Here is a 57,671-nt window from a genome sequence, read left to right as displayed (position 1 = left end):
TACAAATTTAATGTTTATTAACTTATATTCGTTATAAGTATTTTAGAGCGACGTTGATAATTATAGAGATCTTTTTTTATAACAGGCAATTGCTCGATATCACATTCATAAAACCCTTGTTCTCTAAACCAGTGCACACTACGGGTTGTAAGAACAAATATTTTATCAATATTAGTATCACGAGCTTGTTGGCATAGTTTATTAAGTAGTAATACACCTCGATCACCATCTCTAAAGTCAGGATGAATTGCCACACAAGCCATCTCTGCCATTTTTTCATCAGGATAAGGATATAGAGCTGCACACCCGATAATGAGGTTATCAAGTTCTATGACGGTAAAAAGTGTAATCTCTCGTTCTAATTGTTCACGGGAACGACGAACTAAAATCCCTTCTGCTTCTAAGGGCTGAATGAGATCTAGAATTCCGCCAATATCATTAATATCCGCACGACGTATTTTCTCTGCATTTGACATTACAATCTGAGTACCAATTCCATCAAGCGAAAACAGCTCCTGAATAAGTGCACCGTCTTGTTTGTAGCTTAATAAATGGCTACGAGGCACGCCGGCGTGACAAGCTGTAATTGCCCCTCGAAGAAAACGTCCAGTGCCACTTTGTTGATCATCATTATTGATTAGTTGTTGCAGTACTTGTTCGGCATCATGCGGTAATAACTCTGAAATAATGTCACCGTTGTTATCAATGACACCTTGCTCTGAACAAAAGCCAATTAACTTATCTGCTCGTAGTCGAATCGCTACCTGAGTGGCAATCTCTTCGGAAGTAAGATTAAAACATTCACCGGTGACTGAACTGGCGATAGGGCCAAGTAATACAATCGATCCTTGTTCTAATTGGCTGGTTATGGCGTTGTTATTGATTCGGCGAATTTTACCACTATGACAAAAATCAATGCCGTCATCGATTCCCAGTGGCTGCGCAATAATGAAGTTGCCACTGATAACATTGATTTGAGATCCCGCCATCGGGGTATTATTGAGACCCATTGAAAAGCGAGCGGTGATATCCAGTTGAAGTTGCCCTGCGGCCTGTTTCGCTATCTCTAGACTGTGTGCATCAGTGATTCTGATCCCTTTGTGATAAGGACTATCATAATGTTGCTGTGCTAGGAGGGTGGTTATTTGTGGTCGAGCGCCATACACCATGACAATATGAATACCTAAACTGTGTAGTAATGCTATATCGTTAACTATGTTGGCAAAGTTGGGATCAGCAATTGCTTCACCACCGACCATGATCACCATGGTTTTTCCTACATGGGCATTTAAATAAGGGGCTGACTGACGAAATCCTTTTACCAAAGGGGTCTTACGTGTATTCACAAGCGATATCCATATCAATGTTTAATTTATAACCAATAAATTAAATCAATTATGGGATTTGCGCAGCATTTAAATGTGATTTAGACGAAATTAATAATAATCATTATACGTGATTAAATATTCATATTAGATAATGGCGGCTCTTATAGTTAATAGTTGATAACACTAGCGGCTGGTGTATTGCTCTAGGTGCTTTTAAAGGAGGTATCGCTACTCTATTAGTATGAAGGAAAAGCACTTTTTAGATAATAATTGCGGTGTTATTGAGCTTATGTTTGGTGTTATTAGTATATTTAATTCTTTCAATGGAACTTTTATTACTCGCTATTAGTCTTAGAACTTTTGACGACACTATGTCATTTATCTGTAGATTCTTTTAAATAATTACTTATTTTCAGATGGTGTTTGTTAGTATTGGCATCCGTTTACTGCTTTTATAAAAGTAAGCGAGCTATCACTTTTACATTTTTATAAAACTTTTATAGGCTTATCTATCGTGTTACGTAAAGCAACAGTTGCAATGATTCTTTTTAGCTTGGTGGGGTGTTCATCTCCAGAGAGTACGACAACGGAAAAACCGAGCTTAGCGACAGCTGGTAATCCGTTAGCACATCAATATTTAGGTCAGCATTTTGATCATGTGTTAAATAAAGTTTCACAAGTTGAATCAAATAAAGCGCATGATTACAGTACGTTTGCTCCACAAGCAAAAATGGTTACTTCACGTTCGCCATCAATGGCACGTAAATTTGAGCCGTTGTATAACCAAGTAGAAAATTGGGCAAAGCACAGTGGTAACCCAAGTACATTAGCTAAATATGGCATTCAGGCTGCACAAATGGGTGGGTCTAATGGTGAAGGTAATGTGATGTTTACTGGCTATTATTCGCCGGTGATTGAATTACGTCATAAACCGACCAGTGTTTTCCGTTATCCAATTTATGCAATGCCAACGTGTAAAGGCCGCTGCCCTTCACGCGAACAAATTTATAATGGTGCATTGGCGGGTAAAGGATTAGTGCTGGGTTACAGTAAATCTATGCTTGATGTATTTATGATGGAAGTACAAGGCAGTGGTTTTGTTCATTTTGAAGATAATAACCAATTACAATATTTTGGTTATGCGGGTAAAAATGGCCATCGTTATGTCAGTATTGGCCGTGTGTTAATTGACCGTGGTGAAGTGCCTAAATCAAAGATGTCACTGCAAGCAATTCAAAACTGGGTCGCTAACCATAGTGAAAGTGAAGTACGTGAACTATTAGAGCAAAATCCATCTTATGTTTTTTTCTCTCCACGTAAAACATTAGATGTTAAAGGTAGTGCGGGTATTCCATTATTAGCCAATGCAGCTGTTGCAGCTGATCGTAAATACATTCCTATGGGATCGGTATTATTAGCTGAAGTGCCACAGTTGGATGCAAAAGGTAACTGGACGGGCAAGCATGTATTACGCTTATTATTAGCACTTGATACCGGCGGTGCAGTGAAGAAGAATCACTTGGATTTATATCATGGAATGGGTGCAAAAGCGGGTACTGATGCTGGTCACTATAAGCATTTTGGTCGTGTATGGCGTTTAGGTCTGAAAGGTACAGCAACTCAAGATCCGTGGTTAATGCCAAGATAAGAGTAATAGTCAAAGAGATCGCTATGGTGATCTTTTTGCTCTGACTGGACAATTGTTTTGAGAGTGCGTATAAAAACGCACTCTTTGTTTATCCACCTCAAGCAGTGTAGAACCAGTATGCGTGAATTAGATACCCCAGCATCCGATAGTTATAACCAACGTTTTGGCGGCACTCGTCGTTTATATGGCAACAGTGAAGTAGAGATCCTTCGTGCTGCGCATGTGTGTGTGGTTGGTATTGGTGGTGTTGGCTCATGGGCAGCAGAAGCGTTAGCGCGATCTGGCGTTGGTGAGCTAACTTTAATTGATATGGATGATGTCTGTGTAACTAATATCAATCGTCAAATTCATGCGCTGACTGGGACTATTGGTCAAAGTAAAATTGAAGTAATGGCCGCGCGTATTCAATTAATTAACCCTGACTGTAAAGTTAATTTAATTGATGATTTTATTAGTCCTGACAACCAAGCACAGTATTTATCAAAAGAATTTGATTATGTATTAGATGCGATTGATAGCCTTAAAGCTAAAGCATCATTATTAGCATATTGTAAAAGTAATAAAATTAAAGTGATTACCATTGGTGGTGCTGGTGGACAAACAGATCCTACTCAAATTCAAGTCACAGATTTAACGAAAACAATTCAAGATCCATTAGCTAAAAAACTACGTGAAACATTGCGCCGTCACCATAATTTTACTAAAAACGCGAAGCGTAAATTTGGGATTGATTGTGTTTATTCAACTGAGCATTTGAAATACCCACAAGCTGATGGTTCTGTTTGTGCTGTGAAAGCGACGGCTGAAGGGCCAAAACGGATGGATTGTGCCAGTGGTTTTGGCGCTGCAACTGTTGTAACGGCAAGTTTTGGCTTTGTTGCGGTAGCACATATAATTAAGAAACTAATTGAAAAACATCGTCAATAAAGATGCTATCTAAGTAGAAGTCAAAAATAAAAAGCGGATCGATTCGATCCGCTTTTTTTGGTTTTATTAATACATATTCTTATCGGCACGGGCTTAGTGTGCAAGCTGCTTGATTTGTTCGACAATTGCTTTTAAACCATTACCACGAGAAGGGCTTAGGTGAGTAATTAAGCCTAAGTCATCAAAGTAGGTATTGATATCAAAAGCATCAATTTCTGCCGCTGTTTTACCATGATAAGCGGCTAATACTAAGGTAATTAAGCCTCGTACAATACGTGCATCTGAATCAGCGATAAAGTAATAGTGATCATCAACCACTTGATGATGTAACCACACTTGTGATTCACAACCGCTGATTTTAAGTTGATCTTGCTTATAGCTGTCATCCAATAGAGGCAGTTTTTTACCAAGCTGAATAACGTTACGATAGCGATCTTCCCACCCTGTTGCGATTTGCATTTGGGTAATAATATCAGTGGTGGTGATCTCAGAGCCAAAAGGGTGCTGAGGAAGCGTCATAGTGATGGTCATCTTATTTTCCTTGGCTGTAACTATAATAAATCACAGGCTTTATGCAATGCTGCAATAAATCGCGCTACATCTTGTTGATCATTATAAAGGGCTAATGATACTCGTAATGTTCCTGTTAAGCCTAGTGCATCTAGCATTGGATGAGCGCAATGATGGCCAGCGCGCAGGGCAATATGTTGTTGGTCGAGTAGCGTAGCGATATCTTGATGATGGACACCATCGACAACAAAAGAAAATAAGCTTGCATGAGGCTGAAGGCCAATAATACGTAGTCCGTCAATATTTTGAATGCCATCTAAAGCTTGTTGACGTAAATTAGCTATGTGCTGTTCTGCGCCTTGGCGGTCGATACTTTGCAACCAGGTAATGGCTGCTGCAAGTGCTAAGCTTCCTGCAACATTAGGTGTGCCCGCTTCAAATTTTCCTGGTAATTCCGCATAGCTCGTGCCACTAAATGAGACTTTATCGACCATTTTGCCGCCGCCATGCCACGGTGGCATCGCTTCAAGCAGTGCTTGCTTGCCATAAAGTGCTCCAATACCAGCGGGTGCATAAATTTTATGCCCTGAAAAGACATAGAAATCAGCATCAAGCGCTTGAACATCAACGCATTCATGTGCGATCCCTTGGGCGCCATCAATCACGACGATTGCACCATATTGGTGAGCTGCAGCTATCATTGATTCAATGGGATTACGAGTACCGGTAACATTAGTGATGTGTGCAACCGCAACAATTTTGGTTTTATTTGATAATAAACTTAGGTAAGCATCGGTATCTAATGTGCAATCTTGATGCATTGGGATTTTTATGACTTTAGCGCCAGTTTGCTCCGCGACCATTTGCCAAGGTACGATGTTGGCATGGTGCTCAAGTTCACTGACTAAAATTTCATCCCCAGCTTGTAAATGAGTGCGGGCATAAGTTTGTGCTATAAGGTTTAAAGCTTCGGTTGCACCACGAGTCCAGATAATTTCTTTTGGACTTGCCGCGCCAATAAAGTGCTGTACGGTTGCACGTGCTTGTTCAAAAGCCAAGGTTGCGTTGGCGGTTAAGCTATGGCTACCTCGATGGACATTGGCATTATAACCACGGTAATAATGAGTTAGCGTATCGATAACAATCGCAGGTTTTTGAGCCGTAGCTGCACTGTCTAAATAAACCGCCCGCGGTGCGACATTTGAATGTTGCAGTGCGGGAAATTGGGTTTGAATTTGTTTGATATCGAATGGTATGGTCATAGCTAGTCACATTACAGAAATTTGAATTATCGATGATGCTAATAAATGCGAGGAAGAGCAAGTGTTGCGGTGATTTTAAACCAATAAAAAAATAGCACTGCGTTGGGGCGCAGTGCTAACAATTACTTTGACGCATAAGTCAAAATACAGGAAGTAAAGAGGTAGATAACTACCTATCCGGCAGGATCCGGACAATATGCAAACACAACATCGTAATGTCAGTTCAGCGGTTAGCCAGAGGGCAAAACACAAAATGTTCATCGACATTACGGAGCGAATGATAGAGTTTATATAGCACTTAAACAATGGACAATTTATAATGTTTGAGATGAAAAAAACTAATGCATTAGAGAGCCTCGAAAACTATGTCAAGACGATTACCCCCGCTTAACTCATTGAAGGTATTTGAAGCCGCTGCTCGGCATTTGAGTTTTACACGAGCAGCAGAAGAACTGTTTGTTACTCAAGCCGCAGTTAGCCATCAAATTAAGGCTTTAGAGGAATTTTTAGGGTTAAAATTATTCCGTCGTCGCAATCGATCGCTACTATTAACAGAAGAAGGCCAAAGTTACTTTCTTGATATAAAAGATATCTTTTCATCTATTTCAGATGCAACAGATAAGGTGCTTGAAAGAGGCTCTAAAGGCGCATTAACCATTAGTTTACCTCCTAGTTTTGCTATTCAATGGTTAGTGCCAAGATTAACCGATTTTAATGAACAACATCCTGAAATTGATGTGCGAATTAAAGCCGTTGATCTTGATGAGGGATCACTGACTGATGATGTTGATGTAGCCATTTATTATGGTCGTGGTAATTGGTCGGGGTTACGCGCTGATAAACTGTATCAAGAGTTTATGATGCCAGTGTGTTCACCAATGCTATTAGTTGGAATGAAGCCATTACGCACTATTGAAGATTTAAAATTGCATACGTTGCTGCATGATACTTCTCGTAAAGAGTGGAAAAACTATGTGCGTCACTATGACGTGAAAGACGTTAACGTAAACCAAGGGCCGATATTTAGTCATTCGACCATGGTATTGCAGGCCGCGGCTCACGGCCAAGGTATTGCATTAGGCAATAACGTTTTGGCTCAACCTGAACTAGAAGCCGGAAGACTGGTGTGCCCATTTGATGAGATTCTGGTGAGTAAAAATGCGTTTTATTTTGTATGTCAGGAAAAACAAGCTGATACCGGGCGTATTCAAATTTTCCGTGATTGGATTTTAAATAAAGCCCGTAAAGAGCAAGAGGATATGCCTGATGTTATCGAAGAAGTGTGAGTATTTAACTAATGGTCCTGATGCTGAAAATGCTATAGCAACGTTTTTATTTGCTCATGGCGCTGGTGCGGGGATGGATCATGCTTTTATGACGGCTGTTGCGGCAGGCTTAGCGGCGCACAATATTCATGTCGTACGGTTTAACTTTCCGTATATGATCAAACGTGCTGAAGATGGAAAAAAGCGTCCACCCGATCGCCAACCTAAATTATTACTCGATTTTCAAACTCATATTGAGCGGTTTGATAATGGTAAGTTAGTCATTGGTGGTAAATCAATGGGAGGGCGAATGGCGAGTTTGATGGTGACTGATATTGCTGCCCAAACACCTCTCGTTAATAACTGTGCGACGAAAGTACGTGGTGTTGCTTGTCTTGGTTTTCCTTTTCATCCGCCCGCAAAGCCTGAAAATTATCGTGGCGATCATTTAGCTATGATCACGGTTCCCACTCTTATTTTACAAGGTGAACGTGATACCTTTGGGGTTCGTAGTGAAGTTGAACAATGGCCATTTTCATCGCAAGTACGTTATCAATTCTTAGCTGATGGTGATCATGTTTTTAAACCCCGTAAAGTGTCGGGGCATACTGAAGAAGAAAATATAGCTGCTGCGATTACCGCATTAGCAACTTTCATTAAGGATTGTGTCAGTGAGTCTTGAGTTAACATCGAAACAACGTCAGCATTCACGACTTATGTTGATGTTTGCTGCTTGCAGCGGCGTGGTGATGGTGGCGTTAGGGGCTTTTGCTGCCCATGGATTAAGCCACCGCCTAGCACCGTATTTACTCGACGTGTTTAAAGTTGGGGTTCAATATCAAGCGTGGCATACCTTAGCATTATTAGCTTGTGGAATATTGTCACGCTTTTTGCCATCAAAAGCGTTATCATACGCGGCGCTGTTTTTTGTCATTGGTATAATTTGCTTTAGCGGCAGTTTATATGCCTTGGCTTTAACTGGCATTAAATGGTTTGGTCCTATCACTCCGATGGGCGGAATATGTTTTATTATTGGCTGGGTGATGCTTGCAATAGCCACCTGGCGTTCAGCTTGAGGGTTCCAACGTGAATCAAGTTTTATTGTACTGTCGTCCTGGCTTTGAAAAAGAATGTGCCGGAGAGGTTCAAGACAAAGCAAATACGCTGGAATTGTTTGGTTTCCCTCGGGTGAAAAACAATTCAGGTTATGTGTTATTTGAGTTTTACCAAGCAGGTGATGCCAATAAATTCATTCAATTGCAGCCATTTTCGCAATTGATTTTTGCTCGTCAAATGTTTGCAACATCAGCAATGCTAACGGGTTTACCAACAGAAGATCGTATTTCACCTATTTTAGATGCTATTGGTGAAGACTTCCCTATTTGTGGTGATCTACGTATTGAAACGCCTGACACTAATGAAGCAAAAGAACTATTGAAGTTCTGTCGTAAATTTACGGTGCCACTACGTCTAGCAATGCGTAAGCGTAATATTCTATACGTTAAAGATAACCACAAAAAGCCAGTATTACATGTGTGCTTTATTGCCCCTGGTTGTTGTTTTGTTGGCTATTCTTACCCACAAAATAACTCACAGTTTTTTATGGGCATTCCACGTCTTAAATTCCCTGCGGATGCGCCAAGCCGCTCAACATTGAAATTAGAAGAAGCATTTCATGTGTTTATTCCTCGTGAAGAGTGGGATGAGCGTTTAGCACCAGGTATGTGGAGTGTCGATTTAGGCGCTTGTCCGGGTGGTTGGACGTATCAATTAGTGAAACGTTCGATGTTCGTTCACGCGATTGATAATGGCACCATGGCACAAAGCTTAATGGATACTGGCCAAGTTAAATACCATGCAGTTGATGGCTTTAAATATGAGCCAGCACGTAAAAATATTACGTGGATCGTCTGTGACATGATTGAAAAACCAGCGCGTGTGGCACACCTTATGGGTGAATGGTTAATTAAAGCATGGGCGAAAGAAGCTATTTTTAACCTGAAATTGCCAATGAAAGGCCGTTATGATGAAGTACTACAAGATATTGAAAATCTAAAAGTATTGCTGATTAAAAATGGGGTTAAGTTTAAGCTACAAGCGAAACATTTGTATCATGACCGTGAAGAAATTACGGTGCATATTCAACGCTTAGATAATCGCTCTGCATATTAATTTGTAGCGAGTGTAGCGGATTATTATTAACGCCATCCTTACAAGGGTGGCGTTTTTTATGGTCGGTATTTGTTTGTATTATTAGCGTTACCGCTAAATTAATCCTGATTTAGTTCGTTGTAACGAATATCTTGTAGATTAAAACCAAGTTCTAAATCAGTTTTTAAACTTGCAACCGCTTTTGATGCTCGAGCTGTTTCTTCATTGCCAGTGATTTTCTTTTGCCATTTAGGAGCAAGATCGGTTGCGGTTAGAATGGTCTCAAGGTTAGGGTAGAGATTTAATAGTTCTACCGCCGCTTTAGGGCCGATGCCTGCAATTCCTGGAATTTTACTGGAACTGATACCAGCTAATCCCCAATAGTCAGTTAGCAGCTGTGGTTTGACGCCATATTCTTTTTCAATAAAAGGGCTATCAAGCCAGCGTTGTTGAAAGTAATCACGAATACGTAAGGTGGGTTGTAGCAACTGACAATACCCTTTGTCGGTTGAAACGATAGTGACTTGTTCACTGCGAGAGGCGACTTTTAATGCCAAAGTTGCGACTAAATCATCCGCTTCATCGCCATCAGAGAGTAACGAATCAATACCTATTGCCATAAATGCATCTTGAATGCTGTCCATGCCGGCTAATAGTTCTGGCGGCATTGGCTTACGGCCTTCTTTGTAGTGTGGTAGTAATTCTGCGCGCCAACCACGATCATCACTATTATGGTCAAACACTGCCACGATGTGACTTGGCTTGGTACTATTAATGATTTTTTGTAATGCCTGACAACACACTTTAGCAGTGTTATCGATATCGGGCAGCCCCGGTTGCGCAGCATGGACGCGACGAATAAGGTTTAATGCATCAATAATAACAAGGTGAATAGCCATAAATAAATTCTATTTAGATGAATAAAAGGAGCGCTTAGGCTCCTTATTGTACGCAAAACTATGATCAAATGACGATATTATTTTTTAGGCTCGTGGCTATTAATGATTTCATAACACGGTTCGTATTTACTACCGGGTAATTTCATTCGTTGTTGGTCCACAAAATTTTTGAGTAGCTTATCCATGCGTTGCATCAAGACTTTATCACCATCAATTTTAAAACGGCCATAACGTTCGATTTCATGAATGCCTTCTTCTTTAACATTACCCGCCACAATACCGGAGAATGCTCGACGTAAATTAGCTGCGAGCTTTTCTTTAGGTTGATCCATGTGTAAATCTAAACTTGCCATGGCCTTATGTGTCGGTGCGAATGGCATTTGGAAATCTTCAGGAATTGTTAGCGACCAGTTAAAACAATAAGCATCACCCGTGGCTAAGCGGTGTTCTTTTACGCGTGCCATTGACGCTTTCATTACTTGTGCGACTTCAGCAGGATCACCAATAATAATTTGATAATGCTGCGTTGCAGTTTCGCCTAACGTGTCTCGAATAAAGTCATCCAGAGTGCGGAAATAAGCTTCACTTTCTTTGGGGCCCGTGAGGATCAATGGCAAGGGTTGTTCTGCATTATCGGGATGCATTAAGATCCCTAAAATATACAATAGTTCTTCTGCTGTACCTGCTCCACCTGGGAAAATAATGATGCCATGGCCCACGCGCACAAAGGCTTCTAGGCGTTTTTCTATATCAGGTAAAATAACCAATTCATTGACTATTGGGTTTGGTGGCTCTGCTGCAATAATTGATGGTTCAGTTAAACCAATAAAACGGCTGCCTGAGTAACGTTGTTTTGCATGACCAATAGCGGCACCTTTCATTGGTCCTTCCATTGCGCCCGGTCCACAACCAGTACAGACATTAAGTTCACGCAAACCTAGTTCATTGCCGACTTCACGAGTGTATTGGTATTCAATTGGGTTAATTGAGTGACCGCCCCAACACACGATAATATTAGGATCTTCACCTGCATGCAGGGTGTGAGCATTGCGTAACAGGCTAAACACAAAATCAGTAATATGAGGCGCACTCGCCAGATCAATATCATTTCGACGCGCAATATGCATATCGACATAAATGATATCGCGCAATACTGAAAACATGTGTTCTTGAATACCGCGAATAATACGACCATCAACAAAGGCGTGCTCAGGTGGATTTACAAGCTCGATTTTAATACCACGTTCACGACGCAATAAATTAATTGCAAAATCGAGGTGTTTCTCAAGTAATTCTTTGGAATTATCAGTGTGACTACCTGAGTTTAAAACCGCCAGTGAGCAGTTACGGTATAAGCGATATAAATCACTGGATGCTGTTGCTTTTAGACTGTCGGCTTCTATTTGTGATAATAGGTTCATAGCGCCGATAGGGCTGATATGCGTAATCATAATAACCTCCCTGGTAATGATGAAACAGCATGTTCATTTATTAAGACAAGGCAGAAGGCAAGGTGTATTCACTACAGGACTGGTGCAAAAATCAAATAAAGAACAGTAAGATAAATTATTCTATATTGTTACCATACACAGTGATTTTCTCTTTGACCAGTAAATGATAGGAATAATATAAGCATTGAACGATGAAATGAATATAGGGTAAGGGTCATTGATCTTGATGGATAATGGTGTTGCTACGCTGGGCTTGGCTGTGACGTAAGGCGGTTTCAATACGCTGGATAACATTTTTAGGTGTATCGTGATTGTTGAAAAATGATGTGCAGATAGACGCAGACATTGAAATACTCTGGCTTTTAAAATGTAATGGTAATTGAGTGATCGCTGTTTGAATATCGTTCATTAATTGCTGGCATTGTTGCTGATCAATATCTGTCATTAATAATATAAAGGCATCTTCACTAAAGCGAGCAATAAAGTCTGTTGGGTTTAATTGTTGGCTAATAGTTTGGGCAATAATTTTAAGTGCCTTGTCGCCTGCATGATGCCCATAGTCATTATTTAATTGGGTAAAGTTATCGATATCAATCAGCACTAAAAGTAATGGGTTTTGATAGCGTAACCAGCGTTGGTATTCGTGCTCGATACGATCATTAAATGCGCTGCGATTATAGGTTAAGGTTAACTTATCTCGAAAAATATTTTGTTCTTGCTGACTTAATCGTTGGCGATAGCTATACGTTTGTTGTTGTAACTGCTGCACTTTATGATCGTTATGATTTAGCTGTTCTATTAACGCTTGTTCTCGTTGTTCTAATTGATTATTACGTAGTGCTAATTGTTGTAATTCATGGGTGATTTTTTTCCATGACGAAACACTGTCTTCTGGTGAGGGGATAATATTAATTTCTTGATTAATGTTAGAGACAAGCGTGGATATACCACTATTAAAATCACGTCGATGTTGATGTAAAACAGAAAAAGAATTGGCAGTTTTGGCGGTGTTTTTTTGAAGTGAAGCTAAATCGCCATTAAGTGTATTTAGAAATCGCTGCGATGCATAACGCTCATTATGAGTACCCGAGACAATAAGGCGCAAAACTTGAACTAATAAAGCTAATAGTGTTGATTGATCGACACCTTGCACTAATTGATTTCGAATAGAAAATAACTGCTGACCTTGCTCATTAGTAAAGTCTATTTCGGTGATAAGTTGTTGTAATTCTGCTACTAATTCAACACTAAAGTGATGCAGGTTCTCATTCGTCAACGAGGTTTTATTATGGGTGGCCGTTATTAATTTAATGCTGCGTTCATACAGTTCCAGTAAACGAACGATACGTTGATGATTATCTAATAACGTTGTCGGTTGTTGGTTGAAAAGATGATCTAAATCTCGTTGTAATGATGCAGGTAAATCTTGGTGTTGTATCAGAGTTTGACCCCGTTGATTTATCTGCTGTTGTAAATGATGGTTTTGCTGTTGGATTATATCTGCCTGTTGAATAACAAGTCGTTCAACAATTGCTAATCGTGGAATAAGTCGACTGATCTCTAGAGGCTGTTCAAGATCGTGGGTTATGGATTGCAATGTGTTGTCGAGTTCATTATCAAGACCTCGACAAGCAATAGTTAAGCGAGTGATCAGACGTTTTAATATTACAACCTCACGACGCGATTTTAGGTTGGAATCACGGTAAGAAAGTTGAGCACGGTCTAATTGTTGTTTTAGAGTATTAACTTCAGCAACAATTTCACTGATATCTGTCATTGATTAGGCATCTACTTTGGTACGCTTAAAAGTCATTTAATTCATGATTTTACTATTATTTTTTAAATATGCTATCAAAAATAAAATACAATGGTTAGTGAAATTTTACAAAGTTATGAGTCATTTATAGATTTAATTGATATCTTTGTTAGGATTGTGATCGTAGTTCCAGATTATTTCACTATTGGTTGAACTACGCACTTTTACTAGTCCTTTTTCTATTCCTTCAATACAAGAACGACGAATGTTATCACTGACAAAACTGGCTGCAGGGGCAGCATCAATTGCAGATAAATGCACCCAGTGACTGCCTGAGTGTTTATTATTAAGGCTAATACCAGCATCAACAGTCATCAATAAAATATCAATTAATTCTTGGTCATTAATGGCGGTATATGAGCGTGGCAAGAATGGGTATTCTGCCATACCTATTTGTAGTGAATTTTCGATATTTAATGGCTGTGTATAATTATCAATTAACTGCTGGATCGAGTCTGCAAGTTGCTTTGGATCACAACTTAAGCGTGCATTTGGCTCAATATATAAAAACATAGCATCGGAAAAGTGATAAATACGAGCGGGTTCTAGTACTTGCTGTTGCAAATAATTACCAAATTCTTTTTCTGCGGCAAGGCCTTGTTGGTAGCCTTTCTCTAACGATATATGTTTTAAAAATGATACTTCAAATAACGCGAAGCGTAACCGATCACTTAGTGGTTCATTAATAATTTCACCAAGATGCCATTGTTCAAAGTTGGCACTGCTCTGTTGAAGTGAGTTAGCGAGCCGTGCATTAAGCATGCGCAGATTACGCAAACCACTACGCGGGTGAGTATAGTAATCTGTGGTTAATTTAGTGAGTTGCTGTTTTAATTGTTTATTAATATGCTGGCGACGCCATAGTAGCAATAACATAATCACTAACCCTCCCATCAAGGCTAAAGATATTTGCTGTTGCTTATAGAGTGCATTTTTATTGGTGAATTGCTCACGTTCCATTTCTTCAAGTTTTAGCGAGCGTTCCATCATTTTTTGTTGTTGTTTAAAGACTTCAGTATTACTTTTGGTCGCGTTTTTTTGTTTGCCAACATACAGTTGTTCGTAACGACGTTGACTAAGCAAAGCGTTGTAGTAGTCATTTTGTTTTTCAAACGCTTTCGATAATATTGATTCACCCATTAATTGTAAATTTGTAGCACCAATACGACTGGCTGAAATTAATCCTGCTTGTAATGAGGTAATAGCATCATCTAACTCACCTTTTTCGAGCTCTAATTGCCCTTGTAAAATTTGGCTTTCTGCGACAATATTTTCATTACCACTTTGAAGGGCAAGATTGCGGGCCTGAACGATATATTGCTCGGTTTTAGGGTAGTTATATAAATGCAAATAAACCCGTGCGATATTTAATCGTAAGCTTGCAGAACGAACATCATGTTGCAGCTGGTTCTCTTGGTCAAGAGCATTAAAATAATGTACTAAAGCAAGGTTATAGCGCCCTTGTTGTTCATAAATAGAAGCAATTAAGGTCAGTGTTTTAGCTAATTGCTGAGTACGTTTATAGCGCTCAAAAAACTCACCAGCTTGAGTGGCATGTTCTAAGGCCTTATCAAATACATGACGCTCTTCAAACAGTTGCGCTAATTCGTAATTGGCACGTGCAATTTGGGGTTGATCTTCATTTTCAACTGCAAGCCAGTAGCCGCTTAATAAACGATCAAGTGCCATATCATAATGGCGATGATGCAAATAATGTTGGCCTAATGTGAGCTGATAATTAATCGTTTCATCTTTGTCGTCAAAGGCGGCTAAATATCCTTTGGCCTTGATAAATAATTTTTCAGCCGCTTCATCATTACCTAAGCTAGACTCAATTCGCGCCCGTAACATCAATGATTGATATTTTAATTCTTGTAGTTGGCTGGTGAGTTTTACGGGGGGTGAATGTTTCATATCAACACTGAGAGTGTTAAGCATTTTTAATGCAGTTGCACTGTTACTTAAATTAACCCAATAAAATTGTGCTAATAAAATACGACTTTCAAAGACACTGAACATAAATTTATTACTAAAGGCTGTTTTTTCAGCTTTTTTAATAACACTAATGGCTTGTTCTGGTCGTTGTAATAGAGATAACGCTTGTGCTTGCAGTTGAAGAGCATTAACGGTGTTAAGTGGCGTTCTTGTTGAATGATCTGCTTCACCATTAAGGTGTACGCGAGAAGGATCTTGCGGTGGGCTAAGACGTCGTTGTTCTAGGTAACTTTGAGTTATAGTGAGCGTTCGCTCTGGCTGGTTAACCAATAAATTGTGCGCTTCTGTGAGGATCGGCGAACTATAAAGTTTGGCTTGAAGATCAAATGAAGTTGTTAGTAATACTAACCCAGAAAGAAATAGGCCACGAAAAATCATATAATCTCAAAACAGCACAATAACACACAAGATAGTATTGATTTTACGGAGTAAATATATCAAGTCCAGCAAAGTAACGGTTTTTGCCGGACTTAATGTTGAATTCGTCGTTAGGATCTACTTACTGACGTGCGAGACGGAAATTATCACTTGGCGTTTTACCCATATTAGTACGGTATGGATTAATATCTAAACCACCACGACGGGTATAACGTGCATAAACCGTTAATAATTCCGGCTGACAGAAACGCATAATATCGTTAAAAATACGCTCAACACATTGTTCGTGGAATTCATTGTGGTTTCGGAATGACACGATGTAACGTAGTAATTTTTCACGGTCGATACGGTTACCTTTATAAGCGATACGTACGCTACCCCAATCTGGCTGATTAGTGATTAAGCAGTTTGATTTTAGTAGGTGACTATGAACAATTTCTTCTACGACGTCGTTGTTATCAGCTGCACTTTCAAGATATTCAGGCTTAAAAGCATAGTCATTAATTTCAATATCTTGATCGTCAATGCATTCACCAAAGAAATTAACAATAGGTTGCTCATTAAAATCCGTGAGAGGCTGAATGGTGACATCTACATCTTCGCCTGCACAACGTGATAAATCAATTTGTAGTGTATCTGCAATATCTTGCCAGCTATCAAAACGAGTTTGATTAAAACTGTTAAGGTATAGTTTGAATGATTTTGATTCGATAAGATTAGGGCTTGATGCGGGTAAACGTACTTCACCAATCGCAACTTGTGGTAAGCCTTTATTATTGAGCCAAGATAATTCGTATAATGTCCAAATATCATAGCCAGTAAATGGCAGTGCATCATCGCTGATATTAATATCGGTACGGTTTAAGCTTCTTGGCACAGGTTGCAGTAATGATGGATCATATTGATCTTTATACTCTGTCTTTTTGCCAAGGGTTAAACCTGCTAATTCTTTAGCGTCTTTATATTTACTCATACTGTCTATGACACTCTTGGATTAGAATAGATGTCCGTCGAAACGGTTTAAACCTAAAGTTTACTGAATCTTTTATGAGGTTGCGAATGAATCATCCTGTTACCTGCGCTTTATCTGATTTTTCTGCTCGTTATTTACAAGCATGGTGTGATGCAGATCGCGGTTTTCCCGAAAGTGAACATTTAGTGGGTCTTATCTCACCCTGTGTTATTGCAGATGATGGCCAAAATGTAACTTGGAAACCCATTCAACGTCAGCCTATTATTGGTTTAGATGGTGTTGAAAAAGGCATGGATTTATTACTCCATAGTGATATCAATGCGTTTTATGGATCACAATTTAGTGGTGATATGGGCGCAATGTTTGGTGATTTATCGTTAGATTTATTACAAGCGTTTAATGACGATGATATTGAACGTTTACAACAAAATATTCTTGGGCATTTGGTGACTCAACGTCGAATGAAGCTGAAACCCACGGTCTTTATTGCGGTTGTAGATGATGAATCACAAGTCATTTCTATTTGTAATTTAACCGGACAGGTAGTGTTAGAGACATTAGGTAAAGATATTCGCCAGCCATTAGCTGATGATGTGGCGACATTTTTACAGCAATTACAACCACTAGTGACTGAGGTATAACACGTGTTTGTTGTTGAGTTACAATTTGAATGTTTTGATAATACGACCTTATCGCAAGTTGATACCGCTATTAATGGTTTAATGGACGCGTTGCGCTATAACGGTCAAGCGCTTGGACGTGAATTCCCTGTTGTCATTGATGATGGTATTTTTCGAGTGAGGGTCGTGTGCCCTGAAAAAGAAAGTCTTCATTTGCGTTTTAATAGCCCGCAAGTCAATCAATGTTATGAGCAATTAACGAATGCGTGTTTGCTTGCGCCTAAAATAAAAATACTAGGGGTTGATCTTAATTCAGATTCGGTTGCTGAAAGTTTTTCACCCTCATGGCAAGTGCTTTATACCACTTATGTTCATAGTTGCTCACCACTTCGGAGTGGTGATACGTTGTTGCCGATTCCATTATATCAAACAGGGGCAACGACAAATGATGATTATAAAGCGATCATCAAATGGCAGACTGAATGGCAAGCTTTTGATGAAATTCAAATGGCCATTAAAAGCCCAGCGGCGGTGGCAATGGCATTGGCTGAAATTGGTGATGTAGACAGTGAATTGTTTGTGCGTGGGCGTGATTTATGTCGTCATATTGAAATTACTACTGAGGTACCAACGTATTATTATCAGTACCGTGTTGGCGGTGAAAGCAAAGCGGCTGAATTAGAGCGTCGATGTCCAAGTTGTGGCGGAGAATGGCGAGTACCAGAAGCACTGCATGGTTTATTCCATTTTAAATGTGATCGGTGCCGAATTGTGTCTAATATGTCGTGGAATTTTCAGTAAGAATGTTAAAAGCACCTTCATAATTTAGGTGCTTTTTTATTATTAGCGATCAGCTTCTAGTCGCGCTAAACGGGTTGAAAGTGTCAGCACTTGTTGTTCAAGCTGTTCGAGACGTTGTTCCGTTGTTAATACCTGCTGTTGCTTTTCTATACGCGGTACTTTGGCGTTTTTCTGCCAAGCTTGTAATGCCTTTATGATGACTGGAATTGGTAATGGTGTAGTGAGGCGCGCCTTAATTAATGCTGTTGATGGTTGTTTATTTTCAGCAATTAAACTTGTTATTACTTGTTCTATCTCTTGAGTGATGGCTGACATCATAGTTCCTTGATAAATATTGCGCTTATTTTCGAAGTAAAGTATCTAATTGATCAATCACTTCACACCAATCGGCATCTTGTTGTTGTGCTTCATTAATAAATTGTTGTTGAGCAAGAGTAAAAAAGGCTGCATCCGCTAATTTTTGTGATGGCGTTAATGAATGTGTGTGTAAAAAATATTCAATAAATTCAGTTGAATTTTCTAAACCTAATTGACTGAATAAATTAGCCAAATTGTGGTTGAATGCTTCCATTTTCGCTCCTTATTTAGCTAGGTATTCTCTTTATATGAGTATAGTGGATATCAGTGTAAATAGTCACCTCAGTCAAATTGCTAATGCCGTTGTAAGAGATCTCTTACAACGCCGTGAGAGATTGAGCGTGTTATTAGTGGATATTACTACATGTTAAGTTTCATGTTATTGAAATTTAATGATTATTATTATTTTTGTTCGAGTGGAATGAAAATACATATCAAAAAGTGTTTAAGCATAGATTGTTAATAATAAAGAAAAGCGTAGTCTTAATGGTGTCGAAGGATACGACATAACGGAACAGGAAAGCGCCACGGATACAGGCAGTCTCAGGATGAGATACTGGTAAATTAGGATGATTTATCAGACATGGAATGTGAAGGGAACACCGTAGGATGCGGTTTAAGATAAGTAGGATGCTTATCTGTCAGGAAGACTAGGATAGCTTCAGGACGAAGTAAGGAACACCTCTAGGATTGAGGCATAAAGGATCGCTTCAGGATGAAGTAAAGGACACCTCCAGGAAGGAGAGGAGAGTCAGAACAGGATGTGATGACGGGTTAGGATAGCCAATGGAACAATTTCAGGAAGAAGTATAAAGGACAATGCTGACGGAACACAGCAGTCAAGGGATGGAAGCAGGGAGCAACATAGTAGCTGGATTGCTGCAAGTAAGACCTCAGGGCGCGACGAAAGTCGCGCCCTCTCTTTTTTTTGGAAGAAAAATAATCTAATCAGTTATCGTGATAAATTTGTTTTGATTATTTAAGACCGACTTGTTTTTATTCGCACCTCGCACCTCGCACCTCGCACCTCGCACCTCGCACCTCGCACCTCGCACCTCGCACCTCGCACCTCGCACCTCTATCTATCTGTATAATAACAATATTTTACTTTATGTAAAAAAGTATGATAAATAATGAATGGTTTTTATCTATTGACTGTGTGCGAGATCTCTTACAAGTGTGTGGGAGATAAGCATGATATAAATGCTTATATAATTACCATTTCAACCTAATTCATTGTTATTTATCATGTTATTGTTTATTTTATCTTGGCTTATTAAAATTTAGTAAAAAAGATATTTTGTTCTATATAGGATTTAATCGGTAATTCACATAATATTAATGGTGTCGAAGGGAACCGACAAACGGAACAGGAAAGCGCCACGGATACAGGCAATCTCAGGATGAGATATTGGTAAGCTAGGATGGTTTATCAAACATGGAATGTGAAAGGAACACTGTAGGATGCGGTATTAAGGTAAACAGGATGTTTATCTGTCAGGAAGGCTAGGATAACTTCAGGACGAAGTAAGGAACACCTCTAGGATTGAGGCATAAGGGATAACTTCAGGACGAAGTAAGGAACACCTCTAGGATTGAGGCATAAGGGATAACTTCAGGATGAAGTAAAGGACACCTCCAGGAAGGAGATGAGAGTCAGAGCAGGATGTGATGACGGGTTAGGATGGCCAACGGAACACCTTCAGGAAGAAGTATAAAGGACAATGCTGACGGAACACAGCAGTCAAAGGATGGATGCAGGGAGCAACATAGTAGCTGGATTGCTGCAAGTAAGACCTCAGGGCGCGACGAAAGTCGCGCCCGCTCTTTTTTGTGTTATTCACAAAGCTACTTATTAAATTACTGTGTGTTAAATTTGATTCTTTGTTGATGACTTGTTTTTATTCGCACCTCGCACCTCGCACCTCGCACCTCGCACCTCGCACCTCGCACCTCGCACCTCGCACCTCGCACCTCGTATTATAATAAATGAGCGTTTTTCTACTTGTTTTGTAAGAGATCTCTTACAAGCTTGTGGGATAACTTCGTTATTTGGTCTTACTCATGCGGCTTGTTATTTATAAAATCATTTAATATCATAATCTTATGTAATTATGTTTATTTGTTAAAATTAATATTAAATAATTAATGGGGTGTTTAATGTTGCGTCATTTTTGTGGTAAGGTAAGATATTGTCATCAGCTGGAGCTGACAAGGATTTAGGAATAGCCACGGAATTGGCCGCTCAGGATGAGCACATAGATGGTGCGGATTACCATCTAGCTAGGATGCATAAGTCTCTCTAGGATAGAGGGCTATAGATAGGATATCTATTTGTCAGGATGACAATATTCTAGGATGGAATTGGGACAAATTTCATGATGAAGTTAGGATGACTTCTAGTGGAGTAAAGGACACCTCCTTCACGGAGAGAGAGTCAGTAGTGGATATACTGATGGGTCAGGGATTACCGAAGAATGACTTCTAGGATGAAGTTAAGATTTACCTGGGGATTTGTATATCAAGGATTGATAGCAGGGAGCACTACAGTAGCTGGATTGCTGCAAAGTAATATCTAAGGGCGTGACAATATTTATTGTCGCGCCCATTCTTTTGGGGGGCGAGAAAAAGTTAATAATCGCAGCCTTCAGGAATACGGTGCGGCGGCACATAAAAATAGCTTGCACGTAAACGTTTCATTTCAATATAGCCTTGATAGACATCCATACCATCAGTTGAAAACTCAAACACAAATACTGTTCGCCAGCCCCATTCTCCATGATGATCTTTGAGTTTTTGTTCACCTCTGGCAAAGCTGATCATTTGTAAGCCCATATTTTTACAACGCTGCTCAATGTAATACTGTGCTAATTCAGTTTGGCGCCGTTGCTGCCAAAATAAGAAGCCGATAATAGCAATAATTAAAATACCGAACAGGTTATCCATAGAGTAAAAATCCCTTATAAACAATGAATGCGATTAGTGATTATTTTTAGCATGTTGTTGTAATTTTTGAATGGCAGTGATCAGTGCTGGATCTGCTTGACCATGAAGTATCTGTAACATGATTCCACGTAATAATGGTTGCATGACTAAATCAGTAAATAGTTGATTAAACAGTGTCTGATCTTGAGTTTCAGCTAAACGTAATAAAAATAATGAGGCGATATCTATATCAGTAAAACCACTCCAACAACGACCAGCTATAGCAATGAGTACCTCTCGGTGACATAACGACGGTTGATGCAAAATAGTCGTTAGGGTTTGCTGTAATTGTTGTGGTGCACTACCTGCAAGGGCACGTACTAACGCTGATATCAAAAATAAATCGGGTTGCTGTTGTTGGCATTCTAGCGTTAAGCGTTCCGTTATACGTTGCGTTAACGATGCAGGAATAGGGCAATGCTCAAGGCAGCCTAGTAATGCATACAGTGGCGTCATTGGAAGATGGTTTAATGCTTTACGTAACGAGGTTACGTTATTGTGTTGTGATATACGAGCACAGATATCAGCTAAGCCTTGTAGACCTACGTGTTGCCATTGTAACCAATCTTGTTGGCCTGATAAGTAAGCTTGTGCATCGGCATAGTATTGGCTAGGCGGTAGGTTAAGTAATACTCGTAATTGCGCATTAAATATCGCCATTTTGTCATCATTGGGCTTAAACGTATAAGGGTTGTTGGCAAGTTTTTGTTGCTCATCTTCGGTAGGGGTACTGTTTAAACTTGCGCCCATAGCCTCAATGACATATTTAATAAAATCACCAACAGCCGCTTGTTTTAGTAACCCTCGTTCATCCAATGGTAAGCGTAAAAACCATACCCAAGGCGGTTGTTGATGCTGCCAAAAGGAAATCGCAATATGGGCATGTTGCTGAAGTGGCCATGGATAAGGCTGACGGTTTTCTTCAACCGCTTTAAATTGGTCGCTATCAATTTCATTTACTCGACGACCTAAATCAAAAATATTGTAACGACAACCTGCGTTATCAAGCAATTGGGTTAAAGTATGAAAGGTTTCCATGGACATAATAAATAAAGCTCCTTCAATTTAGCTTGTTAGTTTAAGTGATCGTATTAAGTCAGCATACCTGTGAATAGATCGCTAATCACCATAATATAGTTGGGGCTGTTGGGCCAAAATGCTATCCTGCGCCGTTTTTATTATCAATAAAAGAGGAGTTATGATGGATAAATATCATCAAAGTCAGCAATTACTCACTCAATTAGAAAATATTCTACAACATCATCAATATTGGCAGGAGGTTGCTCCTGATCCACAAGCATTATCGAGTACAGAACCTTTTGCGATTGATACTTTAGATTGTCATCAGTGGCTTCAATGGATTTTTATTCCTAAGCTACGTTATTTAATCGTGCAACGCTTACCATTGCCGACTCAATTTGCTATTTCATCTTATGTAGAAGAAGCAATGAAAAACCAAGTTGGTGCAAGAGATATTGTGGCGACAACACGTGAAATTGATCAATTATTTAAACTTTAAGTGGGCATAATGGAACTGGAAATTTTATATCAAGATGATGTGTTTATTGCTGTTAATAAACCCGCGGGTATGTTGGTGCATCGTTCTTGGTTAGATAGCCATGAAACTGTCTTTGTGATGCAAACATTGCGCGATCAAATTGGTCAGCATGTGTTTCCATTACACCGTTTAGATCGACCAACATCTGGGGTGCTTTTATTTGGCTTATCCAGTGACATTGCTGCGATGATGATGCCTTTATTTGCGGGTCGAGATGTACATAAAACTTACCACGCGATTGTTAGAGGCTGGATCAAAGAAGCGGCAGTATTAGATTATCCGCTTAAAGTGATGTTGGATAAAATTGCTGATAAAAAAGCGACTGAAGATAAAGAGCCTCAAGAGGCGATAACGGCTTATGCGCCATTAGCGACAGTTGAAACAGACATTGCAGTAGGGCGTTATGCAACCAGTCGTTATAGCCTAATTGAGCTAAAACCAGAGACTGGACGTAAACACCAATTACGCCGTCATATGCATCATTTAGATCATCATATGATTGGTGATGTTAACTATGGTGATGGTAAGCATAATCGTATGTTCCGTGAGAACCTTGATTGTCATCGTTTGATGCTGCACGCATCACGATTACAATTTAAACATCCGTTAACTGGTGTTGAGCTTGATATTCGTGCTGATGTTGATGATGTTTGGTTGCATGTTATGACAACCTTTAATTGGTCACCGTCATTACTTTTACATGCATAATATAAAAAGCCTTCAATGATGATCAATGGGCGATAGCGCAAACTTATCAGCTTAAATTTACGTCAGCACTTGCTTTTCTTTAGTGTAATTGCCAGATTGGTAATAGTCCCTTATTGAGGACGTCTGACAGCAAAGGAGAGCGGACAATGAATAAGTTAGGCATATTTGTAGGCTCTGTATATGGTGGAGCAGAAGAGTTGGCAGAAGCATTAGCCGCAAAATTAACCTCGGTGCCCGTTGAGATTTTCTTTGACTCAACACTAGACGATTTTATGGCTTATGATGCTGATACGGTGTTAATTATTAGTTCGACGACAGGACAGGGGGAGATCCCTGAGAACCTATTACCATTATATGTGGCACTAAAAGATCAATTTCCACTATTACCTAAGCAACATTATGGTGTAATTGCGTTAGGTGATTCTAGTTATGGGGAAGATCGTTTTTGTGGTGCAGGACGTCAATTTGATGCGCTACTAACCGAACTCAATTCAACATCGGTTCAACCACGGTTAGATATTGATGCTGGCGTACATTTTGAGCCGTTAGACGTTGCAGATGTATGGTTTACGCAATTTGTAGCGAGTGCCGATCAAGCTGCCGCGTAACTATATTATTGAGATGGCACTGATTGTTGATATTACCATCGAGAGTTACCCCGTTAGTCATTAACGGGGTATTAATCTTACACCTCAAAATAATTGTGTTACTTACGCATGTTTGTTAATAGTAATAATTAATGTTTCACGCAATAATTGCTGCTGTTGTTTGGTTAGGCGTCCGCCAGTTTCATTAACAATAATAAAAAAGTCTTCTGCTCGCTCACCGATAGTGGTGATTTTAGCAGCTTGTAAACTGATATTAAGATCTGCAAATACAGCGCCAATTTTCGCTAATAGCCCAGGCATATCTAATGCGACTAACTCCATCATGGTTTTACGACCGGTTTTGGTTGATAAAAATTCAACTTTGGTCGGCACATTAAAGTGGAGTAATTTTCGCGGTGCTCGGCGAATTTTACGTTCAGATTTCATTGCAGTAAGGGCTTTGGTTAAATTACGAATAATACCCACATGGCGGTTTTCATTAATTGCTTTGCCGTTAGGATCAAGCACCATAAAAGTATCTAGTGTATAACCATCTTTACTGTTCATGATTTGAGCATCATGAATACTTAAATTTTTCTTATCTAGCTCTGAGACCACAATTGAAAATAATTTGGCTTTATCTTTACTGTAGATAAAGACTTCTGTGCCGCCACGGGTGGCTTTCTTACTCATCAAGATAATTGGTTTATCGCCACTGTGTTTTAATAGTGCCTGTGCGTGCCATGCCAATTGTTTATGTGTATGACGTAGAAAGTAATCGGCTTTAAAACGACGCCATAACACTTCAATATCACGTGGCATAAAGCCTTTTCCGCGTAATATTGCCGATGCGAGTTGTTGATTGTGACGAATACGATCACGCATGTCTGGAGTTTTTTCTAGCCCGCGGCGTAATGTTTTTTGGGTCGAGTAGTATAATTCTGCTAATAGGGTGCGTTTCCAACTATTCCATAGATCTTGGTTAGTGGCACAAATATCAGCTACGGTTAAGCATACGAGGTAATCTAAATGCTCCTCATCTCCGACTTGTTTAGCAAACTCTGCGACGACTTCTGGATCATATATATCACGTCGCTGAGCGGTGACGGACATTAATAAGTGTTTTTGCACCAGCCATGAAACCGTTTCAGCATCAGGGTGAGACAACCCGTGTTCGATACAAAAATCATAAGCATCCACCGCACCTAATTCAGAGTGATCACCGCCGCGCCCTTTAGCGATGTCGTGAAAGATCGCAGCTAAGATTAAGATTTCTTTTTTAATTAAACGCGGATAAACCTCACAACAAATTGGGTGCTGTGAATGTTGATTAGGATCGTTAAATTTATGCAGATTTTTAATAACACGAATACTGTGTTCATCAACGGTATAGACATGAAATAAATCAAATTGCATTTGGCCTACAATGTGACTCCACTGGGGTAAGTAGGCTGCAATAACTCCATGGCGATGCATTAATTGAAATGCTTTTTGAAGTGCATTGGGCTGGCGTACTAATTCCATGAATTTTTCGCGAGCCGCAGGAATTTCAATTAGAAATCGATTTAGGCGACGTCTAGCGGTGCGTAATTGACGCAGAGTAGGGGCGGCAATGCCTTCTATATCCGAATTTTGTGCAATATGAAGAAACATATCGAGAATGGTTTCTGGTCGCGCTTGAAATAAGGCTGGTTTTGTCGCCTCAATTAAATTGCCCCGTAATTGAAAATCTTCGTTGAGAACAATAGGTGTTTGGCGAGAATCTGGTTTAATGATCGCTTCATCAAACAGCTGTAATAACATTTTATTGAGTTCAGCTACGCGGCGCAAAATGCGATAAAACGCTTTCATCATCATTTCGACTGCTTGATTACCTTCACCATGATAATCGAGGTTTTCTGCCACTGAGGTTTGATGATCAAATGTTAGCCGATTATCATAACGACGCAGCTCTATGTGGAGTGCAAAGCGAATTCGCCACAATGCATTTTGGCATTCAACTAGCTCTCGGTATTCAGCATCAGTTAAAAAACCATGATGACTCATTTCTAATAAGCTGGTGGCACCAAAATGACGTCGCGCAACCCAGCTAAGAGTATGAATATCACGTAAGCCGCCAGGACTTGATTTGATGTCAGGTTCAAGATTATAGGTGGTGTCGTGATAACGAGCATGGCGAATGCGTTGTTCTTCAACTTTGGCTTGATAAAATGTTTCACTTGGCCAAAAGGAAGGTGAATTAATTGCCACGGTTAATTGGTGGAATGTTTGTTGGTTGCCACATAAAAACCGTGACTCAGTTAAATTAGTCGCGACAGTGAGGTCACCTTTACCAACGGCAATACATTCTTCAACGGTACGTACACTTTGGCCAACTTCTAAGCGTAAGTCCCATAATAATGTTACTAATGCACTGACATTGGTTGCGACATCTGCCGTTAGTGGATGTTGACTTAATATCAGCAAATCAACATCAGATAATGGATGCAGTTCTCCGCGGCCATAACCACCAACAGCAATTAACGCTAAGTCGGGCTGTTGTTCAAAGCCATAAAAACGCCATAATCGAATTAACAATTGATCAATAAAATGGCTGCGCTCTGTGACTAAATCGACAATGGATTTTTGCTGTTTAAATTGCTGTTTTTGCTCTTCAGCGAAATGGGTAAGCGCACTACGCAAGCTATCGAGAGTAATGGCATCATCGAGGTAATCAGAAAGTTGCGTCGCTAAAATATCTGTCATTGCTGTCCGTGCGGTAAAGGTATCTTGTATTTACTATAACCATTTCGAATCATGAACAGTATCGTTAGATATAAAAAAACCGACGCATAAGGTCGGTTTTTTTGATTTTAGCAACGATGCTAATGCCGATAACGAATTATGCGTTATGCATTAAGCGTGGCAATGTTTCTTCTTTACGTAGTGTTAAGATTTCACAACCATCTTTAGTTACTAATAAGGTATGTTCCCACTGTGCTGATTTCTTACCATCAACCGTGTAAACCGTCCAACCATCTTGCTCGTCAGATTCACAGCCGAATTTACCAGCGTTAATCATTGGCTCGATAGTAAAACACATGCCTTCTTTCATTACTGAGCGATCACTATTTTTGTAGTGAACCACTTGTGGCTCTTCGTGGAATTCATTACCAATACCATGACCACAGTAATCTTTTACAATAGAAAAACGGCTACTACCCGCTTTGATGAATTTCTGAATAGCGGTACCTAGGTCACCAATTTTTGCGCCCGGTTTTACTTTTTTGATAGCCAGATAAAGGCTTTCTTGAGCAACACGACAAAGGCGTTTGTCTTCAAGAGATACTTCACCTACTTCAAACATCTTTGAAGTATCACCATGGTAACCATCTTTAATCACTGTCACGTCAATATTAATGATGTCGCCATCTTTTAATATTGCGGGCTTGTTATATTTGCCGTTAGCTTCTACAACAATTTCATCTGCTGATGCAGGAATGCCGTGGCAAACAACGTGGTTAATAGAGGTACACACAGATTTAGGAAAGCCGTGGTAGTTCAACGGTGCCGGAATAGCTTGCTGAACTTGTGTGATGTAGTCGTGACAGATTTGGTCTAGCTCTTCTGTCGTCACACCTGCCTTTACATGCGGTTCGATCATTTCTAATACGTCTGCAGCCAAGCGGCCAGCAACACGCATTTTTTCAATTTCTTCAGCCGTTTTGATCTTAATGCTCATAAAATCGTCTCAATCTGTATGTTTCTGTGTGGGACTATATTACCAGCCGCAAGGGGTTAAAGGGAAGATAAGATTAGTTCTCATGTCCAATTTTGACTGGATTTTATTAGTCGTTCTATGGTATAAAGCGCGCCGTAAACAGTGATTTTGTATCTGTTGTGAGCTGTAATTTAACCCTTGTGGTAAGGTTATTGCTTGTGATGGTGCAACTTGATTGGATTACACATACTTTATTTATTATTCACACATATCGACACATCTGCCGGGGTGCTCAGTTACTTATTGTAAGTAACAACAGCAATATGCTGTTATCGGGTCGGTTTTAAGATGGGATATGTGGACGCCTAACCCCATAGAGGATTATTCAATGGCAACTGTATCAATGCGCGACATGCTTCAGGCTGGTGTACACTTTGGTCACCAAACTCGTTACTGGAACCCAAAAATGAAGCCATTCATTTTCGGCGCTCGTAACCGTGTACACATCATCAACCTAGAAAAAACTGTACCAATGTTCAATGCAGCACTAGCTGAAATTGAAAAAATTGCTGCACGTAAAGGTAAAGTTCTTTTCGTTGGTACTAAGCGCGCAGCTAGCGAATCAATCAAAGAAGCAGCAATTAGCTGTGACCAGTACTACGTAAACAACCGTTGGTTGGGTGGTATGTTGACTAACTGGAAAACTGTTCGTCAATCAATCAAGCGTCTTAAAGATCTTGAAGCTCAATCTATTGATGGTACTTTCGAAAAGCTAACCAAGAAAGAAGCGCTTATGCGTACTCGTGAAATGGAAAAGCTTGAGAAATCACTAGGTGGTATTAAGAACATGGGCGGCCTACCAGACGCAATGTTCGTAATCGGCGCTGACTGTGAGCACATCGCAATCAAAGAAGCTAACAACCTAGGTATCCCAGTATTTGCTGTTGTTGATACTAACTCTGATCCAGACGGCGTTGATTTCGTTATCCCAGGTAACGATGACGCAATCCGCGCGATTCAGCTTTACACTGGTGCTGTAGCTCAAACTGTTAAAGAAGCTCGTAACCAAGATATCGCTGTTCAAGCAGAAGAAGACGGTTTCGTAGCTGAAGCTTAATAGCCTGCTGCTTTACATAAGCATCTTAAGTTACCTTGCGTAAACTAAGAATGGTTACCAGGGGCCGATAATGGCCCCTGATTTTTACTCAACGAATTCAAATCTGAGGATTATCACATGGCAACAGTTACAGCTGCCCTAGTTAAAGAACTGCGTGAACGTACTGGCGCAGGTATGATGGATTGTAAGAAAGCACTAGTAGAAGCTAACGCTGATATTGAGCTAGCAATCGAAAACATGCGTAAGAGCGGTGCTGCTAAAGCTGCTAAAAAAGCAGGTAACGTAGCAGCTGAAGGTACTATCATCATCAAAGATGCTGACGGTAAAGCAGCACTTGTTGAAGTAAACTGCCAGACTGACTTCGTTGCTAAAGATGGTAGCTTCCTTGCATTCGCTAACTCTGTTGCTGATGCAGCACTTGCTAGCCATGCAACAGTTGAAGAACTTCAAGCACAGTTTGAAGAAGCACGTATCGAGCTAGTAGCTAAGATCGGCGAGAACATCTCTATCCGTCGCGTATCATACATCGCTGGTGATAAGGTTTCTGCTTACACTCACGGTACTCGTATCGCAGTAGTTGTTGCTGGTAACGGCGACGAAGAAACACTTAAGCACATTGCTATGCACGTTGCTGCATCTAACCCTGAATACGTTAACCCATCTGACGTACCAGCTGAAGTTGTAGCAAAAGAGCGCGCAGTTCAAGTTGAAATCGCTATGAACGAAGGCAAGCCACAAGCTATCGCTGAGAAGATGGTTGAAGGCCGCATGAAGAAGTTCACTGGCGAAGTTTCTCTAACTGGCCAAGCTTTCATCATGGAACCTAAGAAAACTGTTGGCGACATCTTGAAAGAAACAGGCGCTACAGTAACTGACTTCGTACGTTTAGAAGTTGGTGAAGGTATCGAGAAAGCTCAAGAAATGAGCTTTGCTGAAGAAGTAGCAGCTGTTCAAAAAGGTTAATCCTTTTTAATCAGAATATCAAAGACCGCAACCGAGGTTGCGGTCTTTTTACAACTCTATATCTTAAAATCAGCCTGGAAGGTAAAAAAAACATGACCACAAACCCTAAACCAACTTATCAACGTATTCTTTTAAAACTAAGTGGTGAAGCACTGCAAGGTAAAGAAGGATTTGGTATTGACGCTCAAGTTCTTGACCGCATGGCACAAGAAGTAAAAGAACTTGTTGAATTAGGTGTTCAAGTCGGCCTTGTAATCGGTGGCGGTAACCTATTCCGTGGCGCTGGCCTGGCTGAAGCAGGTATGAACCGAGTTGTGGGCGACCACATGGGTATGCTAGCAACGGTAATGAACGGCTTAGCAATGCGTGATGCGCTGCACCGTGCCTATGTGAACGCGCGAGTAATGTCTGCTATTCCTCTAAACGGCGTATGTGATAATTATAATTGGGCTGATGCAATCAGTCAGTTACGTCAAGGTCGCGTTGTTATTTTCTCTGCAGGTACTGGCAATCCGTTCTTCACAACAGATTCTGCTGCATGTCTTCGTGGTATCGAAATCGAAGCTGATGTAGTATTGAAAGCAACAAAAGTTGAAGGCGTGTTTACGGATGATCCAGTTAAAAATCCAGATGCAACGCTTTGTGAACAGCTGAGCTACCAAGATGTACTTGAAAAAGAACTTAAGGTAATGGATTTAGCTGCATTTACCCTTGCTCGTGACCATAACATGCCAATTCGTGTATTTAACATGAATAAGCCAGGCGCATTACGCCGTGTTGTTATGGGTGAGCAAGAAGGTACGCTGATCACTAACGCTTAAGCCTTGTAAATTGATTAATATGGCGCTGATGCTCAGTGCTATGATGACAGCATAATTTAAGGTATTTATCGTGATTAACGAAATCAAACAAGACGCGCAAACGCGCATGGAAAAAAGTGTTGATGCACTGAAAGGTCAATTAGTTAAAATTCGTACTGGCCGTGCACATCCAAGCCTACTTGATACTATTTATGTTGAGTATTACGGCGCAAGCACACCACTAAAGCAAGTTGCTAACGTGGTTGCTGAAGATTCACGTACATTGGCTATTACAGTCTTTGATCGTGAGCTATCAGCAAAAGTTGAAAAAGCGATCATGATGTCTGATTTGGGCCTGAACCCAATGTCAGCAGGTACTGTTATTCGCGTTCCATTGCCACCGCTAACAGAAGAGCGTCGTCGCGATCTAGTTAAGATTGTACGCGCTGAAGCTGAACAAGGCCGTGTTGCGGTACGTAATATTCGTCGTGATGCAAACGCAACAGTTAAATCTTTACTAAAAGATAAAGATATTTCTGAAGATGATGATCGTCGCGCACAAGATGAAATTCAGAAACTAACTGATGAAGCTATCAAGAACATCGAAGCTGTTCTTGAAGTGAAAGAAAAAGAGCTAATGGAAGTTTAAGACATTAGTCTTAATTTAGCTGACAAAGTTAAGGCGCTGTGCGGCAGCACGGCGCTTTTTTTTTGAGGGATAAATATGGCACAACCTTTAATAGATGCTGCTCTTTCTGTCGATTGTCTTCCACAACATATTGCAGTGATTATGGATGGCAATGGTCGTTGGGCAAAAGCCAAAGGTAAAGCGCGAGTATTTGGCCATAAAGCAGGAGTAGAGGCGGTACGTAAGACTGTTTCTACTGCAAATCGACTCGGAATTAAAGTTGTTACATTGTTTGCTTTTAGTAGTGAAAATTGGCGTCGTCCAGAAGATGAAGTATCACTACTAATGGAATTATTCATGACCGTTTTAGGCCGTGAAGTAAAAAGACTACATAAAAACAATATTCGATTATGTATCATCGGAGACAAAAGTCGCTTCAGTGCTCGATTGCAGAAAAAAATAGCTGCAGCTGAGCTGTTAACTGAGGGGAACACTGGGCTAGTGTTAAATGTCGCTGCTAACTATGGTGGTCAATGGGATATTCTTCAAGCGACTAAGCAAATGATGCAGCGAGTAGTAGATCAGCAACTTGACATTGAATCTCTGACTGAACAAGATTTAGCGCAGGGGTTAGTGACCCAAGGCTTACCGAATGTTGATCTATTAATTCGTACTAGTGGTGAATGCCGTATTAGTAATTTTATGCTGTGGCAAACCGCTTATGCTGAATTGTATTTTACTGAACAACATTGGCCTGATTTTGATGAACAAAGTTTGGTAGATGCTGTTGCATGGTTTGTAGATCGTGAGCGCCGCTTTGGTTGTACTGGCGAGCAGATACAAGCTTTGTTAAAATAAAAAACATCATTTTCGCCAATGCACAATGTCGTGTGTTGGCGTTATTGTTTAAGTAGCGGGTATTACCCAATACTGAATATTATATTTCCTATTAAAAGAGGACGCAGCTTGCTCAAGCAACGAATTATTACCGCGTTAATCCTCGCACCACTTGTCATTGCAGGGATCTTTTTTCTGCCGTTACCCGCTTTTATTATTGCAATGGCTGCAATAACCTTAGTCGGTTTTTGGGAGTGGACGCAGTTTGTTAACGCATCATCGCGTATTAATGCAATGATATTACCGAGTGTTACGTTGGGAGCAAGTGTTGTGCTATTACCCACCGATCCTGCGTCACTCTCTCATCCTATTGGTATTTATCGCGCTATATTGCTTATTGGTGGATTGTGGTGGTTAGTGGCATCCGCATTAGCAATCAGCTATCCAAAAAGTGCCGATTTTTGGGCGAAGAAACCATTTCTAAAGCAAATTTTTGGTTTGCTCACATTATTGCCTTTTTTTTGGAGTATTTTAATGCTCCGAGCCGTGAACTATGACAATAATCCGTATCATGGTGCCTGCTTAGTTTTACTTGTGTGCTTATTAGTTTGGGCTGCCGATACTGGTGCTTATTTCTCTGGCAAGCGCTTTGGTAAGCATAAGATGGCGCCTGCAGTAAGCCCGAATAAAACTATTGAAGGTTTAATTGGTGGTGCTTGCTTAGCAATCTTTATTACTTGGCTAGGATCGCATTTACTGTCGATTGAATTCACCTCATTAGGCCAATTATTCTTTATTGCTATTATTACTGTGATTATTTCAGTATTAGGCGATTTAGTTGAAAGTATGTTCAAGCGAGTTTCCGGCATAAAAGACAGTGGCAATATTTTACCGGGACATGGCGGAATACTGGATCGTATTGATAGTTTAACTGCGGCAATTCCGGTATTTGCATTACTCTATCTGTGGCTAATATAATTAATAACAGCCATCTTTTCTAAAGGCAGCTATTTCGCTGCCTTTTTTGTAACTGTAAGTGATTTTATGCGTAAGTTAACGATTCTTGGTGCTACAGGCTCTATTGGCAGTAGCACTTTAGCGGTAGTCGCTCAAAACCCTGATTCATTTGAAGTTACCGCATTAGCTGCGGGCTCTAATGTTGAAAAAATGTTTGAGTTGTGTCAACAATGGCAGCCGAAATATGCAGCAATGGCGTCTGTGGCTGCAGCTGAGCAACTTAACGACTTAGTAACGCAAGCAGGGCTAAATACTCAAGTTTCAGGCGGTGATGAGGCTATTTGTCACGTTGCAGCATTAGATGAAGTTGATACTGTCATGGCTGCTATTGTTGGTGCAGCGGGCTTATTACCTACTATGGCGGCAGTTAAAAAAGGCAAACGCATTTTATTAGCGAATAAAGAAGCGTTAGTCATGACAGGACAAATGTTTATTGATGCTTGTGAAGAATATAGGGCAGAACTCTTACCCGTTGATAGCGAGCATAATGCTATTTTTCAAGCACTACCCGCTGAGATTCAATGTCGTATGGGACGTTGTGATTTAGCCGCTCATGGCGTTAGTAAAGTATTATTAACCGGCTCAGGTGGCCCATTCCGCTATACTGACATCAATGCCTTAGATGCTGTAACTCCAGGCATGGCAATTGCACATCCGAATTGGTCTATGGGGCCTAAAATTTCGGTTGATTCAGCAACAATGATGAATAAAGGCTTGGAATACATTGAAGCTCGATGGTTATTTAATGCCAGCCGTGAGCAGATGCAGGTGATTATTCATCCGCAATCAGTCATTCATTCAATGGTGCAATATAAAGATGGTTCTGTTATCGCACAGATGGGATTACCTGATATGTGTACGCCTATTGCATGTGCGATGGCATACCCACAACGGATTGACTCTAGTGTAGCGCCACTTGATTTTAGTCAGATCGGTGAGTTTACCTTTATGGCGCCTGATTTTGATCGTTATCCATGTCTGAAATTGGCTATTGATGCTTGCTATAAAGGTCAAGCAGCAACGACTACTTTAAATGCGGCTAATGAAATCGCTGTTGCTGCCTTTTTAGCCAATGAAATTCTTTTTACTGATATTGCGAAAGTGAACAAGCTAGTGTTAGACACCGCAATATTAATTGAACCTAATGATATTGATGCCGTAATGGTGCTCGACAAACAGGCTCGTGAGCTTGCTTTAGACATTATTGCGAAGGAATTTGCATGATTGAATTTATCCGTAATTTAAGCGCTTTTTTAGTTGCTCTTGGTATTCTGATCGCCGTTCACGAATTTGGCCACTTTTGGGTTGCTCGTCGTTGTGGTGTTTATGTTGAACGCTTTTCTATTGGCTTTGGTAAAGCCTTGTTTAATCGCGTAGGTAAAGATGGAACAGAATACACATTAGCGCTGATACCACTGGGTGGTTACGTTAAAATGCTTGATGAGCGGGTAGCTGAGGTTCCGCCTGAGAAACGTCATATGGCGTTTAATAATAAGAAAATTTGGCAACGAAGTGCTATTGTTGCGGCAGGTCCAATGGCAAACTTTGTATTTGCGATTTTTGCTTATTGGGTGGTGTACCTTATTGGCGTACCCGCTTTAAAGCCTGTTATTGGTGAAGTTGCGCCACAATCTATTGCGGCGAAAGCGGGAATTATTCCGGGAATGGAACTAAAATCAGTTTCTGGACTCGAAACTTCTGATTGGGAATCTGCCAATATGGCATTGATTTCACAGATTGGGGATAAACAAGTTGTGATAACTGCACAAGAGCCTGACAGTTCAGTTGTGGTTTCACGTACACTTGATTTAACTCATTGGTCTTTTGATCCTGAATCCCAGCGGGTGTTGACGACATTAGGAATTTCGCCATTTACACCACCAATTACGCTAACTGTTTCACAACTTGTTGATAATAGTGCAGCAATTGATGCAGGATTTAAATTAAATGATAAGATTGTCGCTGTTGATAATAAATCAGTAACGCAGTGGCAGCAATTTGTTGATGCTGTTCGTAGTCATCCAGGCAAAACGCTACAAGTTGAAGTTTTACGTGATGAGGAACCAGTGATGTTATCATTGACGCCTCGTGTAAAAGTTGAAGCTGATGGTAAAGAAGTTGGCTATGTAGGATTGGCACCAAGTATTGAACCTTGGCCAGCATCGTACAAAGTTAATTTACAGTTTGGTCCAATTGATGCGGCGATCAAAGCGACCGAAAAAACCGGTCAGTTAGTATCACTAACGTTTGATATGGTCACTAAGCTCGTTACTGGTGATGTTGCAATGAAAAACCTTAGTGGACCTATATCTATCGCTAAAGGAGCCGGAATGACAGCTGAGTTTGGCTTAGTCTATTTCCTCGGTTTCTTAGCTTTGATCAGTGTTAACCTAGGCATTGTAAACCTATTACCTTTACCTGTGCTTGATGGCGGACATTTAATGTTCTTTGCTATCGAGGCGGTAACTCGTCGTCCTGTATCTGAACGAATTCAGGATATTGGCTATAGAGTGGGATCAGCCATTTTGGTTGCGTTAATGGCGGTTGCGCTATTCAATGATTTTACCCGACTTTAATAAATGCGTATTTAGCAAGGAATAATCAGTACAGTAATGGCGATTAAAAAACTGTTAGTCGCATCGCTGCTTTTGACAAGTAGCGTTGCGCATAGCGCGGAAAATAAATTTGTAGTTGATAACATTCGTTTTGAAGGTCTTCAACGAGTCACTATGGGTGCAGCATTGTTAAAGATGCCTGTTCGTGTCGGTGATACTGTTGATCCACAGGATATTTCAGCATTAATCAAATCTCTTTATTCTTCCGGCAACTTTGAAGATATTAAGATCTATCGAGACGGTAATACGTTATTAGTCGATGTAAAAGAACGTCCAACAATTGCAGATATCACTTTTGCTGGCAATAAAGCTATCAAAGATGAGCAATTAAAAGAAAATCTTGAAGCATCAGGCTTACGTGTTGGTGAGGCGCTAGATAGAACAACATTGTCCAAGATTGATAAAGGTCTGGAAGATTTCTATTACAGCGTGGGTAAATATAACGCTACGGTAGAAGCTGTTGTGACGCCTTTACCTCGTAACCGTGTGGATATTAAATTTGTCTTCACTGAGGGTGTATCCGCTAAAATTAAGCAGATCAATATCCTTGGAAATCATGTTTTCAGTGATGCCGATTTGGTCGGTAAGTTCAAACTTAAGGACAGTGTGCCTTGGTGGGACTTTATGGCGAATGAAAAGTATCAAAAACAGGTTCTGCAAGGTGACCTAGAAACATTACGCTCACAGTATTTAAATAATGGCTATTTAAAGTACCGCTTAGAATCAACGCATGTTGCAATCTCTCCTGATAAAAAAGGCGTGTACATTACTTTAAAAATTCATGAAGGTGAGCAATATAAAGTTAAGGACGTTAAGTTCCAAGGTGATGTTGCAGGCCGTGTTGCTGAATTTGATAAGCTAGTTACCTTTAAAGCTGGCAGTGTCTACAATGGCGCTGAAGTTACAGCATTAGAAGAAGCTGTTAAGCGTGACTTAGGCAAAGCCGGTTATGCTTATCCTAAAGTAACCATCATGCCTGAGTTTGATGATGCAGCACATCAAGTATCCTTGATCGTGAATGTTGAACAAGGTAAACGTGTATATGTACGAAATATTGAATTTAGTGGTAATAACACCACCAAAGATGAAGTATTACGTCGTGAAATGCGTCAAATGGAAGGCTCATGGCTAAACGCTAAATCCATTGAAACGGGTAAACAGCGTTTAAACCGTACTGGTTTCTTTGAAAATGTTGACGTACAAACTGTACGTGTTCCTGGTTCTGATGATCAGGTTGATGTGAAGTACAAAGTTAAAGAAGCAAACTCTGGTAGTGTGAATTTCGGTGTTGGTTATGGTACTGAATCTGGTATTAGTTTCCAGGCCGGTTTAACGCAGAAAAACTTCTTAGGTACAGGTAACTTATTTGGCATTAATGCAATGACCAATGATTACTCTAAGAATATTAGCCTTGAGTATAAAGATCCGTATTTCACCATTAATAACGTGAGTTTGGGTGGTAAAATTTATTACAACGAGTTTGAAGCATCAGATGCCAACATCTCGGATTATACCAACCAAAGTTATGGCGCGAGCTTAACGTGGGGCTTCCCATTTAATGAATTAAACTACTTTGATTTTAGTTTGGGTTATGATCATAACAAGATCTCTAATATTCAAGACTACTATCAGATTGAGCAATTTAAGAAGATCCATGGTTTTGACGAAAACAGTGATAATGCGATTGAACTTGATGACTTCAGCTGGAGTATTTCTTGGACACGTAACCACCTAAACCGAGGTTATTTCCCAACATCAGGTAATTACCAGAATGCATCATTTAAGATGACTATTCCTGGGTCGGATTCACAGTACTTCAAGACGCAATATGATGTTCGCCAGTACATTCCATTAACAGAAAAAGAAGACTACACCTTATTACTTCGTGGTAAGTTGGGTTACGGCAATGGTTACGGTAAAACAGATAATGGCAGCGATCAGCTAATGCCATTCTACGAAAACTATTATGCGGGTGGTTTTACTACTATTCGTGGTTTCCGTTCAAATACTGTTGGTCCTAAAGCTGTGTATGGTGAAGGCCAAGGTAACAACCAACAAGGTGTTGTTAGTGATGAGTCTACGGGTGGTAATGCTATCGCTCTAGCAAGTATGGAATTAATTGTTCCAACACCATTTGCTTCACAAGAAGTTAAAAACCAAGTACGTACGAGCTTCTTCGTTGATGCTGGTTCGGTGTGGGATACTGAATTCCACCCTGATTATACTAACGCGAGTTCATTACCAGATTATTCAGATCCCGGTATGATTCGAGCGTCGTACGGTGCTGCATTACAGTGGATGTCCCCAATGGGTCCACTTGTATTCTCGGTTGCGAAACCAATCAAGAAATATGAAGGGGATGATGAAGAGTTCTTCACATTCACCATTGGTCAGTCATTCTAATTTTTAAGGAGAGTCTTTTGAAACAGTGGATTAAAGCAGCAAGTTTAGGTTTAGTAATTTTATCTTCATCTATGTACGCTAATGCGGCAGAAGCTGCACAAAAAATTGGTTATGTGTCTACAGGTCAGGCTATGTCTGAGTTAGCGACACGTTATAAAGTACAAGAAAAATTGCAAAAAGAGTTCAGTGGCCGAGTGGCAGCTTTACGTTCGATTGAAGGTAAAATGAAAACCAAAATCGACAAGATGAAGCGTGATGGTGAGCTTATGACACCAACACAACGTACTGACATTCAACGTCAACTTGCAGCCCTTGATTCTGATTATAAGCTAAAAGCTAAAGCGTTAGCTGAAGATCAACGTCGTCGTGGTATGGAAGAAGAGCAAAAGCTTGTTAAGAAGATCCGTACTGCTATCGATACTGTAGCGAAGAAAAATGGTTACAATGTTGTGCTAGATGCACAAGCCGTATTATTTGCAAGTAAGAGCGATGACTTATCATCTAAAGTTATTGCTGCAGTAAAATAAAACAGTAACCCTGTGGTAAACGTTGTAGCTGGCTGGTTCAGCTACAACTTTTGATCTAACAGCTACCTCTAGGTGGCTGTTGTTACAAGAGAGATAGAATAAAATGGCTGTAATTACTCTTGCTGAATTAGCGGATAAATTAGGTGCAGAGCTACATGGCGACGGCATAACTGAAATTCACTCGATTGCCGCGATGGGCAAGGCGACTACAGGGCAAATCACGTTCCTTTCTGATAGCAAGTACCGTCAACAGCTTACTGAGTGTCAAGCGGATGCAGTAATGCTACGAGAAGCGGATGTCGAATTTTTCAAAGGCAATAAGCTCGTCGTAAAAGATCCTTATCTTAGCTATGCGTTAGTGGCTCAACTTTTAGATACAACTCCTGTTGCTGCGGCTGATATTGCCACTTCAGCTTATATTGATCCAACGGCGACAGTTGGCAGTAATGTTGCGATTGGCCACAATGCTGTGATTGAAGCTGGCGTACAATTGGGCGATAACGTTCAAATTGGTGCGGGTTGTTTTATTGGTAAAAATGCCATTATTGGTAACAACACCAAGCTGTGGGCAAATGTCACTATCTATCATGATGTGGTGCTAGGTTCACAATGCCTTGTGCAGTCAAGTACTGTTATTGGTGCAGATGGTTTTGGTTATGCAAATGATAAAGGCGAGTGGGTTAAGATCCCGCAACTGGGTTCAGTTCGTATTGGCGATCGCGTTGAAATTGGTGCGTGTACAACCATTGACCGTGGTGCACTAGAAGATACTATTATTGCTGACAATGTGATTATTGATAACCAAATGCAAATCGCCCATAACGTGCAGATCGGCTATGGTACAGCAATGGCGGGTGGTACTATTGTGGCTGGTAGTACTACAATTGGTAAATATTGTATTATTGGTGGTGCTTCTGTACTCAATGGTCATATAAAGATCGCAGATGGCGTAACCATTACTGGTATGGGAATGGTTATGCGCAGTATTGAAGATAAAGGTATGTATTCTTCAGGTATTCCACTGCAACCTAACAAAGAGTGGCGCCGAACAGCTACCCGGGTTCATCGCATTGATGATATGAATAAACGTCTAAAAGCAGTTGAAAAACAACTTAAAGCTAACGACGAATAATTTTACATCAGCATTGACTGGCCTGCCCTTGTGTAGGCCATTTTGCATTTTCATCGCATATTTATTATCTCTTTTTAAGACAGGAATTTAGTTTTGACGACCGAAAATAAGACGTTAAACATCACCGAAATTCAGGCACTTCTTCCTCATCGTTACCCATTTCTTATGATTGATCGTGTAACCAATTATGATGAAGGTAAAACCTTAACAGCTATTAAAAATGTTTCTGTCAATGAGCCTCAATTTACGGGTCACTTCCCTAATATGCCAGTATTTCCTGGTGTGTTAATTTTAGAAGCAATGGCACAAGCAACAGGTTTATTAGCGTTTAAAACCTTTGGTGCGCCAGCAGAAAATGAACTGTATTACTTTGCTAGTATTGATAAAGCAAAGTTTCGTAAGCCAGTAGTACCTGGTGATCAAATGATCCTTGAAGTTGAATTTATTAAAGAACGTCGTGGTATTGCGTTATTTAATGGTATCGCTAAAGTTGATGGCGAGACTGTATGTTCAGCAGAGCTTAAGTGTGCAAGACGAGTATTCTCATGATTCATGAAAGTGCGAAAATTCATCCATCGGCAGTGATCGAAGATGGGGTAATTATTGGTGCTAACGTTACGGTTGGTCCATTTACCTATATTGCAACTGGAGTTGAAATTGGTGAAGGCACAGAGGTGATGTCTCATGTCGTCATTAAGGGACCAACAGTTATTGGTAAAGATAACCGTATTTTCCCGTTTGCAATTGTTGGTGAAGAGTGCCAAGACAAGAAGTTCAGTGGTGAAGCAACACGCTTAGAAATTGGTGATCGTAATGTGATCCGTGAAAGCGTACAAATTCACCGTGGCACCACGCAAGATAAAGGTGTGACGGTTGTGGGTAATGACAATTTATTATGTGTTAATGCTCACATTGCACATGATGTGGTTGTTGGCGATCATACCCACATTGGTAACAACTCTATTTTAGGTGGTCATGTTACGGTGGGTGATTACGCCGGTGTAATGGCATTGTCTGCGATTCATCCATTCTGTACTGTTGGAGCTTACAGTTACGTTGGTGGCTGTTCTGCAGTGGTACAAGATGTACCGCCGTATGTATTAGCTCAAGGTAACCATGCTAAACCATTTGGTTTAAACATTGTTGGCTTGCAGCGTAATGGGTTTGAAAAGCCAGAATTACACGCTATTCGTCGCGCTTATAAAGAAATTTATCGTTCAGGAAAAACATTGGCTGAAGTAAAACCAGTCCTTGCTGAAATGGCAAAAGATTGGCCGTCAGTTGCACGTTTTTCTGAATTACTTGATAACTCAGAACGCGGTATTATTCGCTAATGACGAAGCCTCTTCGAATAGCTATTGTCGCCGGAGAAATCTCCGGCGATATTTTAGGTGCCGGTTTTATTCAAGCCGTAAAAGCACAATATCCCGATGCTGAATTTGTGGGTATTGCGGGGCCTCGCATGCAAGCTCAAGGCTGTGAAGCGCTGTTTGATATGGAAGAGTTAGCCGTGATGGGGATCGTTGAGGTTCTTGGGCGATTACCCCGGTTATTTAAAGTTAAAGCTGAATTAGTTAAATATTTTAGCGCCAATCCACCGGATGTGTTTGTTGGTATTGATGCGCCTGATTTTAATCTACGGCTTGAGAAAGACTTAAAAGATCGTGGTATTAAAACGGTGCACTATGTTAGTCCATCTGTGTGGGCATGGCGTCAAAAGCGAATTTTTAAAATTGAAGCAGCCACTAACTTAGTGTTGGCTTTTCTGCCATTTGAAAAAGCATTTTACGATAAATTTAATGTGCCATGCCAGTTTGTTGGTCATACCATGGCCGATGCGATTCCATTACAAACCGATCAAGTTGCAGCGCGTGAATTACTTGGTTTAGATCCAACTAAACGTTGGTTAGCCGTGCTTCCTGGTAGTCGTGGCAGTGAAATGGCCATGCTCGCAGAACCTTTTATTCAAACTTGCCAAAAGCTCAAAGTAAAGCATCCTGAGCTCGGGTTTGTGGTCGCATTAGTGAATCAAAAGCGTCGTGCTCAGTTTGAGCAAGTATGGCAAGCCACTGCACCGGAATTGGATTTTGTGTTGGTGGACGACACTGCGCGAAACGTCATGATTGCTGCAGATGCAGTGTTATTAGCATCAGGTACCGTTGCGTTAGAGTGTATGCTCGTGAAGCGCCCAATGGTGGTTGGCTATAAAGTAAAACCATTGACGGCGTGGATTGCTAAGCGAATGCTAAAAACGAAATACGTATCGTTGCCTAATATTATGGCCGATCGTGAATTAGTGACTGAGCTATTGCAAGATGATTGCACGCCAGAGAAGTTATTTCATGAAGTTGATAATATCCTTTATGGTGACACGAGTGCATTAATGGCGCAGTTTGAAAGCATGCATAAAACGATTCGTTGTAATGCCGATGAGCAAGCAGCAAAAGCCGTATTAGCATTAATCGATAAGGCATAGTTATTATGGCTGAAAAACAAGAATTTCCTCCTTTTGTCTATCCGCAAGCAAACTGTATTGCGGGAGTCGATGAAGTCGGTCGAGGCCCATTAGTGGGCGCCGTTGTTACTGCTGCTGTGATTTTAGATCCTAATAATCCGATTGTGGGATTAACTGATTCTAAAAAACTCAGTGAGAAAAAGCGTAACTTGTTGTTTGACGAAATCAAACAAAAGGCACTTTCGTGGTCTCTTGGTCGTTGTGAAGCAGACGAAATTGATCAGCTGAATATTTTGCAAGCGACAATGGTTGCAATGCAACGCGCTGTAGCTGGGCTACATATTCAGCCTGATTTTGTGCTAATTGATGGCAATAAAACCCCGGCGTTACCTATGGCGGCACAAGCGGTGGTGAAAGGTGACTTACGGGTGGCTGAAATCAGTGCCGCGTCAATTATCGCTAAAGTAACACGTGATCGTGAAATGGAGATCCTCGATGCAGAGTTTCCACAATATGGCTTTGCAAAGCATAAAGGTTATCCAACCAAAGCCCATTTTGCCGCTTTAGAACAATATGGTGCAATTGACCAGCATCGAAAAAGTTTCAAACCTGTTAAGCGTGTACTCGGTCTTGATTAAGTCCTTGTGATTGCGTGATAAAAAGGCGAACCATTTGGTATCGCCTTTTTTTATACGACGAATGACTACTCGATCGGGTATAATTTTTGTTAATTAAGTAATGTAATGAATTAGGTTGTCATGGCAGAACCCCGTTTTATCCACCTTCGAGTTCATAGTGATTATTCAATGATCGATGGCTTGGCGAAAGTGAAACCTATCGTTAAGCGCGCGACTGAACTTGGCATGCCAGCACTGGCTTTAACTGATTTCACTAACCTCTGTGGCTTAGTGAAGTTTTATTTTGCTGCCCATGATGCGGGTATGAAGCCGATTATTGGTGCTGATTTTAAAGTACAAAGCCAAGAAATGGGTGATGAGTTATTTGAACTCACCATTTTAGCGGCCAGTAATGAAGGCTATAAAAACCTAACGTTATTAATTTCTGAAGCGTACCAACGTGGTCATGTTCAGCATCAGCCTGTGATTGATAAAGAATGGCTCATTAAACACCGTGAAGGGTTAATTATTTTATCTGGTGGTCGAACGGGTGATGTTGGGCGCGCATTACTAAAAGGTAATCAACAGCTGACAGATGCTTGTGTTGCTTTTTATCAGACCTATTTCCCCGATAATTATTATTTAGAATTGGTGCGAACAGGTCGTGCTGATGAAGATGCTTATTTGCATTTTGCCATTGAACTTGCTGAAAAATATGACTTACCTGTGGTTGCCACCAATGACGTGCGATTACTTAGTGCTGACCAATTTGATGCTCATGAGATTCGTGTTGCTATCCATGATGGTTATACCATGGTCGATCCTAACCGACCTAAACTCTATAGCAACCAACAGTATTTACGCAGTGAAGAAGAAATGTGTGAGCTGTTTGCGGATATTCCTGAGGCTCTGCAGAACTCGGTCGAGATCGCTAAACGGTGTAATGTTACGGTTCATTTAGGCGAATATTTCTTACCTAATTTCCCGACAGGGGATATGAAAATTGAAGATTTCTTAGTTGAGAAATCTAAACAAGGTTTAGAAGAGCGTCTAGAGTTTTTATTTCCCGATCCTGAGGTTCGAGCTCAGCGTCGTCCCGAATATGATGAACGTCTAGATATTGAGCTGAAAGTTGTCAACCAAATGGGTTTCCCTGGTTACTTCTTGATTGTAATGGAATTTATTCAGTGGTCAAAAGATAACGATGTACCTGTCGGTCCTGGTCGAGGGTCAGGTGCGGGTTCATTAGTGGCTTACGCATTAAAAATCACTGACTTGGATCCGTTAGAATTTGACTTACTGTTCGAACGTTTTCTTAACCCTGAACGTGTTTCCATGCCCGATTTCGATATCGACTTTTGTATGGATAAACGTGATTTAGTAATTGATCACGTTGCTGAAATGTATGGCCGTAATGCGGTATCACAGATCATTACTTTCGGTACCATGGCTGCTAAAGCGGTTATTCGAGACGTAGGTCGTGTACTTGGGCATCCATATGGTTTTGTTGATCGTATTTCTAAACTGATTCCAGCAGAACCGGGAATGACGCTTGAAAAAGCATTTGATGCCGAGCCTCAACTGGGTCAGGCTTATGAAGCCGATGAAGAAATTCGTGATCTGATTGATATGTGTCGCATTCTAGAAGGTGTAACGCGTAACGCAGGTAAACATGCTGGTGGTGTGGTTATTTCACCAACCACAATCACGGATTTTTCACCACTATATTGTGATGCTGAGGGTAATAACCCGGTTACTCAATTTGATAAAAATGATGTTGAAACCGCGGGCTTAGTAAAGTTCGACTTCTTGGGGCTACGAACCTTAACTATTATTGATTGGGCGTTAGGGATGATCAACCCACGCCGAGTCGAGCAAGGGTTAGATCCTGTTAATATTGCTGCAATTCCAATGGCGGATAAAAAGTCATTTGATATGCTGCAACGCTCTGAATCAACTGCCGTGTTCCAGCTCGAATCCCGCGGTATGAAAGATCTTATCAAACGCCTACAGCCTGACTGTTTTGAAGATATGATCGCTTTGGTGGCACTCTTCCGTCCCGGTCCGTTACAATCAGGCATGGTAGATAACTTTATTGACCGTAAGCATGGTCGAGAAGCTGTATCGTACCCCGATGAAAAATGGCAACATGAATCACTAAAAGAGATTCTTGATCCCACTTACGGCATTATTCTGTATCAAGAACAGGTAATGCAGATCGCACAGGTTCTAGCCGGATACACCCTTGGTGGTGCCGACATGCTACGTCGTGCGATGGGTAAGAAAAAACCATCGGAAATGGCGAAACAGCGTGCCGTATTTGAGCAAGGTGCTATCGACAACGGGGTTGATGGCGAATTGTCGATGAAGATCTTTGACTTGGTAGAGAAATTTGCCGGTTATGGTTTTAACAAATCGCACTCCGCTGCTTATGCGTTAGTGTCATACCAAACATTGTGGTTAAAAGCCCATTACCCAGCTGAGTTTATGGCTGCAGTAATGACGGCTGATATGGATAATACTGATAAGATCATTAGCTTGGTTGATGAATGTCACCGCATGAATCTTAAATTATTGCCGCCAGATGTGAATAAAGGTCTGTACCGCTTCAATGTTGATGATGAAGGCGCAGTCGTTTATGGTATTGGCGCGGTTAAAGGTGTCGGTGAAGGGCCGATTGAAAATATTATTAGTGCTCGTGAAAAAGATGGTCACTTTAAAGATTTATTTGATTTCTGTGCTCGAATTGATACCAAAAAGGTCAATAAACGTGTTCTTGAAAAGTTAATAAAATCAGGTGCATTGGATCGATTAGGGCCAAACCGTGCTGCAATGTTAGCAACACTTGATGATGCGATTAAAGCGGCGAGTCAATACCATAAAGCGCAAGAGTCGGGTCAAGAAGATCTGTTTGGTGTTTTAACTGAAGCCCCTGAAGAAGTTGAACATGCTTATGCTAATATTGCAGAAGCACCAGAAAGTGTTTGGCTTGAAGGTGAGCGTGAAACATTAGGGTTATACTTAACCGGTCATCCAATCAATGCTTATATTTCCGAATTAAAGCATTATACCACCTGGCGTTTAAAAGATGCGCAGCAAACAGGACGTGATAAAGTAGCGTCTGTTGCTGGGCTTGTGATTGCCGCTCGTGTGATGACAACTAAGCGTGGTAGCCGTATTGGTTTAATGACATTGGATGATCGTTCGGGGCGTATGGAAGTGATGTTATTCACTGATGCTCTCGATCGTTACATTGATTTGCTCGAAAAAGACAAAATAGTGGTTGTATCTGGACAGGTCAGCTTTGATGATTTCAATGGTGGCCTTAGAATGTCAGCACGTGAAGTGCTCGATATTTCAGAAGCACGAGAAAAACATCTTCGTGGTGTCGCTATTTCGGTAACCGAAGAGCAAATCGACGAACAATTTTTTTCCCGTTTCAGCCAAGTGTTGGAACCGCATAGAGCAGGTACTGTTCCTGTTCATATGTATTATCAGCGCTCGAATGCTCGGGCCAAGTTTACCTTAGGAACAGAGTGGCGCGTAACGCCTGCCGATAAATTATTATCGGATTTAAAAATGCTCCTAGGTGATAAACAGGTCGAGCTTGAGTTTAATTAAGTTAGCTTGTTATTTGTGGTAGGGTATAACCAAACCCTATTATTAAAATAAGCAAAAGGATTTTAAGTGGTATGAGCCTGAACTTCCTCGAGTTTGAACAACCGATTGCAGAATTAGAAGCAAAGATTGAAGCACTACGTGATGTATCACGCCGTGATGAGTCTAACTCGGTTGATCTTGAAAAAGAAATTGAGCAACTAGAAAAGAAAAGCCTCGAATTAACTAAGAAAATCTTTGGTGATCTTGGTGCCTGGCAGGTTGCGCAACTCGCACGCCATCCTCAGCGCCCATATACTTTTGATTATGTCGAGCACATGTTCGAAGAGTTTGATGAATTAGCCGGTGACCGTGCTTTTGCTGACGATAAAGCGTTAGTCGGTGGTATTGCACGTATTGATGGTCGTCCAATTATGGTTATTGGTCATCAAAAAGGACGTGGTACGACTGAAAAAGTTAAACGTAACTTTGGCATGCCAAAACCTGAAGGCTACCGTAAAGCGCTGCGCCTAATGAAAATGGCAGAGCGTTTTAAAATGCCGATTGTTACTTTCATCGATACTGCGGGTGCATACCCAGGTGTTGGTGCCGAAGAACGTGGACAATCAGAAGCAATTGCAATGAACCTCAAAGTAATGGCTGGCCTTACTGTGCCTGTTATTTGTAATGTGGTTGGTGAAGGCGGTTCTGGTGGTGCGTTAGCAATTGGTGTGGGTGATTGCGTTAACATGTTGCAATACTCAACCTATTCAGTGATTTCACCTGAAGGTTGTGCATCAATTCTATGGCGTGACGCTGATAAAGCGCCTCAAGCTGCTGAAGCGATGGGTCTAACAGCACCTCGTTTAAAAGAGCTTGAGCTAATCGATAATATTATCGAAGAGCCATTAGGTGGCGCACATCGTAATATGCCGTTAATGGCAAATACACTAAAAGCACAAATTAAAGCGACATTAGAAGAGTTAGATCAGCTAGATACTGAAGAACTACTTGAACGTCGTTATCAGCGTTTAATGAGCTACGGTTACTGTTAATCGTTGCTATTTTGCGCTTTAAGAAGGTCAGCATAAATGCTGGCCTTTTTTTATATTTTTATGTTGGCCAATGCTGTTTGTTGGTGTTGGTTAATGTATTGCTGGTATAGACTAAGAAATCTGTTTTTAGAAGATATAAGCCAATGTTGTATTCTCATTTTTGTCATCAAATACTTGCAAATCCACCTGTAACTAAGCGATTAGTGTTGGCATTAAGTGGCGGGTTAGATTCACGGGTCATGCTAGATTTATTGGCGCGTTTTATTGATCAACATCGTGATTATCGAGCCCATGCGGTATATGTTCATCATGGATTGAGTACTAATGCTGATACGTGGGCGCAGCAATGTGTCTCATGGGCGTTAGCAAGTGGTATTGATTGTGATATTGAGCGCGTAGTTTGTGAATTAGGTGGTGGTGCCAGTGTTGAACAAGCGGCGCGAGATGCGCGTTATAAAGCATTATCTCGTCATATATCAGCAGGTGATAGTTTGCTAACAGCGCAACATGCTGATGATCAAATTGAAACGGTATTATTAGCCTTAAAGCGGGGGAGTGGACCTGCAGGTTTGGCAGCAATGCCTGTATTAACCTCATTCGCAGCAGGATTACATTTACGACCGTTATTAACCATCAGCCGCGCAGCTATTGAAGCTTATGGCACCCAGCATCAGTTGCAATGGGTTGAAGATGAAAGTAATCAAGACCAACGTTATGATCGTAATTTTATTCGCCATCAAATAACACCACTGCTAAATGAACGCTGGCCAGGAATTCGTAAAGCGGTCAGTCGTAGTGCGCATTTATGTGGTGAACAAGAAGGTTTATTAGAAGAGTTATTAAGTTATCAGCTCCAACAAGCACTACAAGCTGATGGTAGTTTATATATTGCGGAAAATATCAGTGCTCGTTTAGGAATGGCCTTGATTCGACAATGGTTAAAACAACAGGCTGTGATCATGCCATCATTGGCACAGCTTGAACAAATCTGGTTTAACTTAGTTCAAGCAAAAATCGATGCTAATCCGCAAGTGTGTTGGCAGCAGTATCAAGTTCGTCGTTATCAGCAACAGTTGTATTTATTAGAGCAATGGCCAGATATCAGTGATTGGCAACAAGAATTGATCATTAACCAACGATGTCAGTTACCGCAAGCATTAGGAACTGTATGCTTGCTGCAGCAAACTCAAGCTGGATTACGCTTGCCTTATACCGATGAGGTGGTATCGGTTAGGTTTGACTATTTAGGTCCAGAGATAAAACCACAAGGACGCAGCGGTAAGCGTAAGTTTAAAAAATTACTTCAAGAATATCAGGTGCCGAGTTGGTTGCGTCGTCGTACACCAATGCTGTTTTATGGCGAGCAGTTAGTCGCTATGGCTGGAGTATTTATGGTTGATGAATTTATTGCACCTGTGACCGCAACGACGACTGTGCAGTTTTCATGGCAACGGTCATAAGTATTCCATTTAATTATCGGCACTATCAGTACAACAACGCATATGTTAATTTTTTTAACATATGCGTTTGTTTAATAAATATTTATTCAGATAGGTATTCTTTTGTTGCTAAAATATTCGATGCGCATTATTGTACTAGTTCACTGATACATAATAGTCGTTAATGAAGGACAGAATATGAGTAAACCATCGACACTTGGAGGTGCATGCATTATTGCTAGTGTGTGCGTAGGCGCAGGTATGCTTGGGTTACCAAGTGCTGGTGCTGGTGCATGGACATTATGGACAGTCCTAGCGATCTCAATAACGATGGTGATGATGACATTATCTGGTTGGCTATTACTTGAAGCATTAAAACATTATGATTTTAAAGTGTCATTTAACACCATTACTAAAGATGTGTTGAAAGGCAAAGTGAATGCGATCAATAACCTCTCGCTGTATTTTGTTGGTGGTATTTTGCTTTATGCTTATATTTCTTCATCTGGTATGATTTTTGGTGGTTTATTTGATATTAATGCTAAATTAGCGTCTATCTTGTTTGTGATTGCATCGTCTGTTTTTGTGCTTCATTCCACTCGCGCTGTTGATCGTATCTCAGTATTATTGATCATCTTCATGGCGAGCAGTTTCATTATTGGTATTTCAGGCCTGGCGACTAATATTCAGTTACCAACGCTGCTTGATAGTATGGATTCTCAAACCAGCCTTTCTCCTTATGCTCTTGCCATTTTACCCGTAGCATTAACTTCCTTTGGCTATCACCACTCAGTCAGCACTATGCGTGATTATTACCGTGATGAAAATCGTGCCAAAAACGCTATTTTAGGCGGCACTTTGATTGCATTGACGTTTTATGTGATTTGGGTGGTATGCATTTTTGGTAATTTACCTCGAACACAATTTGGCCCTATTATCGCCGCTGGTGGTAGTGTTGATGCATTAATGACGGCATTGGGTAGCGTTGTCAGCTCTAACAGTGTGAAGCAAGCTTTAAATATTTTCTCGATTGCTGCTGTTGTGTCATCATTTATTGGTGTTGGTTTGGGGGTATTTGATTATTTGGCAGATTTCTTTGGTTTTGAAGACACGAAACAAGGTCGCTTTAAAACATGGGCGGTGACTTTTATTCCACCACTGGTGTTCTCATTATTTGCTCCGTTTGGATTTGTAGCTGCGATTGGTTTAGCGGGTGCTGCTGCGACGATTTGGACCTGTATTATTCCAGCATTGTTAGCTAAAAAACTGCGTCAGCGTCAACCTGAACAACAAGGGTTTGTTGTACCTGGCGGTAATGCTACTGTTTATGCGGTAATAATCTTTGGCGTATTAACTGCGTGTTTCCATTTATTAGCGATGGCTGATGTACTGCCAATATTCAACGGCTAATTGAGTCATTACACCAAAGAAATGTTATTTAATAAGTATAAAAAACGGCACTGATGAGTGCCGTTTTTTTATTTGATGTTTATAAGTCAACGTTAACGAAACTGTTGTACTTCAGGTAAGAAATCAAAGCCACCGGTGGCTAATTTTGCAATTAATTGTTCACGATCGATATCAAAAAATTTGACTAAATCATCGAGGGTATTAAATTCATCGCGGATCTTCATGTTGACGATACTCATCAACATCACAGTATCCATAGTTTCAAATTTTGATAAATCCATTGTTTAGTCCTCGTGATCACTGATCAATAAGTTGGCAGCGGCAAAAGCTGCACGTTCACGTACGTCTAATGGTAATTCAGTATTAGCTGCAATATCATCCAATGTCTTAATTGCACACTTAATTGCCGTGGGAATATAGCCTTGATCACCACTGCCAATTTGAGAGTAAGTCATTCGAATTAGCTCACAACATTGATAAACTTGCATGGTCTTTCCTTTGCCTAAAAATATTCACATAAGATCAGAGTGACGAATCTTATGTGAATATACTGAAGCGGTTATTGAGTTGAATATTATCATAGCTGTGAAAGAGATAAAAAATGTTTGTGATAATTAAGCTATAAAAAAAGCCACCTAAATGGGCAGCTTTTTTAAATTTATATGGTTGTTAATTAAGCCATTTTTTGCTTAAGAAAGTCCATAACATCAGCAGCAATCACGGCTTCTTTAGTACCTGTACGGCGGTTCTTATATTCCATCTCACCATTTTCAAGGCTACGATCGCCAATTACGATAGTGTGAGGAATGCCGATTAATTCCATGTCAGAGAACATCACACCAGGACGTTCTTTACGATCATCAAATAATACTTCGATACCCATTGCAGTAAGATCTGCGTATAGCTTCTCTGCTGCTTCCTGAACGCGCTCTGATTTATGCATATTCATTGGTACGATAGCCACTTGGAAAGGCGCTAGAGCGTCAGGCCAGATGATGCCGTATTTATCATTGTTTTGTTCGATAGCTGATGCCACAACACGTGATACACCAATACCGTAACAACCCATTTCTAGAATTGAACTCTTACCGTTTGAATCAAGTACGCTACAGTTCATCTTATCAGAGTAAGTGGTACCTAATTGGAAGATATGACCAACTTCGATACCACGTTTTAGCATCAACGTACCTTGGCCACATGGGCTTGGATCGCCTTCAACGACGTTACGTAGATCATCAACACGGCCAAGTTCAACGTCACGACCCCAGTTGATACCGATGTTGTGTTTACCGTCAACGTTAGCACCAGCAGCAAAGTCACTCATTACCGCAACACTGTGATCAACGATAAACGGTAGTTCAAGGCCTACAGGACCTAGAGAACCAGCACCAGCACCGATAAGCTCACGCATTTCTTCTTCCGTCGCCATCTCTAATGGAGATGCAACTTCTACAAGGTTTTCTGCTTTGATTTCGTTAAGTTCGTGGTCACCACGGATGATCAATGCCACGATAGGTGCGTCGATTTCATCAGAAGCTTTAACGAATAACGTTTTCACTGTTTTTTCGATAGCAATGCCGTGTTGTTCAACCAATTCTGCAATAGTTTTCGCATTTGGCGTATCAATAATGGTCATTGCTTGTGTTGGTTCAGCACGTTCAACAGCAGGTGCAATAGCTTCTGCTTTTTCGATGTTAGCAGCGTAATCAGATTCAGTAGAGAATGCGATTAAGTCTTCGCCGCTTTCGGCCAGTACGTGGAACTCTTGAGAACCATTACCACCGATTGCGCCTGAGTCAGCTAATACAGGACGGTATTCAAGACCCATACGGTCAAAAGCTTTACAGTAAGCAGCATGCATAGTATCGAAAGACTTTTGTAAGCCGTCTTTATCGATATCAAAGCTGTAAGCATCCATCATGCAGAATTCACGTGCACGCATTACGCCAAAACGTGGGCGACGTTCATCACGGAATTTAGTCTGAATTTGGTATAAATTAAGTGGCAGTTGCTTGTATGAGCTTACTTCGTTACGTACAAGACTAGTGATCACTTCTTCTGCTGTTGGGCTTAGTACAAACGGACGGAAATGACGGTCAGTAAAGCGAAGTAGTTCAGGACCCATCTTTTCAGAGCGGCCAGTCTCTTCCCATAGTTCAAACGGCTGAACAACGGGCATCAAAGTTTCGATTGCGCCTGCATTGTCGATTTCTTGGCGAACGATGTTTTCGACTTTACGCAGCACACGCAGACCTGTAGGTAGCCAGGTATATAGACCTGAAGCTAACTTACGGATCATACCTGCACGTAGCATTAGTTGGTGACTAATGACTTCTGCGTCGTTTGGAGTCTCCTTCAGGGTAGAAAGAAGATATTTACTGGTACGCATTGATGGTATCCGTTATTGATAAAAGGAAAGAGAAGGAACTGATGTTCCACCCGTCAGTATCATGACGATAGCCCTTTATATTACCAGTCTCGGCGCTATTCGCCAAAGATAACTACATAAGATCTATTATTGATTAATAGTATCGATACTAATTACCGTAACAATGGGCTCAGTCACCATAAAATGAATGTTAAAATTAAATAAATTTACCGCATAAACTTTATTGTCAGTTTTGCCTTTTTTATAGGCTGGGCGTGGATCTTGAGCTAAGACTTCTGTGATCACAGCGCGATGATAATCGGCTTGTTTGCCACGTAATTGTTGTTGAGCATGCTCACTAAATTGAACATCGAATATTGGTGGTTGTTCAGAGGCAAAACCACCTAAGGCATTGGGTAAGCTGTCTGAATAGGGAATATAAGGCTTAATATCAACAATCGGTGTACCGTCAACTAAGTCGGTTCCTCCTACATCAATGATCACTTGGCCATTATGATGTCGTACTCCTTTTAATTTAACGGCTGACATTCCAATACCATTGGGACGAAAAGTAGCGCGACTTGCAAAAACACCAATTCGCTCATTACCGCCAAGACGCGGAGGACGTACTGTTGGCCGCCAACCCGCCTTTAAATTTTGGTCAAATAAAAATAATAACCATACATGGCTAAATTGTTCGATGCCACGCACCGCTTCTAGGGAGTTAGCTTCACCTTGTAAAATAACTTCGCAGCGAGCACTGGGGACGAGTCCTGGTTGACGAGGGACTGCAAACTTTTCTTTATAAGGAGAGTGGACGATACCGATAGGTTCAATGCTATAAGCCATCAAATTAAGCCAATGTTAAGCTGAAGATAATGAATCAATATAACATAAAAAGCAGGCACTAAGGCCTGCTCTTCAATGATGTATTGCTAATTGGTGCGATTACCAGCCTTTAACCGCGCCGCCTTTAAAGATAGTCTGAGCTGAATTATAAACTTCATCTGACTGATAAGCTTGAATGAACTTTTGTACATTTTCAGCATTAACGTTATCTTCACGAGCGACAATAATATTAACGTAAGGCGACTGTTTGTCTTCTACGAAAAGACCATCTTTTTCAGGTGTTAAGTTTAAGCTACTAGCGTAAGTATTATTAATTACGGCTAATGCAACATCATCTAAAGAACGTGGTAATTGCGCGGCTTCTAATTCTACGATTTTAAGATTTTTAGGATTATTCACAATATCTAGCACTGTTGCGGTTAAACCTGTATTTGGTTTTAGTGTAATTAGACCTTGTTGTTGTAATAATAATAATGAACGACCAAGGTTAGTGGGATCATTGGGTACTGCAATTTGATCACCATCTTTTAATTCATCCAGTGCTTTAATCTTATTTGAATAGCCTGCAATAGGGTATACAAACGTATTGCCAGCAATCGCAAACTTATAACCACGATCTTTAATTTGTTGATCTAAATATGGCTTATGCTGAAAAGCATTAGCGTCAATAGAGCCTTCTGCTAATGCCGCATTAGGTGAGACATAATCTGTAAAAGTAACTAATTCAACATCAAGCCCATATTTATCTTTGGCTTGTTTAGCAGCAACTTCTGCCACTTGTTCTTCAGCTCCCGCCATGACACCAATTTTTACTTTACTGTTATCAATGGGGGTTTCTTGCTCACTACAGCCTGTTAATGTGATAGCTGCCGCAACGCCAGCAATGGCAAAAAGGTGTTTAAGATTGAACGCCATAGTATTACTCCTTAAATGGGCTTTCCTTGATGATATAAATAATCTTTTGCTACTAACGGTGATCGACACGTTTTACTAAGTGATCACCAATTGATTGAATAAGTTGAACTAAAATAACGAGCATAATGACGGTGATAGCCATGACGGTGCCATCAAAACGCTGATAACCATAACGAATACCGACATCACCCAAGCCTCCGCCTCCAACGGTTCCCGCCATGGCGGAATAACTAATTAAAGTCACTAAAGTAATGGTGATCGCATTAATAATGCCGGGTAAAGCTTCTGGTAATAATACCTTGGCGATAATTTGCATCGGGGTTGCACCCATAGCTTGTGCCGCTTCTATTAGTCCTGTTGGAATTTCTAATAACGCCCCTTCAACTAAACGCGCGATGAAGGGAATTGCACCGACTGTTAGTGGCACAATGGCGGCAGCGGTACCAATAGAACTGCCAACTACAAATCGCGTAAAAGGGATTATGGCGACTAATAAAATAATAAACGGAATTGAACGGCCAATATTAACCACAATACCTAGAATTTTATTTAAAACAGGGTTTTGCCATAAGCCATTTATTTTAGTGAGATGTAATGTCACACCAAGAGGAATGCCAATAATAAAGCCAATTAACCCTGACACCAGCACCATGGTTAACGTTTGCCCTAATGCTTCGATAAGTAATTCAGTCAGGCGCTGATTGCTCTGCCACCATGTTGTTATTGAATCAAGCGACATAACCTAGTACCTCGACATTTAATTTGTGATCACGTAAAAACCTAATAGCGTTATCAATGGCAGTTTGAGTACCAAAGAATTCGGCGAGCATTAATCCAAACTTAACCCCTCCTGCATAATCCATATTTGAACTAAGAATACTGATATCAAGATTAAACTCGCGTGCAACTTGGCTAATTAATGGTGCATCGACAGAGTCTCCAGTAAATTCCAGTCTAATAAGGGGATAACTTCCTTTTACTGAGGTTGGTGTCATTCTTAATTGATAATCTTCAGGAATCGACAAATCTAACGTTGAGCGAATAAACGCTTTGGCTAATTCGGTTTTCGGGTGTGCAAAAATGTCGCCGACAAGGCCTTGTTCGACCAATTCACCACCGCCAATAATCGCAACTTGATGACAGATACGTTTAACCACATCCATTTCATGAGTAATCAATAAAATAGTTAAGTTAAGTTGCTGATTAATTTTACGTAATAAAGCCAGTATTGATTGCGTTGTTGCGGGATCAAGTGCGCTGGTGGCTTCATCACACAATAAAACTTTGGGATCAGATGCTAAAGCTCTTGCGATAGCTACCCGTTGTTTTTGACCACCACTTAAGTTTGATGGATAGCTATTACGTTTATCTTCTAGACCGACTAATGATAGTAGCTGAGTGACCTTAGTATTTATTTCTGGTTTTGAAATACCAGCAAGCTCTAACGGTAGTGCAATATTGGCAAAAACTGTGCGTGATGAAAGCAAATTAAAATGCTGAAAAATCATACCAATTTTACGACGAGCTAAAGTTAATTCATTAGATGAAAGGGTGGTTAAATCAATACCATCAACAATAACATTACCTGTTGTTGGCTTTTCTAATAAATTCACACATCGAATTAGTGTACTCTTTCCTGCTCCTGATGAGCCAATCACACCGAAAATTGTTCCCTGTTCTATGGTGAGATTAATATCTTTTAGCGCATTGATTGCTTTCTCACCTTGATAGAACACTTTATTGACTTGTTTTATTTCTATCATTGAACTTCCTGATTAATTAGATGCAATCCATCATGTGCAAATAGTGCTATATTGCATTTATTGTTAACAATTGGTTGTATCAGTTAAAATAGATCAACTGCTGTTAAGCTGATGCTATTTCCAATCGCTTTTTAAGTCAATAGCTATTTTTACGTCTAGACGTCTAAATGGTCGTAGGGTTTATTACAGTACTCTGTTCATGGCTAATCAGTCTTGTGGATGTGATAACTAATACTTTTCAATACCAACTCGTGACATAATCAAACCAATATCTAATTGTTGAGGGCTTTCTTTTGGCCAAACCAGCTGTCTTTATTGATCGTGATGGCGTAATAAACGTTGATCGCGGCTATGTACATACTGTTGATGATTTTGAATACATTGATGGTGTTTTTGATGCATGTAAAAGATTCAAAGAAATGGGTTACTTACTTGTTTTAGTTACTAATCAATCTGGTATTGCTCGTGGTATCTTCAGCGAAGATGAGTTTATTTCTTTGACTGAATGGATGGATTGGAATTTCGAAGATCAAGATATTGAATTTGATGGTATTTACTATTGCCCACACCATGCAACGGAAGGCAAAGGTGAATATTTACAAGATTGTGATTGTCGTAAACCAAATCCAGGCATGTTTATCTCGGCGCAAAGTCATTTAAATATTGATATGTCAAAATCAGTAATGATTGGTGATAAAGCTGATGATATGAAAGCAGCGATAGCGGCAGATGTTGCTTTTAAAGTATTAGTACGTACAGGTAAAGCGATCACTGAAGAAGGTGAAGCATTAGCTGATGCTGTATTAGACAGCGTTAAGAATGTACCAGCATGGCTCGCTGAAAACGCGTAATTGTTCATGATATAAAGCAGTAGGTGATCTACTGCTTTTATTTTAGAGGTTATCAATTATAGCGTTGCGTCTTCTCTTTCTACTTCCTACTCATTGTGAAACACCACATCTTGTTTATCCTCTCTAGCTTATTTACAGCTTCTTTTTATTTTATTGCTGCTTTAATTTTCACTTCATCACTATTTAACGACTATTAAGATGCTATTTAGATACAAGATTAAATGTAGTTATTATTAATTTTTGATTAAAAAATGGATGCAATATGAATTTTTGAACAAAAATAAAGCGGTTGATTGTTTTGGTATAAAAAAACTATTGTCAGCTTCAAAAATCTCCCTATAATGCGACCTCACTGACACGGACAACGGCGCAAGTGGTTACCGAAAGTCAGTAT

Annotated in this window: 52 protein-coding genes; 31 read left to right on the top strand and 21 right to left on the bottom strand. The window is 40.4% G+C overall.

Features of this window, described 5'->3' with window-relative positions; translation table 11 throughout:
* Window positions 1-17: 17 nt before the first annotated feature.
* Window positions 18-1,346 carry an amino-acid N-acetyltransferase gene (gene argA / locus VXS03_RS17460; RefSeq protein ID WP_442957461.1) on the bottom strand — a complete coding sequence of 443 codons (1,329 nt, stop codon included), beginning with the start codon at window positions 1,344-1,346 and terminating at the stop codon, window positions 18-20.
* 496 nt (window positions 1,347-1,842) lie between these two features.
* Here argA and mltA point away from each other — a divergent pair, with 496 nt between their 5' ends.
* Together mltA and tcdA are read left to right on the top strand one after the other, a co-directional pair.
* The gene (mltA, locus tag VXS03_RS17455; RefSeq protein WP_327765157.1) at window positions 1,843-2,976 is read left to right on the top strand and encodes a murein transglycosylase A; all 1,134 of its coding nucleotides are present in this window, start codon (window positions 1,843-1,845) and stop codon (window positions 2,974-2,976) included.
* A gap of 117 nt (window positions 2,977-3,093) precedes the next feature.
* Complete coding sequence (tcdA, locus tag VXS03_RS17450; protein ID WP_327765156.1) at window positions 3,094-3,903, top strand: tRNA cyclic N6-threonylcarbamoyladenosine(37) synthase TcdA; 810 nt, start codon at window positions 3,094-3,096, stop codon at window positions 3,901-3,903.
* 93 nt (window positions 3,904-3,996) lie between these two features.
* Here tcdA and csdE read toward each other — a convergent pair whose 3' ends face one another.
* Together csdE and csdA are read right to left on the bottom strand one after the other, a co-directional pair.
* Entirely contained in the window at window positions 3,997-4,434 is a 438-nt protein-coding gene (gene csdE / locus VXS03_RS17445) for a cysteine desulfurase sulfur acceptor subunit CsdE (RefSeq protein WP_327765155.1), read from the bottom strand.
* Window positions 4,435-4,454: 20 nt separating this feature from the next.
* Entirely contained in the window at window positions 4,455-5,675 is a 1,221-nt protein-coding gene (gene csdA, locus VXS03_RS17440) for a cysteine desulfurase CsdA (protein ID WP_327765154.1), read from the bottom strand.
* Window positions 5,676-6,040: 365 nt separating this feature from the next.
* Between csdA and VXS03_RS17435 the strand changes: the two genes are divergently transcribed.
* Genes VXS03_RS17435 through rlmM form a run of 4 tightly spaced genes read left to right on the top strand, consistent with a single transcriptional unit; the run spans window position 6,041 to window position 9,112 of the window.
* Window positions 6,041-6,961: a transcriptional regulator GcvA gene (locus VXS03_RS17435; protein ID WP_327765153.1), complete on the top strand. Its 921-nt coding sequence runs from the start codon at window positions 6,041-6,043 to the stop codon at window positions 6,959-6,961.
* On the top strand, window positions 6,942-7,622 hold the full coding sequence (locus tag VXS03_RS17430) for an alpha/beta fold hydrolase (RefSeq protein ID WP_327765152.1): 681 nt from the start codon (window positions 6,942-6,944) through the stop codon (window positions 7,620-7,622). The genes VXS03_RS17435 and VXS03_RS17430 overlap by 20 nt, the downstream gene beginning before the upstream one ends.
* 34 nt (window positions 7,623-7,656) lie before the next feature.
* Window positions 7,657-8,016, top strand: a complete 360-nt coding sequence (locus VXS03_RS17425) for a DUF423 domain-containing protein (RefSeq protein ID WP_327765172.1) — start codon at window positions 7,657-7,659, stop codon at window positions 8,014-8,016.
* 10 nt (window positions 8,017-8,026) lie between these two features.
* On the top strand, window positions 8,027-9,112 hold the full coding sequence (rlmM, locus tag VXS03_RS17420; protein ID WP_327765151.1) for a 23S rRNA (cytidine(2498)-2'-O)-methyltransferase RlmM: 1,086 nt from the start codon (window positions 8,027-8,029) through the stop codon (window positions 9,110-9,112).
* A 98-nt stretch (window positions 9,113-9,210) separates the two neighbouring features.
* Here the strand turns inward: rlmM and xni are convergent, their stop codons facing one another.
* From xni to queF, 5 genes are all read right to left on the bottom strand, one after another.
* Window positions 9,211-9,990, bottom strand: coding sequence for a flap endonuclease Xni (gene xni, locus VXS03_RS17415; RefSeq protein ID WP_327765150.1), 780 nt, complete (start codon window positions 9,988-9,990; stop codon window positions 9,211-9,213).
* Between the two features lie 77 nt (window positions 9,991-10,067).
* On the bottom strand, window positions 10,068-11,441 hold the full coding sequence (ppnN, locus tag VXS03_RS17410) for a nucleotide 5'-monophosphate nucleosidase PpnN (protein WP_327765149.1): 1,374 nt from the start codon (window positions 11,439-11,441) through the stop codon (window positions 10,068-10,070).
* A gap of 214 nt (window positions 11,442-11,655) precedes the next feature.
* Entirely contained in the window at window positions 11,656-13,218 is a 1,563-nt protein-coding gene (locus VXS03_RS17405) for a sensor domain-containing diguanylate cyclase (RefSeq protein ID WP_327765148.1), read from the bottom strand.
* Between the two features lie 132 nt (window positions 13,219-13,350).
* On the bottom strand, window positions 13,351-15,630 hold the full coding sequence (locus VXS03_RS17400; RefSeq protein WP_327765147.1) for a tetratricopeptide repeat protein: 2,280 nt from the start codon (window positions 15,628-15,630) through the stop codon (window positions 13,351-13,353).
* 121 nt (window positions 15,631-15,751) lie between these two features.
* On the bottom strand, window positions 15,752-16,603 hold the full coding sequence (gene queF, locus VXS03_RS17395; RefSeq protein WP_327765146.1) for an NADPH-dependent 7-cyano-7-deazaguanine reductase QueF: 852 nt from the start codon (window positions 16,601-16,603) through the stop codon (window positions 15,752-15,754).
* 86 nt (window positions 16,604-16,689) lie between these two features.
* On the opposite strand from queF, the gene syd reads away from it, so the two are divergent.
* Window positions 16,690-17,244 (top strand): SecY-interacting protein, encoded by a 555-nt coding sequence (gene syd / locus VXS03_RS17390; RefSeq protein WP_327765145.1) that lies wholly within the window; start codon window positions 16,690-16,692, stop codon window positions 17,242-17,244.
* A 3-nt stretch (window positions 17,245-17,247) separates the two neighbouring features.
* Window positions 17,248-18,024, top strand: coding sequence for a Zn-ribbon-containing protein (locus tag VXS03_RS17385; protein WP_327765144.1), 777 nt, complete (start codon window positions 17,248-17,250; stop codon window positions 18,022-18,024).
* A 42-nt stretch (window positions 18,025-18,066) separates the two neighbouring features.
* On the opposite strand, the gene VXS03_RS17380 is transcribed toward VXS03_RS17385, so the two are convergent.
* The 4 genes from VXS03_RS17380 to VXS03_RS17365 all read right to left on the bottom strand — a co-directional run bounded on the left by VXS03_RS17380 (window position 18,067) and on the right by VXS03_RS17365 (window position 22,410).
* Complete coding sequence (locus VXS03_RS17380; RefSeq protein ID WP_327765143.1) at window positions 18,067-18,339, bottom strand: hypothetical protein; 273 nt, start codon at window positions 18,337-18,339, stop codon at window positions 18,067-18,069.
* A 25-nt stretch (window positions 18,340-18,364) separates the two neighbouring features.
* Entirely contained in the window at window positions 18,365-18,595 is a 231-nt protein-coding gene (locus VXS03_RS17375; protein WP_327765142.1) for a DUF2789 family protein, read from the bottom strand.
* A 2,417-nt stretch (window positions 18,596-21,012) separates the two neighbouring features.
* Complete coding sequence (locus VXS03_RS17370) at window positions 21,013-21,327, bottom strand: DUF3301 domain-containing protein (RefSeq protein WP_045037476.1); 315 nt, start codon at window positions 21,325-21,327, stop codon at window positions 21,013-21,015.
* A 33-nt stretch (window positions 21,328-21,360) separates the two neighbouring features.
* On the bottom strand, window positions 21,361-22,410 hold the full coding sequence (locus VXS03_RS17365; RefSeq protein WP_327765141.1) for a DUF3549 family protein: 1,050 nt from the start codon (window positions 22,408-22,410) through the stop codon (window positions 21,361-21,363).
* 157 nt (window positions 22,411-22,567) lie between these two features.
* On the opposite strand from VXS03_RS17365, the gene VXS03_RS17360 reads away from it, so the two are divergent.
* The 3 genes from VXS03_RS17360 (at window position 22,568) to VXS03_RS17350 (ending at window position 24,240) form a co-directional block, all read left to right on the top strand.
* The gene (locus tag VXS03_RS17360; protein ID WP_327765171.1) at window positions 22,568-22,885 is read left to right on the top strand and encodes a YqcC family protein; all 318 of its coding nucleotides are present in this window, start codon (window positions 22,568-22,570) and stop codon (window positions 22,883-22,885) included.
* Window positions 22,886-22,894: 9 nt separating this feature from the next.
* Window positions 22,895-23,632 (top strand): tRNA pseudouridine(65) synthase TruC, encoded by a 738-nt coding sequence (truC, locus tag VXS03_RS17355; RefSeq protein ID WP_327765140.1) that lies wholly within the window; start codon window positions 22,895-22,897, stop codon window positions 23,630-23,632.
* Window positions 23,633-23,778: 146 nt separating this feature from the next.
* Window positions 23,779-24,240: a flavodoxin gene (locus tag VXS03_RS17350; RefSeq protein ID WP_327765139.1), complete on the top strand. Its 462-nt coding sequence runs from the start codon at window positions 23,779-23,781 to the stop codon at window positions 24,238-24,240.
* A 102-nt stretch (window positions 24,241-24,342) separates the two neighbouring features.
* Here the strand turns inward: VXS03_RS17350 and glnD are convergent, their stop codons facing one another.
* Window positions 24,343-26,964 (bottom strand): bifunctional uridylyltransferase/uridylyl-removing protein GlnD, encoded by a 2,622-nt coding sequence (gene glnD, locus VXS03_RS17345; RefSeq protein WP_327765138.1) that lies wholly within the window; start codon window positions 26,962-26,964, stop codon window positions 24,343-24,345.
* Window positions 26,965-27,100: 136 nt separating this feature from the next.
* The gene (gene map / locus VXS03_RS17340) at window positions 27,101-27,940 is read right to left on the bottom strand and encodes a type I methionyl aminopeptidase (protein WP_327765137.1); all 840 of its coding nucleotides are present in this window, start codon (window positions 27,938-27,940) and stop codon (window positions 27,101-27,103) included.
* Between the two features lie 367 nt (window positions 27,941-28,307).
* Between map and rpsB the strand changes: the two genes are divergently transcribed.
* The 19 genes from rpsB to VXS03_RS17245 all read left to right on the top strand — a co-directional run bounded on the left by rpsB (window position 28,308) and on the right by VXS03_RS17245 (window position 50,531).
* Entirely contained in the window at window positions 28,308-29,036 is a 729-nt protein-coding gene (rpsB, locus tag VXS03_RS17335) for a 30S ribosomal protein S2 (protein ID WP_080158997.1), read from the top strand.
* Window positions 29,037-29,153: 117 nt separating this feature from the next.
* Window positions 29,154-29,999: a translation elongation factor Ts gene (gene tsf, locus VXS03_RS17330; RefSeq protein ID WP_327765136.1), complete on the top strand. Its 846-nt coding sequence runs from the start codon at window positions 29,154-29,156 to the stop codon at window positions 29,997-29,999.
* A gap of 92 nt (window positions 30,000-30,091) precedes the next feature.
* Entirely contained in the window at window positions 30,092-30,820 is a 729-nt protein-coding gene (pyrH, locus tag VXS03_RS17325; RefSeq protein ID WP_036793410.1) for a UMP kinase, read from the top strand.
* 70 nt (window positions 30,821-30,890) lie between these two features.
* A complete protein-coding gene (gene frr / locus VXS03_RS17320) occupies window positions 30,891-31,448 on the top strand; it encodes a ribosome recycling factor (RefSeq protein ID WP_036793412.1) in 558 nt (185 codons plus the stop codon).
* A gap of 75 nt (window positions 31,449-31,523) precedes the next feature.
* The gene (locus VXS03_RS17315) at window positions 31,524-32,285 is read left to right on the top strand and encodes an isoprenyl transferase (RefSeq protein ID WP_327765135.1); all 762 of its coding nucleotides are present in this window, start codon (window positions 31,524-31,526) and stop codon (window positions 32,283-32,285) included.
* Between the two features lie 108 nt (window positions 32,286-32,393).
* Window positions 32,394-33,242 carry a phosphatidate cytidylyltransferase gene (locus tag VXS03_RS17310; RefSeq protein ID WP_327765134.1) on the top strand — a complete coding sequence of 283 codons (849 nt, stop codon included), beginning with the start codon at window positions 32,394-32,396 and terminating at the stop codon, window positions 33,240-33,242.
* A gap of 66 nt (window positions 33,243-33,308) precedes the next feature.
* Window positions 33,309-34,505: a 1-deoxy-D-xylulose-5-phosphate reductoisomerase gene (gene ispC / locus VXS03_RS17305; RefSeq protein WP_327765133.1), complete on the top strand. Its 1,197-nt coding sequence runs from the start codon at window positions 33,309-33,311 to the stop codon at window positions 34,503-34,505.
* Window positions 34,502-35,857, top strand: coding sequence for a sigma E protease regulator RseP (gene rseP / locus VXS03_RS17300; RefSeq protein ID WP_327765132.1), 1,356 nt, complete (start codon window positions 34,502-34,504; stop codon window positions 35,855-35,857). The genes ispC and rseP overlap by 4 nt, the downstream gene beginning before the upstream one ends.
* 36 nt (window positions 35,858-35,893) lie before the next feature.
* Window positions 35,894-38,299 carry an outer membrane protein assembly factor BamA gene (gene bamA, locus VXS03_RS17295; protein WP_327765131.1) on the top strand — a complete coding sequence of 802 codons (2,406 nt, stop codon included), beginning with the start codon at window positions 35,894-35,896 and terminating at the stop codon, window positions 38,297-38,299.
* A 17-nt stretch (window positions 38,300-38,316) separates the two neighbouring features.
* Entirely contained in the window at window positions 38,317-38,826 is a 510-nt protein-coding gene (locus tag VXS03_RS17290) for an OmpH family outer membrane protein (RefSeq protein WP_327765130.1), read from the top strand.
* A 103-nt stretch (window positions 38,827-38,929) separates the two neighbouring features.
* The gene (lpxD, locus tag VXS03_RS17285) at window positions 38,930-39,958 is read left to right on the top strand and encodes a UDP-3-O-(3-hydroxymyristoyl)glucosamine N-acyltransferase (RefSeq protein ID WP_327765129.1); all 1,029 of its coding nucleotides are present in this window, start codon (window positions 38,930-38,932) and stop codon (window positions 39,956-39,958) included.
* A 93-nt stretch (window positions 39,959-40,051) separates the two neighbouring features.
* On the top strand, window positions 40,052-40,507 hold the full coding sequence (gene fabZ / locus VXS03_RS17280) for a 3-hydroxyacyl-ACP dehydratase FabZ (protein ID WP_045037461.1): 456 nt from the start codon (window positions 40,052-40,054) through the stop codon (window positions 40,505-40,507).
* Window positions 40,504-41,292, top strand: coding sequence for an acyl-ACP--UDP-N-acetylglucosamine O-acyltransferase (gene lpxA / locus VXS03_RS17275; protein WP_327765128.1), 789 nt, complete (start codon window positions 40,504-40,506; stop codon window positions 41,290-41,292). Before fabZ ends, lpxA begins: the two co-directional genes overlap by 4 nt.
* Window positions 41,292-42,434 carry a lipid-A-disaccharide synthase gene (lpxB, locus tag VXS03_RS17270; protein ID WP_327765127.1) on the top strand — a complete coding sequence of 381 codons (1,143 nt, stop codon included), beginning with the start codon at window positions 41,292-41,294 and terminating at the stop codon, window positions 42,432-42,434. Before lpxA ends, lpxB begins: the two co-directional genes overlap by 1 nt.
* Before the next feature lie 5 nt (window positions 42,435-42,439).
* Entirely contained in the window at window positions 42,440-43,051 is a 612-nt protein-coding gene (gene rnhB, locus VXS03_RS17265; protein ID WP_327765126.1) for a ribonuclease HII, read from the top strand.
* A gap of 120 nt (window positions 43,052-43,171) precedes the next feature.
* Entirely contained in the window at window positions 43,172-46,651 is a 3,480-nt protein-coding gene (gene dnaE / locus VXS03_RS17260) for a DNA polymerase III subunit alpha (protein ID WP_327765125.1), read from the top strand.
* Between the two features lie 71 nt (window positions 46,652-46,722).
* A complete protein-coding gene (gene accA, locus VXS03_RS17255) occupies window positions 46,723-47,682 on the top strand; it encodes an acetyl-CoA carboxylase carboxyl transferase subunit alpha (RefSeq protein WP_080159010.1) in 960 nt (319 codons plus the stop codon).
* Window positions 47,683-47,825: 143 nt separating this feature from the next.
* Window positions 47,826-49,142 carry a tRNA lysidine(34) synthetase TilS gene (tilS, locus tag VXS03_RS17250; RefSeq protein ID WP_327765124.1) on the top strand — a complete coding sequence of 439 codons (1,317 nt, stop codon included), beginning with the start codon at window positions 47,826-47,828 and terminating at the stop codon, window positions 49,140-49,142.
* Between the two features lie 177 nt (window positions 49,143-49,319).
* Window positions 49,320-50,531: an aromatic amino acid transporter gene (locus VXS03_RS17245; RefSeq protein ID WP_327765123.1), complete on the top strand. Its 1,212-nt coding sequence runs from the start codon at window positions 49,320-49,322 to the stop codon at window positions 50,529-50,531.
* A 92-nt stretch (window positions 50,532-50,623) separates the two neighbouring features.
* On the opposite strand, the gene VXS03_RS17240 is transcribed toward VXS03_RS17245, so the two are convergent.
* The 7 genes from VXS03_RS17240 to metN form a co-directional block, all read right to left on the bottom strand.
* On the bottom strand, window positions 50,624-50,812 hold the full coding sequence (locus tag VXS03_RS17240; RefSeq protein WP_080159013.1) for a DUF4250 domain-containing protein: 189 nt from the start codon (window positions 50,810-50,812) through the stop codon (window positions 50,624-50,626).
* A gap of 3 nt (window positions 50,813-50,815) precedes the next feature.
* On the bottom strand, window positions 50,816-51,019 hold the full coding sequence (locus VXS03_RS17235; RefSeq protein WP_080159014.1) for a YaeP family protein: 204 nt from the start codon (window positions 51,017-51,019) through the stop codon (window positions 50,816-50,818).
* A 185-nt stretch (window positions 51,020-51,204) separates the two neighbouring features.
* The gene (locus tag VXS03_RS17230) at window positions 51,205-52,920 is read right to left on the bottom strand and encodes a proline--tRNA ligase (protein WP_327765122.1); all 1,716 of its coding nucleotides are present in this window, start codon (window positions 52,918-52,920) and stop codon (window positions 51,205-51,207) included.
* A gap of 126 nt (window positions 52,921-53,046) precedes the next feature.
* Window positions 53,047-53,748, bottom strand: a complete 702-nt coding sequence (tsaA, locus tag VXS03_RS17225) for a tRNA (N6-threonylcarbamoyladenosine(37)-N6)-methyltransferase TrmO (RefSeq protein WP_327765121.1) — start codon at window positions 53,746-53,748, stop codon at window positions 53,047-53,049.
* A gap of 99 nt (window positions 53,749-53,847) precedes the next feature.
* Window positions 53,848-54,663: a MetQ/NlpA family lipoprotein gene (locus VXS03_RS17220; protein ID WP_327765120.1), complete on the bottom strand. Its 816-nt coding sequence runs from the start codon at window positions 54,661-54,663 to the stop codon at window positions 53,848-53,850.
* Window positions 54,664-54,715: 52 nt separating this feature from the next.
* Window positions 54,716-55,402 (bottom strand): methionine ABC transporter permease, encoded by a 687-nt coding sequence (locus tag VXS03_RS17215; protein ID WP_327765119.1) that lies wholly within the window; start codon window positions 55,400-55,402, stop codon window positions 54,716-54,718.
* Window positions 55,392-56,426: a methionine ABC transporter ATP-binding protein MetN gene (gene metN, locus VXS03_RS17210; RefSeq protein WP_327765118.1), complete on the bottom strand. Its 1,035-nt coding sequence runs from the start codon at window positions 56,424-56,426 to the stop codon at window positions 55,392-55,394. Before metN ends, VXS03_RS17215 begins: the two co-directional genes overlap by 11 nt.
* Before the next feature lie 293 nt (window positions 56,427-56,719).
* Between metN and gmhB the strand changes: the two genes are divergently transcribed.
* A complete protein-coding gene (gmhB, locus tag VXS03_RS17205) occupies window positions 56,720-57,277 on the top strand; it encodes a D-glycero-beta-D-manno-heptose 1,7-bisphosphate 7-phosphatase (RefSeq protein ID WP_327765117.1) in 558 nt (185 codons plus the stop codon).
* Window positions 57,278-57,671: the final 394 nt, after the last annotated feature.

Origin of the sequence: Photobacterium sp. S4TG1 (assembly GCF_036040035.1) — a bacterium.
Lineage (GTDB): Bacteria > Pseudomonadota > Gammaproteobacteria > Enterobacterales > Vibrionaceae > Photobacterium.
The sequence above is the reverse complement of the archived record's forward strand: the minus strand, read 5'-3'. Positions and strand labels throughout refer to the sequence as shown.

Excerpts from the sequence above, each read along its gene's own strand:
- VXS03_RS17315 (WP_327765135.1), top strand. The coding sequence starts at position 31,524 with ATGGCACAACCTTTAATAGATGCTGCTCTTTCTGTCGATTGTCTTCCA.
- tsf (WP_327765136.1), top strand. The coding sequence starts at position 29,154 with ATGGCAACAGTTACAGCTGCCCTAGTTAAAGAACTGCGTGAACGTACT.
- bamA (WP_327765131.1), top strand. The coding sequence starts at position 35,894 with ATGGCGATTAAAAAACTGTTAGTCGCATCGCTGCTTTTGACAAGTAGC.
- lpxB (WP_327765127.1), top strand. The coding sequence starts at position 41,292 with ATGACGAAGCCTCTTCGAATAGCTATTGTCGCCGGAGAAATCTCCGGC.
- VXS03_RS17365 (WP_327765141.1), bottom strand. The coding sequence starts at position 22,410 with ATGTCCATGGAAACCTTTCATACTTTAACCCAATTGCTTGATAACGCA.
- VXS03_RS17430 (WP_327765152.1), top strand. The coding sequence starts at position 6,942 with ATGTTATCGAAGAAGTGTGAGTATTTAACTAATGGTCCTGATGCTGAA.
- VXS03_RS17215 (WP_327765119.1), bottom strand. The coding sequence starts at position 55,402 with ATGTCGCTTGATTCAATAACAACATGGTGGCAGAGCAATCAGCGCCTG.
- csdA (WP_327765154.1), bottom strand. The coding sequence starts at position 5,675 with ATGACCATACCATTCGATATCAAACAAATTCAAACCCAATTTCCCGCA.
- metN (WP_327765118.1), bottom strand. The coding sequence starts at position 56,426 with ATGATAGAAATAAAACAAGTCAATAAAGTGTTCTATCAAGGTGAGAAA.
- tsaA (WP_327765121.1), bottom strand. The coding sequence starts at position 53,748 with ATGGCTTATAGCATTGAACCTATCGGTATCGTCCACTCTCCTTATAAA.
- rseP (WP_327765132.1), top strand. The coding sequence starts at position 34,502 with ATGATTGAATTTATCCGTAATTTAAGCGCTTTTTTAGTTGCTCTTGGT.
- VXS03_RS17235 (WP_080159014.1), bottom strand. The coding sequence starts at position 51,019 with ATGCAAGTTTATCAATGTTGTGAGCTAATTCGAATGACTTACTCTCAA.
- VXS03_RS17220 (WP_327765120.1), bottom strand. The coding sequence starts at position 54,663 with ATGGCGTTCAATCTTAAACACCTTTTTGCCATTGCTGGCGTTGCGGCA.
- truC (WP_327765140.1), top strand. The coding sequence starts at position 22,895 with ATGGAACTGGAAATTTTATATCAAGATGATGTGTTTATTGCTGTTAAT.
- ppnN (WP_327765149.1), bottom strand. The coding sequence starts at position 11,441 with ATGATTACGCATATCAGCCCTATCGGCGCTATGAACCTATTATCACAA.
- ispC (WP_327765133.1), top strand. The coding sequence starts at position 33,309 with ATGCGTAAGTTAACGATTCTTGGTGCTACAGGCTCTATTGGCAGTAGC.
- rnhB (WP_327765126.1), top strand. The coding sequence starts at position 42,440 with ATGGCTGAAAAACAAGAATTTCCTCCTTTTGTCTATCCGCAAGCAAAC.
- glnD (WP_327765138.1), bottom strand. The coding sequence starts at position 26,964 with ATGACAGATATTTTAGCGACGCAACTTTCTGATTACCTCGATGATGCC.
- csdE (WP_327765155.1), bottom strand. The coding sequence starts at position 4,434 with ATGACCATCACTATGACGCTTCCTCAGCACCCTTTTGGCTCTGAGATC.
- VXS03_RS17230 (WP_327765122.1), bottom strand. The coding sequence starts at position 52,920 with ATGCGTACCAGTAAATATCTTCTTTCTACCCTGAAGGAGACTCCAAAC.
- VXS03_RS17245 (WP_327765123.1), top strand. The coding sequence starts at position 49,320 with ATGAGTAAACCATCGACACTTGGAGGTGCATGCATTATTGCTAGTGTG.
- VXS03_RS17350 (WP_327765139.1), top strand. The coding sequence starts at position 23,779 with ATGAATAAGTTAGGCATATTTGTAGGCTCTGTATATGGTGGAGCAGAA.
- VXS03_RS17375 (WP_327765142.1), bottom strand. The coding sequence starts at position 18,595 with ATGGAAGCATTCAACCACAATTTGGCTAATTTATTCAGTCAATTAGGT.
- tcdA (WP_327765156.1), top strand. The coding sequence starts at position 3,094 with ATGCGTGAATTAGATACCCCAGCATCCGATAGTTATAACCAACGTTTT.
- lpxA (WP_327765128.1), top strand. The coding sequence starts at position 40,504 with ATGATTCATGAAAGTGCGAAAATTCATCCATCGGCAGTGATCGAAGAT.
- VXS03_RS17360 (WP_327765171.1), top strand. The coding sequence starts at position 22,568 with ATGGATAAATATCATCAAAGTCAGCAATTACTCACTCAATTAGAAAAT.
- dnaE (WP_327765125.1), top strand. The coding sequence starts at position 43,172 with ATGGCAGAACCCCGTTTTATCCACCTTCGAGTTCATAGTGATTATTCA.
- accA (WP_080159010.1), top strand. The coding sequence starts at position 46,723 with ATGAGCCTGAACTTCCTCGAGTTTGAACAACCGATTGCAGAATTAGAA.
- VXS03_RS17380 (WP_327765143.1), bottom strand. The coding sequence starts at position 18,339 with ATGTCAGCCATCACTCAAGAGATAGAACAAGTAATAACAAGTTTAATT.
- tilS (WP_327765124.1), top strand. The coding sequence starts at position 47,826 with ATGTTGTATTCTCATTTTTGTCATCAAATACTTGCAAATCCACCTGTA.
- syd (WP_327765145.1), top strand. The coding sequence starts at position 16,690 with ATGAATCATCCTGTTACCTGCGCTTTATCTGATTTTTCTGCTCGTTAT.
- xni (WP_327765150.1), bottom strand. The coding sequence starts at position 9,990 with ATGGCTATTCACCTTGTTATTATTGATGCATTAAACCTTATTCGTCGC.
- VXS03_RS17240 (WP_080159013.1), bottom strand. The coding sequence starts at position 50,812 with ATGGATTTATCAAAATTTGAAACTATGGATACTGTGATGTTGATGAGT.
- VXS03_RS17370 (WP_045037476.1), bottom strand. The coding sequence starts at position 21,327 with ATGGATAACCTGTTCGGTATTTTAATTATTGCTATTATCGGCTTCTTA.
- lpxD (WP_327765129.1), top strand. The coding sequence starts at position 38,930 with ATGGCTGTAATTACTCTTGCTGAATTAGCGGATAAATTAGGTGCAGAG.
- map (WP_327765137.1), bottom strand. The coding sequence starts at position 27,940 with ATGAGCATTAAGATCAAAACGGCTGAAGAAATTGAAAAAATGCGTGTT.
- queF (WP_327765146.1), bottom strand. The coding sequence starts at position 16,603 with ATGAGTAAATATAAAGACGCTAAAGAATTAGCAGGTTTAACCCTTGGC.
- VXS03_RS17435 (WP_327765153.1), top strand. The coding sequence starts at position 6,041 with ATGTCAAGACGATTACCCCCGCTTAACTCATTGAAGGTATTTGAAGCC.
- rpsB (WP_080158997.1), top strand. The coding sequence starts at position 28,308 with ATGGCAACTGTATCAATGCGCGACATGCTTCAGGCTGGTGTACACTTT.
- VXS03_RS17405 (WP_327765148.1), bottom strand. The coding sequence starts at position 13,218 with ATGACAGATATCAGTGAAATTGTTGCTGAAGTTAATACTCTAAAACAA.
- pyrH (WP_036793410.1), top strand. The coding sequence starts at position 30,092 with ATGACCACAAACCCTAAACCAACTTATCAACGTATTCTTTTAAAACTA.
- VXS03_RS17425 (WP_327765172.1), top strand. The coding sequence starts at position 7,657 with ATGTTGATGTTTGCTGCTTGCAGCGGCGTGGTGATGGTGGCGTTAGGG.
- VXS03_RS17400 (WP_327765147.1), bottom strand. The coding sequence starts at position 15,630 with ATGATTTTTCGTGGCCTATTTCTTTCTGGGTTAGTATTACTAACAACT.